We start from the raw sequence: 57,671 nt of genomic DNA, 5'->3' as shown, positions 1-57,671 counted from the left end.
GCGAGACGGCGATGCTGAACGCACGTGGAGCTTGGTCCAGCAGTTCTATGGCAATGCCTATGTGGAGCTCGCGGTGATCGCCATCCTGCTCATGTGTGTCTACGCGGTGCGCTCGAAGCCAGCGGGGCTTGCTGCTTCAAGCAACGCGGCGTCTTAAGCAGACTCGAATCGAGCAGCGCTGGCTATTGCAGCGCTTGCCTATCTTCGCGCTGTGCTTGCTCACGCGCCCGGCGTTCTACCGGGTGCAGGGCTCGCATGGCGCGCATTCTTTCTCGCGCCTTGGCGCTGTGGGGGCGCAGACGGGCATGCAGCGCCTCTGGGCTTGGGGGAAACAGCGTCCAACCAATGACCGGTACTTTGCTCAGCATCTGCATGGCGAATGCTCCGGCGATGGTTACCGGGATGCATAGCAGCACCCAGGTACTGGTATGGCCCATCAATTCGGGAACATCGAGGCCAATGCCTCCTTCGCGATAGCGGAAGCCGTAGCCGAAGATCACGGTAAGCGCGATGGGGTGGCTGATATAAATCACGAGGGTGTGTCGGCCGATGCGCTTGAGTGCTTCTCCAAGCACGGGAATCTTGGCTAGGAGCACCACGAAGATGATCCCGCCTGGAAGGTGCAGCAGCATGGCTACGGTATTCAGCACTTGGCGTATTTGAGGATCGGCAATCACCTCGTAGTTGTCCAGGATTTCCTTGGCAGCAACATAGCTCAGTAGCCCGGTGATCAGCGCCCAGGGTTTGAGTGCATCAAGAGCAAAGCGCTCAATGGCGGGTCTGCCGTAGGCACCGAGAAGGAAGCACGGCAGGTAGGTCGATACCTTGGCTACCAGGGGCGGGTATGGCAGCCAGGGGGCGCAGATTACCACCGCGACGAGGAATGCCCAGCGCGCCCAGGCAGGCAGCACTTTGCTGGCCCAGAGCACGAGGGTAAAAAGCACGAGTGAATGCAAGAACCAGTACATGTTGCTCGACTCAATGAGCGAATCGATGTAGTAGTCCTTCTCTGGCATGGGTTGGCCTAGAAATTCGTGCCACTCATAGTTTTTTAGCCACATCTCCACTGGAGCCCAGCACAGGTAGGGCACCGCGAGGAACCATAGCCGTTTGGTCCACAGTTGGATGAAGTTGAAGCGAAATACTTTGATGGAAAAGAAGCCGCTGACTAAGAAAAACAGTGGCATTCTCAAAGGAGCGATCAGCTCATTGACGTGGGCGCCGAATGTCTCTGAGCCGTCGGGAACGGCCAAGGTGATGTGTAGTAGCACCACTCCGAGGATGGAAAGCCCTTTGGCCACGTCTGGCCACGCCATGCGTTGTTGAGGCGCGACTGACACGAGGTTTCCTTCCGAGGGACATGCAAGGGACACGGTGCGATGTTTAGGGCAACATCGTCTTGTTGCTGTCAGTGCTGCGGGGTGCGGAAGTTGCTGCTGCTCCAACGTTGAGGTGTGTTGGTTGGCTTGGTCCGTAAAGGGGTGGGCGAGCACTTGCGCCGCAATGCTGACACACAAACAAATTTCCAGTGTAGCGCCGCTTTTCGGCGCTGCATAGTCACCTCACGCAATCAAAGCCACGAAACACCTTCGAGATGGGGCGAAATCAAGCCGCATCCAGGTGGTTTCGTGGCTCTTAAGCGCTAAGGAGGGGTTTAGATACCCTCGGGGTACCCCTTGCCTGCTTCCAGCGATGCTTTGACCTCAGAGGCATACATGTCTACGTATTCCACACCCACGAGATCGGCAAGCACATGCATGACGTGGTCGGTGAGGTAGCGCGCTGCTTCATAAGAATCGGGATCCAGGCCTGCTTCTTCCACGAAGGCACGAGGCGCAATCGGCTTACCAATTTTCATTCGCACCTTGGCGGGGCGGGGAATCCAGGAGCCGATTGGGTTTGCTTTGCGCGTATCGATCATGGCTACGGGGATCACGTCTACCCCTGAGAGCAGGGCGATGCGCGCCATTCCCGACTTGCCTTTGTACACGCGCCCATCGGGAGAACGTGTGCCTTCGGGGTAGATGCCAAAGAGATCGCCATTATCGAGCACCTTGGTGGCAGCCTCGAGGAGCTGGTCACCTGCTTCTGCAGATCCGCGCTCGATGGGCATCTGGCCTACAGAGGTAAAAAACCACTTCTGCAACTTCCCTACGAGCGAGGTGCCGGTGAAGTACTCGCTTTTTGCGGGGAAGGTGAGCTGGCGTTCGCACACCAGCGGGAAGTAGAAGGAATCCATCACGGCCTGGTGGTTGGAGGCCAAAATGGCAGGGCCTTCGTTGGGGATGCGCTCGATGTGTTCAACCTCGGGGCGGTTGAGTACTTTCAGCCAAGGCCCGATGAGCACATGCTTGAAAACCCAGTACCACTTGTTGGGGATGTTCGCACTTCCGAGGATTCGCATGCAATTGACAATATCGCAGTCCCTGAGATTTTTTCAAAGAAATTATCAAGGGATTTAGGTGCGATTATCTGTGATTACACAGGCTGCGTTTTGAGCTACTGCCCAGCTAAATCGGCCACACCGATCATGCCGGCATCTCCGCCAAGTTGCGCACATCGAACTTGCGGCAGTGGTCGGTGCCCCGCCCCCACGATGGATTGGGCAAGCACTTCTTGTGCTCGGTCCATGTAGAGATCACAGGCGCTGGCCACGCCGCCGCCAATGACGATCAAGCCTGGATCAAGCACATCGGCCACGATCGACAGTGCCCGACCCAGCCAGGTGGCAAAGTCTTCGAATACCTCAAGGGCCAGTGCATCGCCTTCGCGTGCTGCTTGCATCACTGCTTTGCCGCTGAAGTCGCCTTGATTACGCAGTACCGAGGGGCGTTCTGGCTGCGCTTCAAGCATCTCCTTCGCGGTTTGTACCAGCGCGGTGCCGGAGCAGTAGCGCTCAAGGCAGCCACGTTTCCCGCAAGGGCAAGGCCTTCCGTTTGGCACCACGCAAAGGTGCCCGAATTCCGGTGCTGTGCCGAAAGCGCCGCGATAGATCTCGCCTTGATCCATCAAGGTGGCACCGATGCCCGTTCCAACGGCAAACAGCACCCAATTGTCTACCCCTTGGGCGGCACCGAAGCGGTATTCGCCCCAGGCGGCGGAGTTGGCGTCGTGTTCCAGGCGTACTGGTAGGCCCAGGGCCTGGCTGAGTTCTTTGCGCACTTCGCGGTCGCGCCACGGCAGGTGCGGGGCAAAGCGCACCACTTCGCACGCTGGGTCTAAAAAGCCCGCGATGGCAAGTCCTACGCCGGTGACGTTGTAGTGTTCGCGGATTGCTTCGACTAATTCGACGATGCTTCGCTGGAGCTGTTCGGCATCTTTTGGTGTGTCCACGGATCGCTGCTCGATGATCGCACCCGATGCCACCACGGCCGCGCGAAGATTGGTGCCACCAATATCAAAACCGACGGTCACGGGTTGGTCGGGTTGGATAAGCGGCATGGTGAGGCCTTCTGCGTCCGGGGCAGGTCTTTGTACACCTGATGTCTAAGCAAAGCAGTATATCTGCCTGTGAAGCGCTTTAGCTAAACCCCACGATGGCGCGCAGGCGAGCACCCATAATTTCCCATGTCCAATGCTGTTCGATGTGGCGTCGAGAAGCTAAAGACATAGCTTTTCGACGTTCAGCGTTGCCCAAAAGCTGGTCGAGCGCATCAACGAGCTCAGCCACATTGCCACCTGGCACCACAATGGCCGTATCCAAAGTCACCGTTTCTGGCGCCCCACCGGAATCACCGGCGATCACCGGCAAACCTGCTGCTTGCGCCTCCAGGTAGACAATGCCCAGGCCTTCCACATCAAGGCCATAGCCGCGAGTGCGACAAGGCATGGCAAACACATCGGCCCCTTGCAGCATCTGCTCCATGGTCTGCTCTGACACACGGCCCGGCATCGAAACGCTACGGGCATCAGGGCCAAGCCCAGCGCGAAGCTTGCGCAGCTTTGACTCATAACTGCCCTGGCCCACGATAACCAGGCGCGCTTGAGGGTGCCTGCGCAACACCTCAGGCCAGGCCTGAAGCAGCGTATCTTGGCCCTTGCGAGCCACCAAGCGCGAAGTACACAGCACCACCAGATGGTCTTGCCAACCAAGTGCCTCGCGGATCTGGGCCACATTCTCAGGTGGACTAAAACGCTGCGGGCTCACGCCCGAGGGCAAATGCTCGAAGGCCGCATGGGTACCAAAGGCACCTTGGATACGCCGGAGGGTGTAATCCGAGATATAGGTGATGACATCGACGTTATTGCCAATCACGCGAAGAAGCTGCCGGGCAATGGGCGTCATGGCCCAGCCCACCTCATGGCCGTGGGTCGAGGCGATCACGCGGCGCGCACCAGCCTTGCGAGCCCTGGCAGCCATCAAGGCCAAAGGGGCGGCTGCGCCGAACCAGACCGTTTCAATGCCCTCTTTGGCAATGATCTCTTGCATACGGCGCGCAGTAGCCGGGGTGGGCAACATGACCTTATGCGGCCAGCGATATACCGGATACTCGAGGTGTTCGTCGTAGCGCTTTGCTGCGGCCTCGTCTTGAGTGGAGGCAAAGACCACCACATCTTCACTCGGCAGCGTGGCTAGAAAATCACGCAGGTATGACTGAATCCCTCCAAGGGTTGGAGGGAAGTCGTTGGTAACCAGGAGCAGCTTAGGCACGGTTAGTAGCGTCGTGCACCGTAGATGGGCATGGAATCTACGGCAACAACTTGAACCGGGATGCCGTAGTCGGAGGCATGCACTAATTTGCCATCGCCAATGTAGATGCCCACGTGGGTGGCACCTGGGTAGTAGCCCACCACATCGCCCGGCTGCAGGTTATTCACATCCACCGGGGTGCCACCTGCCATTTGTGCCTGGGAGGTACGCGGCACCTGCTTGCCTTGCTGAAGGAACGACCACACCACTAGACCTGAGCAGTCGAAGGAATCAGGGCCTGCGGCACCCCACTCATAGGGCGCACCCAATTTGCTCAATGCTGCCTGGACGGCGCCAGAGGCCGCTGCGGAAAGCGCTGCAGGGTCGATGGGCAGCGGACCATTCTTCAGCTCCCAGCGCGCCCGCTGATCCGGCGAAAGGGCGTTGACGCGATCAAGGATCTCATCCGTGCGTTGCTTCAGCTCTGACTGCTGGCGATCAAGCTCTTCTTCGCGCTTTTTCAGCGAGTTCTGCTCATAGGTTACGGCCGCAACGGAGCGGTCGGCCTCGCTGCGCTTCTTGGCGGCTTGCTGAGTAACCTCGCGCAGATCCTGCAGTGCCTCGTTGGCGTTGCGCGTAAGTGTGCTCATGTAGGAGGCGCGGTCGATGGCGTACTGGGGCGAATCTGCGCCCAGTGCGTTGCTGAGCGGATCAATGGTGGCACCGCGGTACTTCGAGCCTGCCAAGCGGTTGACCTCTTGGCGGTAGCTTTGCTCGCGGTCGCGGGCCTTATCGGCTTCTACTGCCGCTGCTGCAGCGCGCGCTTTGAGCTCTTCAAGCTTTTCGTCGCCTCGCTCCAGGTCGATCTGAAGCTGTTTTACTTCCTCATTTTTGGCACTGGCTTCATGGGAGATGTGGTCCATCTGTTGAATCAGCGCATCAACCTCGTCTGCCGACACACTTGGCGCCAGGCCAAGCAGCAGGAGGCTTGAGCTCACTGCAGCAATGAGCCTTTTGGAATAGGAGTTCACGTCACCGGATCCTTAAAACTACGGAAGAAATGCAAATCTTAGGCAACTATAACTGCATGCCGCCGATTATTCGTACACAAACCCCGAAATTGTGAAGCATGTGAATTAAGGGGAAGAACTGCAAAAGCCGCCACCTCAATTCAGGTGACGGCCAAGCTTAGGCGTTGCGCTTAGAAGCGAACAGCGCTGTGGTACGGCATGGAGTCCAGCGGAGACTCGGAAAGCGGGGTGCCTTCGTTCAGGGCGTGGATCACGGTGCCGTTGCCGGTGTAGATGCCCACGTGGGATGCACCGGAGTAGAAGGCGATGATGTCGCCGGGCTGAAGCTGATCGCGGGAAACCTTACGGCCGGCAGCGGCCTGGTCGTAGGAGGTGCGAGGGATGGACTTACCAACCTGGCTATAAGCCCAGGAGGTCAGGCCGGAGCAGTCGAAGGCGTTCGGGCCTGCAGCGCCCCACACGTAAGGGGAACCGATCTTGGTGCGAGCGGCGTCCACGATCTTCTGACCCTCGGAGGACAAGGGAGCGGAAACCGGTGCGGCGGCCAGGGAACCCAGGCCGAGGTCTACGCCCTGCTGAGCGAAGGGAGCCTCTACGAGGCCGGTGATGGTGTTGGCATTGAGTGCGTCAACGCCAGGAACCTGAACCGACTGGCCGGTGAAGGGCTCGGTGATTTCGAATGCCTGCGCGGCGGGGGCCAGGGCTGCTGCAGCACCCACCACTGCTGCCGATGCTACGGCTGCGTTGCGGGCGTTCTGCTTGTTGCGACGGTGCTTAGCCACGATTGATTCTCCAAATCATTTCTTGTCCAACGGGAAACCCGTTACGGCTTCAATTTCTCTTTAACTCATCTGAGACTTCGAAGACGTTCTAGTTCTTCGTTGTCCGTTCCACGCTTCAATTGAAGCCCTTCACGAAATGTCTCGATTAGGTTACGAAATTGCAACAAACATTGTCTACTCGAAACGCCGTAATCGTTTTGTTATCAACCCGTGACCTTTTCAGGATCGCCTCGATAGCACCCCACCCGATGTACGTATCGGCGATTTTAGCAGCACAATAATGCAAAGTTTTCACACCTCTGAACTGGCCTTTTATTCGAACGCTAAAGTGCTACTTTAAGCATTCTTCACCTTTAGGAAGAGTTTCAATAACGCCGTCTAATTGATAAATGTGTGGTTCCTCACATTGGTTTGATATAGGGCAATATGGGAGGAATTTGAAGGGATTCGGCAGCCACAAAGTGCCCGGAATACAGAGCGCACTGCTGCCACTTCCCTACCCTTTTAAGGCCTATTTGAGCCTATTAAGCCTTGCTGGGGGCTCTTCAACAGCCCACAGCAGCGCTGTACCGTCATGTTTGGGATCTACTCCTTATATATAAGGAACAAAAAAGAGGCCGGCTATTGCCGGCCTCTTTTTAAGGAAGAGACTTTCCGTATTCGATTCAGCGGTGACTAGCGCTCTTGTTCCTCATCGCGAGCACGGTTGGCGCGCTGGAGGTTCTCGTACATCTCCACCTCTTCGTGGTGGTTGGCTTCCTCGATGCGGGCTGCCTTCTCGCGGATATCTGCAGGATCCGGGGAGAAGAAGCTGCCGCGACCGGGGTGGCCTGCGAAGCCGAGCTGGTTCATCTGCTTCGGAACGGCTGCACCTTGGTACTCCAGCGGGATGGCGTGGCCGTGTTCGTCGACCTGGCCAAGCGGCTGGTGCACCTCGATGAAGGCGCCATTCGGCATCATCTTGATGGTGCCGGTCTCGATGCCGTGCTCGAGCACCTCGCGGTCGGAACGCTGCAGACCAATGCAGATGCGGTAGGTGATGAAGTAAGCCAGCGGCGGCAGGATGATCAAGCCGATGCGGCCAACCCAGGTCATGGCGTTGAGCGAGATGTCGAAGTGGTAGGCGAAGAGGTCGTTACCACCGGAGAGGGTGAGCAGGAAGTAGAACACGATGCCCATAACACCCAGGGAGGTACGAACCGGAACGTCGCGAGGACGCTGCAGCAAGTTGTGGTGTGCATCGTCGCCGGTGATCTTCTTCTCGATGAAGGGGTAGGTCACCAGCAGGATGACGAGCACGAGACACAGCATGGCTACCCAGAAGGCACCAGGGATGGTGTAACGGCCGATGTAGAGCTCCCAAGCGGGCATGACACGGGCTGCACCGTCAGTCCACAGCATGTAGATGTCGGGCTGCGAGCCTGCAGATACCTGCGAGGGGTTGTAGGGGCCGAGGTTCCAGATGGCGTTGATGGAGGTAAGGCCAGCCATCAGTGCCAGGACACCTGCGGTGAGCAGACCGAAGGCAGCAGCCTTCAGGCCGAACAGCGGCAGGATGCGCACGCCAACAACGTTGTTCTCGGTGCGGCCAGCGCCCGGGAACTGGGTGTGCTTCTGGTACCAAACCAGTGCCAGGTGAGCTGCGATCAGGCCAAGGATGATGCCTGGGATCAACAGCACGTGGGCGATGTAGAAGCGGTCCAGCATCAAGTCAGAGGGGAAATCGCCACCGAAGATCAGCCAGTGCAGCCAGGTGCCGATGATCGGCATACCAACGATGATGGCGGACATAATGCGCAGACCAACACCGGAGAGCAGGTCATCAGGCAGGGAGTAACCCATGAAGCCTTCAACCATGCCCAGCAGCAGCAGGACAACGCCGATGATCCAGTTTGCTTCACGCGGGCGACGGAATGCGCCGGTGAAGAAGATGCGCAACATGTGCACGGTCATTGCGACCATGAACATCAGGGCTGCCCAGTGGTGCATCTGGCGAATGAACAGACCGCCACGAACCTCGAAGGAGATATTCAGTGCGGTTTCGTATGCACGGGACATCTCCACGCCGTTGAGCGGGAGGTAATCGCCGTCGTAGATGACCTTGGTAATCGAAGGATCGAAGAACAGGGTCAGGTACACACCGGTGAGCAGCAGGATGATGAAGCTGTACAGCGCGATCTCACCCAGCATGAACGACCAGTGGGTCGGGAATACTTTGTTGATTTGACGGCGGATACCGGCGGAAGCCGTGTATCGCGAGTCAATGTTGTTGCCGATTTCGGCTAGTTTGTTGCTCATGACTGACGCTCCCAGAATGCCGGGCCAACAGGCTCAATGAAGTTGCCTGCGGCGACGAGGTAACCCTCTTCGTCAACGGTGATCGGTAGCTGAGGCAGAGCACGGGCAGCGGGGCCGAAGACCGGCTTACCGTAGTGCAAAGCGTCGAACTGCGACTGGTGGCACGGACACAGGATGCGGTTGGTTTGCGCCTCATACAAAGAGGTGGGGCAACCGATGTGCGTGCAGATCTTCGAGTAGGCGTAGTAATCGCCGTAGTGGAAGTCTTCTTGGTTCTGGCGCTCAACAACCTTCAGCGCATCTTCGGAGCGCAGGCGAATCAGCATCACAGGGTTACGAGGACCGTGGATGGAGTGCATCTGCTCTTCGAAGACATTGGCCTTGGCGTCGTACTGGTCGCCATCGTTAACCAGGTCTGCAGGCAAGGGGTACACAGTCTCCATTGCGCCAGCAGCGAGGTCTTCGGGGCGGATACGAACCAGGCGGGTAACACCCTGAGTGGTGTAGTGATCGCCGATGGAGCTTTCGTGCTTCTCGGCAACAACACCGGTGTCGCGACCCAGGTAAAGCTTCACGCCTTCATTGTGAAGGGTCCAACCGGAGGTCCAGAGGGTGCCGTCGCCTTGGATGCCCAGCGGGCCTTTCTTCCAAGGGTTCTTCACCATGCCACCGAGCGGTGCAATCACCACGAGGCCGGCGAGCAGGCCGCCCACGCCAAGCATGGACTTGATTACCTTGCGGCGACCAAGGGTGGAGGTCTGCCAGGAATCGTTCAGCAGGGCAACGATGGTACGGCGGTCAACTTCATCGGAAGGACCGTCGTGACGACGCTGTACGGCGATCTCCTCGGGGATGATCTTCTTGACGTACAGGGTGGCGCCGATGCCCAGGCCGAGGATGGCCAGACCGGCGGTAATGCCAAGCAGCGGGGTGTAGAAGGTGTAAAGCCACAGGCCTTCTTCGCCCAGAGCCTTGTACTCCCAAGGCCAGAACAGGTACACACCCAGGAAGGCGATGGCGGCGACGATGCCGATGCCAAGCCAGATGCCTACGGTGCGAGAGGCGCGCTTATCAGCCGGATCGTTGTCGATCGGGAAGCGCTCTTTGCGGTACGCAACGGTCACGCCGTCAAGCTCAGTGCCCAGACGAGCGAGCTCATCGTTGCTCATACCGTTGAGTTCTTTTTCGGTGTAGTTCTTCTCGTTATTGCTCATGAGCGCGATCCAATCCACAATGCGGCGGCCACGAGGACCACGATTCCGACGAGCCACATCATCATGCCCTCAGTCACAGGACCAAGACCACCGAGGCTCCAACCACCGGGGCTGGGGGTTTCCTTGGAGGACTTAATAAAGGCGATGATGTCCTTCTTCTCGTCAGCAGTGAGCTGGCGGTCGGAGAACTTCGGCATGTTTTCAGGGCCGGTGAGCATTGCCTGGTAGATCTCCTGCTCATTCGCAGGGTCCAGCACAGGAGCGTACTTACCGGAGGACAGCGCGCCACCACGACCGGTGAAGTTGTGGCAGGAAGCGCAGTTGAGGCGGAACAGATCGGAGCCGCGAGCGACATCGGCCGGATCGATCTTGCCGTCGTAGTTCTTACCGCGGAGCGATTCCATAGCAATGGAACCATCCTGGTTGTAGACGATGCCTGGGCCGCCACCGTTAGCGTCTACGTATGCAGCCAGAGCAAGAATCTGGGCTTCGGTGTAGCGCGCGGGTTTACGGGGCACCTGTGCCTCGTTGCGGGTCATCGGCATACGGCCGGAGTGAACCTGGAAGTACACTGCGCCGGCGCCGGTGCCGATGAGTGAAGGACCGCGGTCTTTCACACCCTGCAGGTTGGCACCGTGACAGGTGATGCAGGCGGTGTCGTAAATGGTCTTGCCCTCTTCGATGAGCGCTTGCTCATCTTTTTGGGCCGTAGCAACTTGGGCGTCCGGGGTTGCGGCGTTCACCAGCAGTCCGGCACCGGTAAGGCCAACCGAAAGTGCGAATGCTCCGGCAAGCGTACGGCGAAGCTTGCGGCGCGTCTTCACCTTCTTTGCCTTCGTTGCCGAGACAGTCTGCTCGACTGCCTCGTGATTGGTGGGATTGGTATCCATCATTTCCCTTTGTGTCTCGAATACGGAAAGTGAGGGGGCGGTTAGCGTCGAAACGCTGAAAACAAACCGCTTCCTACTGGATGAAGTAGATCGTGATGAACAGGCCGATCCAGACAACGTCCACGAAGTGCCAGTAGTACGAAGTCACCATGGCGGCGGTTGCCTGAGCCGGGGTGAACTTTGCCTTGCTGATACGCAGCATCACCACGACGAAAGCCAGCACACCCGCGAGCACGTGAGCCGCGTGGAAGCCGGTGGTGATGAAGAACGTAGAGCCGTAGACGCTGCTGGGGATGGTCATGCCGTGCTCTACCAAGTGGTAGTACTCGTATGCCTGGCCAACCAGGAAGATCGAGCCCAGCAGGATGGTGATCGCAAACCACTTGCGAAGACCGAAGACGTCGCCACGCTCAGCAGCAAACACGCCGAACTGCGCCGTGAAGGACGAAGAAATCAGCACGATGGTGATTGCCAGTGCGTAGGGGACGTTGAGGTGTTCCGCTCCCTCCTTCCAAGATCCATTGCCGATGCCGTTTGCGCGCGAGGTGAAGTACATCGCGAACAGGCCGGCGAAGAACATCAATTCCTGAGACAGGAACACAATCGTGCCGACACTGACCATGTTGGGTCGGTTCAGTGCCGCAACACGTTGTGGTGCTGCCATACCTTTGTTTCCAATTGCGCTCGTCACGTGTTCTAGTATGGCGGTTTCCGCCGGGTGAGTCACGTTTTTGCCCCCGCCCGTTTTCGCTTTTCGGGCACTGTATTTAACACCCCCACACCCCTTGTTGCGGCGGAAAAAAATTTTTCGAAGCCGTGGAACTTTTTGCCCTAGCTAAACGACGCACAGTTTTCGCAGGTCATTTAACGCTTCTTTGAAAAGCGAAATCCAGCTTCCCAAAAGACTGCTCTCAGTCGCATCTCAGGGATCACAGTTTCTTTTGATACAAGCCCTTTTAGCGTGAGAGTTAATTCACAATCGTGGAGGCCGAAGATACCGGCACCACCAACTTTTGTATGCCCCTCCCCCACCGCTGCGCGCTGCAAGATTTTAACGCCCACATACCCCTTATTACGTGCGTTTTATTTTAGGCTTCCTGCAAAAACACCAACGCCCCGAACACTACCCCCGCCTTTAGGGGCGAGGAGTGTCGGGGCGTTTGCAGACGCGAGAAGGAACTAGTGCTTTTCCTTCGGAAGGCCGTACTGAAGGTTCAGCATGGTGGTGGTGAAGATCAGGCACACAGCGCCCAATGCGATCAACCAGTAGTGCATGTAGATGATGCCGAAGCCAAGCAGTGCGATGGAACCGCTCATAGCCAGAGGCCAGATGGAGCCGGGGCTGAAGAAGCCCAGGGTGCCGGCGCCGTCGGAGACCTCAGCCTCTTCCCAGTCTTCCGGGAGCACGTCGATGCGCTTTTCGGTGAAGTGGAGGTAACCGCCGAGCATCAGGGAAAGAGCGGAAGCCAGGAACAGGGATACGCCGCCTGCCCACTCATAGCCCTTGATATTGCCGGAGTCGGATACGTGGATGGTTGCGAACACGTAGATAACAGAGACGATGAACATGAATACGGTGATCCCGTACATGATCTTGGAGCTAGCCTTCATTGTTCAGTCCTCTCGTTCTAGCGTGGCGCCGCGTTGGGGTCTTGGGCGTTGTCACCATCAACGGTGGCACGATCCGGATTGAATGGTGCGGTGCTGGTGGCGTAAGGAGCCTCACCAATGGAAGCCAACGCATCGGAGTTCTCAGCCTCGGGGTTGTCGATGCGGTACTGCAGGTACTGCTTGAACTTCTCCGGGGACACAACGCGGATCTCGAAGTTCATCATGGCGTGGTAGGTGCCGCACATTTCAGCACAGCGACCAACGAAGGCGCCTTCTTCTTCGATCTTTTCAATCTGGAAGCGACGTTCCTGCTTGTTCTGCTCGGGGTGGTTGTACACGTCGCGCTTGAACAGGAACTCGGGTACCCAGAATGCGTGGGAAACGTCGTCCGATGCCAAGGAGAACTCGATGGCGGTATCGGAAGGCAGAACCAACACAGGAACCACGTTGGTGGTACCGATGGTTTCGATCTTGTCAAAGTTCAGGTAGGACTTATCGCCGATGGAACGACCATTGATCGGGTTGGGGTGCTTCACGCCTGCGCCCTCATCGTCGAACTTGGTCTCTTCAGCCTGCTGCTGACGAACCTCGTCGACGCCGTTGTAGTCGTTGCCGTCCTGAGTGAGTTCACCGGCAACTTCGCGGTAGCCGAACTTCCAGTTCCACTGGTAGCCGGTTACGTCCACCTTCACCTTTGGATCCTTATCCAAAGCGGTGACCTTGTCCTGGGTCTGGACGGTGAAGAAGAACAGCACCATCACGATGACGATTGGGACAATGGTGAGCACGAGCTCAAGCGGGATGTTGTACTGAGTCTGGCGTGGGAATTCATCCTTGCCGGCCTTCTTGGCGCGCTTAGCGCTCCAAGCGAACATGCCGTAGATGAACAGGCCCCACATGATGAAGCCGATGGTCCAGGCTGCAACCCATACCCAAACCCAGAAGTTATACATTGCGGTTGCTTCCGGCGTAATACCTTCCGGCCAGCCGAATGCGAGCGCCTTGCCGAGCACGCCGCCCGGAGCCTCCACGTCGCATCCCGCAAGGGCGAAGCCACCGATGCCAAGGACACCGGCTAGCAGTGCCTTACGGCCAAAGCCACGCTGCTGCTGTTGTTTCACGCGCGTCTGCCTTCCTATTGCACTAGTTCTTCGAATGAAAACCGGCCGATACCCTGGGAATTTACTGAGTTTGTATCTCAGCTCACCCGCTCAGGACATGCCGCTGGCTTTTCCATTCACGTCTATTAACGCAGGATAGCGCATTTACCGGCGGATTTTGAACGCTACTCACAGCCACCTTGCAGCGGTTTCAGGCATTTGCCAGCTTGCTTAACATGGCTCAACGCAGCGTAAACGGCATGAATGGCATTTCACGGGCTTGCTGGCCGATCACCTCAGCCCCGCTCGTGTAGCCCATATCACAAGCGTGAACCGCCATATCAACCTTATGGATACCCCACTATTCCTACCGACTAACGCACCATGAATTGGCACTGCCTGTGCCCCCGGATCTTCGGATCAAAGAAAAGCTCGAACCTTGCTGCGATACAGCGTTTTTGGCGCCAAGAGAGTAGATTGGTGCTTCTGATATGTCGAGCTTTATTCCGTTATCGCGGGCTCAAGCAGCAAAGCAATCAAACGATAAGGAAGGGAGACTCGCCTCGGTATGTGCGGGCTTCTAGGAATGGTCACTAGCCACGACAACGCTGAAGCGTTCGTGGACTCTATTAATAAGGCATTGCCCTGTATGCGGCATCGCGGCCCCGACGAGGCCGGCGCCTGGCACGACGAGACCACGGTGTTCGGTTTTAACCGCCTCTCGATTATCGATCTCGAGCACTCTCACCAGCCACTGCGCTGGGGGCCAGAGGGGCAACCGCACCGTTATGCCATGACCTTTAACGGCGAGATCTACAACTACCTGGAGCTTCGCGAGCAGCTCCAGGAAGCCGGATACTCCTTCTATACGGAAGGCGATGGCGAACCGATCATCGTTGGATTCCACCACTGGGGTAAAGACGTGGTGCGCCACCTGCGCGGCATGTTCGGCATTGCCATCTGGGACACCTATGAGCGCAAGCTTTTCCTCGCACGCGATCAGTTCGGCATTAAGCCGCTCTACTACGCCACCACCGAAGAAGGCACCGTCTTCGCCTCGGAAAAGAAGTGCATCTTGGAGATGGCGGAGGATATTGGTCTCGGCCTGGAACTTGACCGCCGTGCCATCGAGCACTACGTGGATCTGCAATATGTGCCAGAACCAGAAAGCCTGCACAAAGAAATCCGCCGCATTGAATCTGGCTGCACCGCCTTCGTCTCCCCCGGTGGCGAAGTAAAGCAGGAACGATACTTCCGGCCACAGTTCCCGGCACAGCCAGTACCTAAAGGGGCCGAGCAAGATCTCTTTGACCGCATTGCCAAGGCGTTAGAGGATAGCGTCGAAAAGCACATGCGTGCCGATGTGACCGTGGGCTCTTTCCTTTCCGGCGGCATTGACTCCACCGCCATTGCCACGCTGGCTAAGCGCCACAACCCCAATCTGCTGACCTTCACCACCGGTTTTGAGCGCGAGGGCTATTCAGAGGTTGATGTTGCGGCGGAATCCGCTGCTGCGATCGGCGCAGAGCACATCGTGAAAATCGTCAGCCCCGAGGAATACGCCGACGCTATTCCGAAGATCATGTGGTACCTCGACGATCCGGTGGCCGACCCTTCGTTGGTGCCCCTGTACTTCGTTGCCCAAGAAGCACGCAAGCACGTCAAAGTGGTGCTCTCCGGCGAGGGCGCCGATGAGCTTTTCGGTGGCTACACCATTTATAAGGAGCCACTCTCGCTTGCCCCATTTGAAAAGATCCCGGCCCCACTGCGCCGCAACCTTGGCAAGCTTTCCAAGATGCTTCCCGAAGGTGTGAAGGGCAAATCGCTGCTCGACCGCGGCTCGATGACGATGGAGGAGCGTTACTACGGTAACGCGCGCTCCTTTAACTTCGAGCAGATGCAACGCGTGATCCCCTGGGCGAAGCGCGAATGGGATCACCGCGAAGTAACCGCGCCGATCTACGCAGAATCACGGCACATGGATCCCGTTGCCCGTATGCAGCACCTCGATCTGTTTACCTGGATGCGTGGCGATATTTTGGTCAAGGCCGACAAGATCAATATGGCTCACTCGCTTGAGCTGCGCGTTCCCTTCCTGGATAAGGAAGTCTTCCGCGTTGCCGAGACCATCCCCTATGACCTCAAGATCTCCCACGGCACCACCAAGTACGCGCTGCGTAAGGCCATGGAGCAGATCGTGCCCGAGCATGTCCTACACCGCAAGAAGCTGGGCTTCCCCGTGCCGATGCGCAACTGGCTTGCCGGCGATGAGCTATTCGGCTGGGCTCAAGACCAGATCAATGCATCTCAAACCGAAGAGATCTTTGATAAACAAGCCGTGCTGGCCATGCTCAATGAGCACCGCGATGGCCACAGCGATCACTCGCGCCGCCTTTGGACGGTGCTGGCCTTTATGGTCTGGCACGGCATCTTTGTGGAACACCGCATCGATCCGGGTATCGAAGACCGCGACTACCCCGTCTACCTCTAAACACCCATGCAGGGGCTCAAACCTGCTGCATAAAGGATAGAAAAACACCCGCTGCCCTTGAAAAGGCAGCGGGTGTTTTGTTGTTTTTAGCCCGAGCGAAGCTCCAGCAAGCCGGGCCCGCAGCATGGGTCCAGCAGCGCCGGCCAGACCCGCATGAGTCGAGCCAGCCGGGCCAGTGTTTTAGTTGAAGGAGTCGCCGCAAGCGCAGGAGCTGCCTGCGTTGGGGTTGTCTATGGTAAAGCCCTGAGATTCGATGGTGTCGGCAAAGTCGATCTTTGCGCCGGTGAGATAAGGAACAGACATCTTATCCACCACCAGGCGCACGCCGCCCACTACGTCTTCTTTATCGCCATCGAGTGCGCGGTCGTCGAAGTAAAGCTGGTAGCGCAGGCCAGCGCAACCACCTGGCTGCACGGCGATGCGCAGGGAGAGGTCATCGCGACCTTCTTGGTCTAGCAGTGCCTTTGCCTTGGCGGCAGCGGCTTCGGTGAGAATGACGCCGGTATTGGTGTTGGCGGTGGTCATCAGTGCTCGTTCTCCTCGATGTTTTTAAGAAATTTCTTCTCGCCGCATTGTCACGCTCATACTTTAGAACGAGTTGCGGTAGCGGTTGTAGCCTACGCTACATCTGCGAATAGGCGCTAGGGCAGGCTGCAAGCCCAGCCGATGTTCCAGCTCGATGCCCGGGTGATCGGAAGGCTTCTGAGTAGTGCTAAGCAAGCTCAGGATCGACCCAGCGATCGGGCATATTCGCCAAAACGCAGCGTGAGGGTGTAGTACCCATTGCGTATAACCGGCATGAGTGCGGTGCTATTCCCGAAATGCTTTCTTGTGCTTGTACCCTAGTGAGCGTGAATCAATCGCAGGATAATACTGAGCATCTTCCCAAGGGCTATACCCCAAAGAAGGGTCGTCCGACCCCGAAGCGCAAGGAGGCCGAGCAGCATACTGGTGGCTTTGAGGCTCGTTTCGCCCCTCAGCAATCGTGGAGTGAGTCGCGCAAGGAGCGCAAGGCGCTAAAGGCCTCTATGTCTTCCGAGGAGTGGAAGGAATATAAGGCAAAGCAAAAAGAGCAGCGCAAGCAGCGCCAGCGTGAGGCGCAGGCCGGCATGGATCGTGGCGAGGAGCAGTATTTGCTCGATCGCGACCGCGGCCCCGAGAAGCGTTTCTTGCGTGATTTTGTAGATTCGAGGCGCTATGCCAGCAACTTTGTTATGCCTGTAGCGTTGCTGCTGCTGGTGGTGTTGTTTGTAGGCCAGTGGGCTCCTACCTTTGCCAGCATCGCCTCGATGGCGGCGATGTTGATGATGTTGGCGTTTTTGGTTGAAGGCATTGTGCTCGGCCGCTCTGCGTCGAAGGCCACTCGCGAGAAGTTCCCGGATACCAACCTGCGTGGTTCCTCGATGGGCTTTTATGCTTATTCCCGCGCTACGCAGCCTCGTCGTTGGCGCACGCCGAAGCCTCGCGTAGAGCTTGGCCAGAAGGTGGTTTAGCCAGGTGCGCACGTTGGTCCTTGGCGGTGCCCGTTCCGGGAAGTCCGGCGTTGCTGAGTCCTTAGTGGGCGATGGCAATTGCGTCTATGTGGCCACTGCCAGGCCTTTTGGCGATTCTTTCGATGCCGATTTCCGGGCTCGCATAGCCCGCCACGTTGCGCGCCGGCCTAGCCATTGGCGCACCGAGGATCAACGAGACTTGTGCCAATGTCTGCTCCAACAACGCCAGGGCACTTTGCTTGTCGACGACCTCGCGACCTGGTTGAGTGCCCGTATTGATGCAGCCGATGGCTGGGATGATCCCCGCGCGCTGTTAGAAGGCCTAGAGCAAGAATTAATCCAGGCGCTTGAAGCTGCCACTGCCGATGTGATTATCGTGAGCGCGGAAGTGGGCATGAGCATCGTGCCTGAGCACCCCTCGGCGCGTGCTTTTCGCGATTGTTTAGGCACCTTAAATCAGGCGGTTGCCGAGGTATGTGAGGAAGTTCTGCTTGTGGTGGCCGGCCAAAGGCTAAAGTTGAAGTCTGCATAACAAACCTCGCAGATGCTCCACGCGTCTTGTCAGGATCAACGCGCCTAATACTGAGGACTTTTAGCCGAGATGCAACCTTCAGACTTTTTCCCAAAAATCCAAGAGCCAAGCGCCGAGCACGAGCGTGCGGCACGTGAGTTCCAGTTGGAGCTGACAAAACCCACTGGATCTCTTGCTCGATTAGAAGATCTTGGCGTGTGGCTTTCTGCGTGCCAAGGCCAGGTGCCTCCGGCAAAGATCCAGCGCCCCCGCCTCGTGGTGTTTGCTGGCGATCATGGCATTGCCACCAAGAATGTCTCCCCCTACCCCATCGAAGTCTCCATTCAGATGGCTGAAAATATCCGCCGCGGCGGCGCTGGGGTCAATGTGATTGCCAATCAATCCGGCACGGGTGTGCGCGTGGCCGATATTTCTTTGAACCACGATGTGTTTGGTGATGAGCGCGTATCAAAGTCCTGCGGTTCGATTGATCGCGAAGATGCGATGAGCGAAGAGGAGCTTGTTCGCGCGATAGAGATTGGCAAGCGCATCGCCGATGAGGAAGTTGATGCCGGTGCTGATCTGCTCATGGCTGGTGACCTCGGCATTGGCAACACCACTCCTTCTGCGGTGATCATTGGTTTGCTTACCCGCCAGGAACCTGTGGTGGTCACAGGCCGCGGTTCGGGGGTTGATGATGAAGGCTGGATGCGCAAAGTAGCAGCCGTGCGCGATGCGATGTTCCGTGCCCGGACCTTCCGCCATGCGCCCTTGGATTTGGCCCGCAGCGTCACGTCTCCTGAGCTTGTGGCCATGGCTGCATTTCTAGCGCAGGCTGCAGTAAGGCGGACCCCTGTGTTGCTCGATGGCGTGGTGGTTACTGCAGCGGCGTTGCTTGCAGAGCAATTTGCTCCCGGCGCGCGCCGTTGGTGGCAAGCAGGGCACCAATCGGCTGAGCCTGCTCATAGCTTCGCGCTGAATTATCTAGGCCTTGAGCCTTTTGTACGCCTTGGTTTGCGCCTGGGCGAAGGCTCAGGGGCCGCGGCGGCCGTGCCATTTGTGCACATGGCCACTGCGATCATGAACGATATGGCGACCTTTGAGTCGGCTCAGGTGTCTGGGCGTGATGCGGTTCCACCGGAACGCAGCATCTAAGCCGATGTCCGACAAAGTCGATTTTGTTGAAGGTGCTCATGGCCCTGCCATCCTCGAAGGGCCGCTGACAGCACTGAGCTGGCTCACCATCTTGCCAATTCGTGGTGCGACTGCCTTTGATCGCATCACGGGTGCTCGGGTGATTAGCTCGGTTCCTGTGGTGGGCATGGTCTATGGCGTGCTCGCAGCACTCGTGGCCTGGTTGGGTATCGCCTTGGGTGCTTCCCCCTTACTTATTGGGGTGTTAGCCGTCACGGCGATGGAATTATTTGGCCGTTTTATGCATTTAGATGGCCTTGGCGACGTCGCCGATGCGCTGGGCAGCTACGGCTCCCCTGCCAAAGCGCGTGAGGTTCTTGCCGATCCTCACATTGGCCTTATCGGCGCAGCCTCGGGCTTATTGTCGTTGCTGGCTCAGGTCGCTGCCATTGGCAGCATCGCCACCTTGGCTCCTGATCACCTGCCTGTAGCGTTGCTCGCCATCGCAGCAGGGCCTGCCATTGGGCGCCTTGGGGTGTTGTTTGTGTGCCACCAAAGCCGCGCGCCGATGAAGCCCACGGGCTTTGCCGCGCAAATGATTGGCACGATCCCCACCTCGCGCATCGTCGTGTGGATCGCAAGCTACGCCGTGGTCTTGCTCATTGCGCTGCCATTTGCCCCCGGTATTGCTCTTGCTTGCTGGATTGCTTTGGCCTGTACTTGCATCAGCGCTTGGTTGTTCAGCAGGCACTGCGATCGACGCTTCGAAGGCCTCAATGGTGATTGCTGTGGTTTCGTTATCCACCTGTGCACCACCATCGCGCTCGTGGTGCTTGCTTTAAGCCTCTAAGACAATAGTCAATGCCCGGCACCAAAAGAGGTGCCGGGCATTGTGCACTCAACCTAGACCAGGGTGTGCATCCAGTGATGCGTATCTTCGACGCTGCCGCGTTGGATTCCAGTAAGCGCCTCACGTAGCTGCATGGTGATCGTGCCGGCGTTGCCGTGTGCCACCTCGAACTCGCCTGCTGCGGATTTCACAAAACCAACTGGGGTCACCACCGCAGCGGTGCCGCAGGCGAAGGCCTCGCTCATCTCGCCGCTTTCTGCGGTTTCACGCCACTGATCGGTGGAAACGAGGCGCTCCTCGGTGGTGTAGCCAAGGTCGCGGGCTACCTGCAAGAGGGAGTCGCGGGTAACACCTGGCAGCAGCGAACCGGAGAGTTTCGGGGTAACAACATGGGCGTTCTCGCCTTCGCCGAAGACGAAGAAAAGGTTCATGCCACCCATTTCTTCGATGTATTTGTGCTCGATGGCATCAAGCCATACCACCTGGTCGCAGCCCTTTTCTGCGGCCTGGGCTTGGGCTGCCAGGGAGGCTGCGTAGTTGCCGGCAAATTTCGCTGCACCGGTGCCGCCTGGGCATGCGCGGGTGTAGTCCTCGGAAAGCCACACTGATACGGGCTTAATGCCGCCCGAGAAGTATGCGCCCGCGGGTGAGGCAATCACTGCATAGGTGTAGGTGGCAGAGGGGTGCACACCAAGGGTGGTTTCGGTGGCGATCATAAAGGGGCGCAGGTAGAGGGCTTCTTCTCCGCCGGCTTTGGGCACCCACTGCTGGTCAATTTCCACCAGTTGGCGCAGCGACTCGATAAAGAGGTCCTCGGGCAATTCGGGCATTGCCATGCGCTCGGCGGAGCGTTGCATGCGGCGTGCGTTCATCTCGGGCCGGAAGGTTTTGATGTGCCCATCTTCGTGGCGATACGCCTTGATGCCTTCGAAGATGGCTTGGCCGTAGTGCAGCACGGAGCTGGCGGGATCTATCTTGAATGCTTCATAGGGGCGCACTTGGGCGTTGTGCCAGCCTTCTTGTGCATTCCAGTCGATGGTGACCATGTGGTCGGTGAAGTAGTTGCCAAATCCCGGTGCTTCGAGGATTTCTGCGAGGCGCTCCGGGGAGGTGGGGTTTTCAGTTCTATGAATGCTAAATGAAAGATCGCTCATAGTATTTCAACCTACACCGCCACAAGAATCGCGGCGGTTGATTAGGCTCTGTTGGGTGTGCTGCAACCACCCCTTGCGGCCACCACGTGACGTCGACAAGCAAAGGTGCATTTTCTTGACTATTTCCACCAACCTCCCAGCCACCGGTAGCCGAAGCAATGCTGAGCTGCTTTCTTCTTTGCCTCAGGGCAGCAACGCCATTGTGGTTCCACTGTTTTCGGCGGAAGATTCCATCGAACTTGCAGTATCGGAGCTTTTCGACGCCCCAACGTCGCGCAGTTTGCTGGCCACCTTCGAGGCTCTGGGTGCCAAGGGCAGCGAGGGTGAATTGCTTCGCGTGCCCGCACCCGAAAACGTCGACGCTGATTTCTTACTCGGCGTTGGTTTAGGTGAGGCCGAAGAACTCAGCGATGAGTCCCTGCGTCGTGCATGCGGTGCTGCTGCTCGTTCGCTTGCTGGGGTTCGTCACGCTGTGGTGACCCTCGGTGCCTTCGGTATGCAGGCTGCCGTTGAGGGTTTCTTGCTCGGCGCGTATCACTTCACTGGCGTTCGCTCCAAGGAATCCGGCAAGGCCCCGGTGGAGCTGTTGAGCTTCCTTGGCGATGAAGACGATCAAGCAGTATTCGATCAGGCAGTAATCACCGCCGAATCTGTGATGCTTGCGCGCGACTTGGTGAACACGCCTTCCTCCGCGCTCTACCCCGAAACCTATGCCGATGAGCTCGTCTCCTACGCCGAGGCCTTCGACCTTGAGGTAGAGGTATTGGATTTTGAGCAGCTCAAAGCAGAAGGATTCGGCGGCATCGTGGCCGTCGGCGGTGGATCTGCACGCAAGCCTCGCCTGGTTCGTCTGCGTTGGTCGCCCGAAAACCCCAAGCACCGTGTCGCACTGGTGGGCAAGGGCATCACCTTCGATACCGGCGGAATTTCCATCAAGCCGGGCGCCAATATGGACGACATGATCTCCGATATGGGCGGCTCCGCGGCCGTGGTGGGCACCATCATTGCTGCTGCTCGCCTGGGTATCGACATTGAGGTCACCGCCACCATTCCTCTGGCAGAAAATATGCCTGGCGGCTCGGCGTATCGTCCAGGCGATGTCATCCGCCACTACGGTGGCTTAACCTCTGAGATTCTCAACACCGACGCCGAAGGCCGGTTGGTGCTTGCCGATGCCATCGCACGCGCCTGCGAAGACGAGCCCGAATACCTCATGGAGGTGGCAACGCTCACCGGCGCGCAGCTTGTGGCTCTAGGCGATCGCACAGCCGGCGTGATGGGTTCTGATGGATTCTGCGACTTCATGGCCGATACCGGCAAAAACGTCGGCGAACAGGCCTGGGCTATGCCCATGCCAGAAGAACTCGGCGAGGCCATCAAATCCCCAGTGGCTGATCTGCAAAACATCTCCCGCGACCGCAAGGGCGGCATGATGGTGGCCGCTTGGTACTTGAGCCACTTTGTGAGTGAAGACGTGCAATGGGTGCACTTCGATATCGCAGGCCCTGGCTACTCCAGCAGCGCCCACGGCTACACCCCCAAGCGTGGTACCGGCGTTCCCGTGCGCACCTTTATCGCAGCCCTTCAGACGCTGGCGAATTCCCACAAGGATTAGGCGCTGGTGGCGTTATTGCCGGCATTGTTCCTGGCAGGCAGCAGACAATGATGCCGGCGACGCCAAAGCGTGAGCTTCAACCGTGGTGACGGCTCACGCGCGCCTTGGCCAAGGTCACATTCATGGCCAAAACACGGTACTGTCTGAAGGTATATACGTTCATTTTTGCAAACTTTCGAGGAGTCTAAACACATGGCGCACTCCGTAGAGATGCCTGAGCTTGGCGAATCCGTCACTGAAGGCACCATCACCCAGTGGCTGAAGTCCGTCGGCGACACCGTCGAGGTAGACGAGCCTTTACTTGAGGTATCCACCGACAAAGTCGATACCGAGGTTCCCTCCCCCGTAGCCGGCACCATCTTAGAAATCCGCGCCGAAGAAGACGACACGGTCGATGTCGGCGACGTGATCGCCGTGATCGGTGATGCCGATGAAGCTTCCGAGGATAACGAGTCCAAGGACGAGGACGCTCAAGACAGCAAGGCTGAAGAGCCTGCTGAGGATCAGGCTGAAGAAAAAGAAGAAGCAAAGCCTGCAGCGAAGTCCTCTGGCAAGGGCACCGATGTGGCTATGCCTGAGCTTGGCGAGTCCGTCACCGAGGGCACCATCACCCAGTGGCTGAAGTCCGTTGGCGACACCGTCGAGGTAGACGAGCCGCTGCTTGAGGTATCCACCGACAAGGTTGATACCGAGGTTCCTTCCCCCGTGGCCGGCACCATCTTGGAGATCCTGGCCGAAGAAGACGACACCGTGGATGTGGGCGAGGTTATCGTTCGCATCGGTGACGCCGATGCAGCAGGCTCTGATGACTCCGATGACTCGGATGACGTTGCCGAAGAAGACCGCGATGTTCCTTCCGAAGAGGCTATTCAAGAAGCCGAGAACAAGGAAGACAACGACACGGTGGAAGAAGCAGAGTCTTCCAACTCCTCTGCCTCCAGCGACGAGGCCAGCGGTGAAGCCACCGATGTGGTCATGCCTGAGCTTGGCGAGTCCGTCACCGAGGGCACCATCACCCAGTGGCTGAAGTCTGTTGGCGACACCGTCGAGGTAGACGAGGCACTGCTTGAGGTATCCACCGACAAGGTCGATACCGAGGTTCCCTCCCCCGTGGCAGGCACCATCTTGGAGATCCTCGCCGAGGAAGACGAGACGGTAGACGTGGGCGACGTGATCGTGCGCGTTGGCGATCCAAGCGCAGCCAAGTCCGAGGAAAAGAGCGAAAAGCAGCAGGATTCCAAGGACGAAGAAAAGGCTGAAGAGCCCAAGCAAGAGCCCAAGAAGGAAGAAGCAAAGCCTGAAAAGAAGGCTGAGGAGCCCAAGAAGGAAGCTCCGAAGTCTGAAGAAAAGGCCGAGGATTCCAAGAAGGAAAGCGCTACTTCCGGCAAGGTTCCTTATGTAACCCCGCTGGTACGCAAGCTGGCTGAAAAGCACGGCGTGGATCTCAACTCCGTTGAGGGCACCGGCATCGGTGGCCGCATCCGCAAGCAGGACGTGCTGGCTGCTGCTGAAGGCTCCAAGCCAGAGCAGCAAGAGTCTGCTGCCCAGACCCAGGAAGCACCGAAGGGCGAGCGCGCTAACTGGTCTACCAAGTCGGTTGATCCCGCCAAGGCCGAGCTGATTGGTACCACGCAGAAGGTCTCGCGTATCCGTGAGATCACCGCCAAGAAGATGGTGGAAGCGCTGCAGATTTCCGCTCAGCTCACCCACCTGCAGGAAGTCGACGTGACCAAGGTGGCCGAGCTGCGCAAGACCGCAAAGCCTGCCTTCAAGGAAAAGTACGGCGTCAACCTCACCTACCTGCCCTTCTTTGTCAAGGCAACGGTTGAGGCTTTGGTCAGCCACCCCAACGTGAATGCTTCCTACGATGCTGAGTCGAAGGAAATGACCTACCACGCTGATGTGAACGTGGCCATCGCCGTAGACACCCCTCGTGGTTTGCTTACCCCGGTGATTCACAAGGCACAGGAAAAGACTCTGCCCGAATTGGCCCAGGCCATTGTTGAGCTCGCCGATAAGGCCCGCAACAACAAGCTCAAGCCACAGGATCTCTCCGGTGCTACCTTCACCATCACCAACATTGGCTCTGAGGGCGCATTGTCTGATACCCCGATCCTGGTGCCGCCACAGGCCGGCATCCTGGGTACCGCCGCTATTCAGAAGCGCCCCGTGGTTGTGACCGAGCACGGCGTGGACGCTATTGCTATTCGCCAGATGTGCTACCTGCCCTTCTCCTACGATCACCAGATCGTTGATGGTGCAGACGCTGGTCGCTTTACCGCCACCATTAAGGATCGTTTGGAAACCGGCGACTTCGAAGCCGATCTGGATCTCTAAGCGCTTCATCACTACACCCCACCACCCCCGCTCCAAGCGGGCAGGTCGTGGGGTGTTTGTGTTTTATTCAGCCTCAGCGGGCCTGAACTGGTGAACCAATACACCCGAACTCCCCTATAATGACGGGGGTCACTACATATCGTGGAGTGAGAAGAAGGTAGGTTCATGGGTTCACCCGCACACTATTCCCCCTACGTAGCCCGGCACATCGGCCCCACTGCCGATGAACGCAGCGAACTGCTGCAGCGCCTGGGCTTCGATTCTTTTGAGGCCCTGATCGAGGCGGCTGTGCCAAAAGACATCCACAGCCAAGCACTCGAATTGCCGGAGCCTTTAAGCGAGGACGAAGCACTGGCTAAGTTGCGCAGCTATGCCGATCAAAACGTTGCGCTCAAGCCCTTCTATGGCCAGGGCTTCTACGAAACTTCCACTCCCCCGGTGATTCGCCGCAACGTGCTCGAGTCACCGGCCTGGTACACCGCCTATACCCCGTACCAGCCTGAAATCTCCCAGGGCCGCCTTGAGGCTTTGCTGCACTTCCAAAATATGGTCAGCGAGCTGACCTGCCTTCCTGTTGCCGGCGCCTCGCTGCTGGATGAGGCCTCCGCGGCAGCAGAAGCCGTGGCATTGATGGCGCGCGTGAGCCGAAAGGGCAGGCGCATCATCTTCGACCAACGCCTGCACCCGCAGGTGTTGGCCGTTGCCACCGAACGCGCACGCACCCTGGCCTTGGAAGTGGAGATCAGCGACATCACTCACGGCCTGGTTGGTGAAGATCTGGTGGGTGTAATCCTCGCCTATCCGGGTACTGAGGGCGATCTCAGCGATATTCGTCGCGCGATTGAAGATATCCACTCCCGTGGCGCACTGGCGGCAGTAGATTGCGATCTTTTGGCACTGCAACTGCTTGAAGCACCAGGCACCCTGGGTGCCGATATCGCCTTTGGTACCTCCCAACGATTTGGTGTGCCACTGTTTTTTGGCGGCCCGCATGCAGCCTTTATGGCAGTTACCTCCAAACTCACCCGCCAGCTTCCCGGGCGTGTAGTGGGTATTGCTCGCGATGCCGATGGCAACCCTGCCTTACGTCTTGCGCTGCAAACCCGTGAGCAGCATATCCGCCGCGAAAAAGCCACGAGCAATATCTGCACCGCGCAGGCACTGCTGGCTGTTACTGCCACCATGTATGCCATTTGGCATGGTGCTGATGGTTTGCGCCAGATTGCACAGCGCGTGCATGCTCGTGCCTGCGATTTTGCCGCGAGCGTACAAGGCGACTTTGAGCTTGCCCATGAGCACTTCTTTGACACGGTGACGGTGCTTACCCCCGGCAAGGCGGAAGCGATTGTCCAAAGCGCTGAGGAACGCGGCTATCTGCTGCGCGCTATTGGCGCCGATAAGGTAAGCGTGAGCTTCGGTGAATCTGCAAGCCCAGCCGATGTGGAGGCATTGGCAGAAGTCTTCGGCGTGCAGGCCAAAAAGGCTGAAGGCCAGGCTATTCCTCAAAGCCTTTTGCGCAGCAACCCCACCTTGAAGCACCCGGTGTTTTCCTCGATCCACTCCGAAACCCAAATGCTTCGGTATTTGCGCAAGCTCTCTGATCGCGACTTAGCGCTTGATCGCAGCATGATCCCCTTGGGTTCATGCACCATGAAGCTCAACCCCACCGCGGGTTTGGAGCCGATTTCTTGGCCCAATTTTGCCAATATCCACCCCTATGCGCCTGATCGTCACACTGCCGGTTGGCGCGCGTTGATTGAAGAGCTCCAAGGCTGGCTGGAACGCATTACCGGCTACGCCAAGGTATCGGTGCAGCCGAATGCTGGCTCCCAGGGTGAGCTGGCAGGGCTGTTGGCCATTCGCCGCTATCATGTGGCCCGCGGTGAGGCACAACGCGACGTGGTGCTGATTCCGCGCTCGGCGCACGGCACCAACGCGGCCTCGGCCAAGCTTGCCAATCTCGACGTGGTTGTGGTGGATAACGATGGCCGCGAAGGCTCAATCGATATGGCTGACCTTGAGGCCAAGATTGACAAGGTTGGTGATCGCCTAGCAGGCATCATGATCACGTATCCCTCCACCCACGGTGTGTTCGAGGCGAGCGTGCGCGAGGTGTGCTCGAAGATCCACGAACACGGCGGGCAGGTCTATATCGATGGCGCCAACATGAATGCACTCACCGGCATTGCCCAGCCGGGTGAGTTCGGTGGCGATGTTTCGCACCTGAACCTGCACAAGACCTTCACCATTCCTCATGGTGGCGGCGGACCAGGTGTTGGCCCGGTTTGTGTGGCTGAGCACTTAGCCCCGTATCTGCCCAGTGATCCTTTGGGCACCGACCCCGCCCAACCTGCACCTGGTGATGCTGGCGTACCGATTGCCTCGGCTCGCTATGGTTCTGCCGGTGTGCTGCCGATTTCTTGGGCATATATCGCGATGATGGGCGCCAAGGGCTTGAGGCAGGCGACTGCCACGGCCATTTTGAATGCCAATTACATTGCCGCTGAGCTCAAAGATGCCTTCCCGGTGCTTTATACAGGCCCTGGTGGTTTGGTGGCCCATGAGTGCATCCTCGATCTGCGTCCGCTCAGCGATGCCACTGGTGTGAGTGCCGCTGACGTGGCCAAGCGCTTGATCGACTTCGGCTTCCACGCCCCTACGCTTTCTTTCCCGGTGGCTGGCACCTTGATGGTTGAGCCCACGGAATCTGAAGACGTAGCCGAGCTGGATCGCTTTATTCAAGCGATGCGAGCTATTCGCGCCGAGATCGCCGAGATCGAAAACGGCACCACCGCCTACGAGGAATCCATGTTGCATCACGCGCCCTTTAATGCGCAGGTGGCCTGCGCTGATCAGTGGCCGTATGCCTTTGGGCGTGAAGAGGCTGTGTACCCAGTTGAGTCTTTGCGCGAAGCCAAGTATTTCCCGCCCGTTCGCCGCCTCGACGAGGCCTATGGCGATCGCAATTTCTGCTGCACCGGTTAGGAGCATGAATCTATGAGCAAATTGTTGCACTCTCCCCTGCACGCTGTGCACGAGGCATTAGGCGCAAGCTTTACCCCTTTTGGCGCCTGGAACATGCCGCTGAAATACGGCTCTGAGCTTGGCGAACACCGCGCGGTACGCAACACCTGCGGCATGTTCGACCTCTCCCACATGGGCGAAGTCAAAGTAACTGGGCCTGATGCTGCGGCGTTTTTGGACTATGCCCTGGTATCCAAGCTCTCGGCCATCGCCGTGGGCAAGGCCAAGTACTCCATGATGGTCAATGAGCAAGGTGGTGTGATCGACGATTTGATTACCTACCGCCTGGGCGAGCAGGAATTCCTCGTGGTGCCCAACGCCGGCAATACCGAGGCCGTTGTTGCCGCGTTGCAGGAACGCGCCGAGGGCTTTGAGGTAGAGCTTGTCGACGAATCGCGCGACACCGCTTTGATTGCTGTGCAAGGCCCGAAGGCTGAGGCAGTGATTGAGGCCTTGGTTGATCCCGAGGATGCAGCCACCGTGCAGGAATTGAAATACTATGCCGCTACTTGGCTGGTGGTAGCCGGACACCGCGTGCTGCTAGCCCGTACCGGCTATACCGGCGAGGATGGCTTCGAGCTGTATATCCCCTGTGCCGAAGCAGAGGATTTGTGGAAGGCCATCTCCGAGATTGGCCAGGAATTCGAGCTCGTACCTTGCGGGCTTGCCGCGCGTGATTCTTTAAGGCTTGAGGCAGGCATGCCCTTATACGGCAATGAGCTCAATGAGGATCTCACCCCTGCAGATGCTGGCCTTGGAGTCTTGGTAGCCAAGAACAAAGATGGCGATTTCGTGGGCAAACAAGCTCTGCTTGGTGCCGAGGAACCGAAGCGCCAGCTTGTGGGTTTGTCTTCCTCCCAGCGCCGCGCAGCGCGCCAGGGCGCACAGCTCTATGCAGGCGAGCAGCTTGTTGGTGAGGTCACCTCCGGCCAACCTTCACCCACCTTGGGCCATCCCATTGCACTGGCCTACGTGGATCGTGACTACACCGCCGAAGGCACCGAGCTCGAAGCCGATGTCCGCGGCAAAAGGTTGCCATTTGTTGTGCAAACGCTGCCTTTTTATCGCAGAGAACAATAAGCTTGCTTGCAACGTCGAAAAGCTAAACCTGTAGGAAAGGAAAACCCCATGTCGAACTTGCCTGAAGATTTCTCTTACTCAGAAGACCACGAGTGGATCAACGCCACCGCCGACGAAGCCGTTGGCGCCACCGTGCGCGTTGGCATCACCTCCGTTGCCGCTGATCGCCTAGGCGAAGTGGTGTTTGCGGAGCTTCCAGAGGTAGACGACCAGGTCGAGGCAGGAGAAACCTGCGGTGAAGTGGAATCCACCAAATCGGTATCCGATCTCTACTCCCCTGTCACCGGCACCGTCACCGCCGTCAACGACGCAGTCCACAATGATTATGCGGTAGTCAATAACGATCCCTTTGGCGAAGGCTGGCTCTTCGAAGTCGAGGTCGAATCAACCGGCGAGCTCATGGACGCTCAAGCCTATGCCGAGGCCAATGGCGTGAACTAGAAACCGCGCCCCTGCACCGCACCTTCAAGTTTTTTCTTAGGTGCGGTGTTTTGTTTTAGCTGCCCCTCGGTGCCTGTGGGCAAAAGGAGTACCCTAGATGCCCATGAGCGCACCTCGGGATCCCTTCTTTCCAGCCCACCAGTCCATTCGTGCCTCCAGCGAGCCTATCGACGTGCGCATGCTCGGCACCGTCGATTATCAGCAGGCATGGGACTTACAAACAGAGCTTGCCGCCAAAAGGGCTCAAGACAGCATCGGCGATACGCTCTTGGTGCTCGAACACCCCAATGTCTACACCGCTGGGAAGAGAACACAGCCGGAGGATCGCCCCCGCAATGGGCTGCCGGTGATCGACGTCAATCGTGGCGGCCGAATCACCTGGCATGGCCAAGGCCAATTGGTGATGTATCCAATCATTCGCCTGGCCGAACCGGTTGATGTGGTGGATTATGTGCGACGCCTTGAAGAGGCACTGATTCAAAGCGTGCGCCAGGCAGGCATCACTACTGCCGGGCGCATCGACGGCCGCTCAGGTGTGTGGGTACCCGGCAGCAATGGGCAACAGCACCGCAAGGTCGCAGCACTTGGCATCAGAATCACCCGCGGAGTAACCATGCATGGGCTGGCCTTGAACTGCAATAACACCCTGGAGTACTACGAGCACATCGTTCCCTGCGGCATTGATGATGCAGGGGTGACCACCATGAGCGCCGAGCTTGATCGTGATATCACCACCGAAGCGATGACGGAACCGCTGATTCGAGAAATCACCCGTGCGCTCGCCGGTGAATTGCAGGTGGCTGATCATAGTTTTGATCAAGCACCTGATCCCACCAAGGGCATAAAGCGCAGGTAGTAGGGCTGTGGGCACGTTTTGCTCACAACGAGTAGGGTACGTGGGGTGACTACAGCACCTGAAGGACGCAGACTGTTAAGAGTTGAGGCTCGCAACTCGCAGACCCCAATTGAGAGCAAGCCTCGCTGGATTCGCACTGCCGTGAAAACGGGCCCTGAATATCAGGACATGAAAAAGAAGGTGTCGGGCGCAAGCCTGCACACCGTGTGCCAGGAGGCTGGCTGCCCGAATATCCACGAATGTTGGGAATCACGCGAAGCCACCTTCTTAATTGGCGGTGCAAATTGTTCGCGTCGTTGCGACTTCTGCCAGATCAACTCGGCAAAACCTGAACCACTCGACCGTGACGAGCCCCGAAGAGTAGCGGAGTCTGTGCGCGAAATGCAGCTCAACTACTCCACCATCACCGGTGTGACACGCGACGACCTCGAAGATGAAGGCGCATGGCTCTATGCCGAGGTGGTGCGCCAAATTCACCAACTCAACCCCCACACCGGTGTTGAGAACCTGGTGCCGGATTTTTCTGGCAAGCCCGATCTGCTGCAGGAAGTATTTGAGGCGCGCCCCGAGGTGTTCGCCCACAACCTAGAAACGGTGCCGCGCATTTTTAAGCGGATCCGCCCGGCGTTTCGATACGAGCGCTCGCTCGACGTGATCCGCCAGGCACGAGATTTTGGCCTTGTAACCAAGTCCAACCTGATCCTCGGCATGGGCGAAACCCAAGATGAGATCCGCGAGGCACTCGATGATCTCCACGATGCAGGCTGCGACATCATTACCATCACGCAGTACCTTCGCCCAGGCCCGCTCTACCACCCGATTGATCGCTGGGTAAAGCCCGAGGAATTCATCGAGCACGCCGATTATGCCCGCGAGATCGGCTTCGGCGCAGTGATGTCTGGGCCTTTGGTTCGATCCTCCTATCGTGCCGGCAAGCTGTATGCCGAAGCACTGGAATCCCGTGGGGAGCAATTGCCAAGCCACCTCAGCCACTTGGCGGAAACAGCACACGGCACCACCGCCCAGGAGGCATCGACGCTGCTGCAGAAGTACGGTAAATCTGAAGACACACCAGTGGTGTCTTCACGCACCAATTCCTAAGCATCCAAGGTGAGCTTGTAAGGTTATTCAACATGGCAGACCCGAATAAACAGGACATCAAGGCCGCAAAGAAGGCTCAGAAGCGCGCTAAGCGTGAGCAGCGCAAGAATACGCGTAAGCAGATCTGGCAGGCATTCCAGATGCAGCGCAAGCAAGATAAGGCGCTGGTGCCGATCATGCTCGCCGCATTCTTGGGCATGGGCTTAGTCTTTTTCCTGCTCGGCTCCCTCTGGGGTGGCCAGTGGTTCATGTTGATCGTAGGCCTCGCCTTCGGTGCAGCACTGGCCATGTGGCTGTTTAGCCGTCGCCTGCAAAATAGCGTCTATGACCGCGCCGATGGCCAAGCCGGTGCCGCTGGCTGGGCGCTGGAGAACCTTCGCTCCGGCATGGGCATTGCTTGGCGCACCAAGACCGGTGTTGCCATGACCCGCCAAATGGATGTGCTGCACCGCGTGGTGGGCGTATCTGGTGTGGTGCTGGTGGGCGAAGGCAACCGCAGCCACCTGAATAACCTCATTGCGCAGCAGAAGCGTCGCATTGAAAAGCTCGTCCCCGGCGTGCCCGTCGAGGTGGTCATGGTGGGCAATGAAGGCGATGCCGTGCCGCTGAAGAACTTGCAGCGCCACCTGATGAAGATGCCCAAGCGCTACAAGAAGAATGAGGTCTACCAGATCGCAGGTCGTCTTGAGGCCATGGATGCAGTCAATTCCGGCCAGGCACTGCCCAAAGGCCCCATCCCCGGCGGCGGCAAGATGTCAGGCATGAATCGTGCCGCTCGACGCGCCGCTGAGCGCAATAAGCGCGGCTAACACAGCGCATAAGAAAAACTCCCGCCTCGGATCGAGGCGGGAGTTTTTTTGCCTTTTATCCAGGCCATCTGAAAGGAGTGAGCGTTAGCCCATCACCACGGATGTACCGGTTGCTCGGTCGTGGATGCCGCGGCCGTCGGCGTCGACAAGCACTGCGGGGAAGATAAAGAGGGTGAAAAAGGTGCGAGCGAATGCGCGGAGGAAATTCACTCGGGCTTCGGCGTCAATCCTTGCAACACCCATGCCGAGGATGGCTTGGCCGGGGGTTCGTGCGAATAGCCAGACGGAGATCACACCGAGCAGGAGGTAGATCATGGGGGTAACGGTGGCGACACCCCCGAGGGAGCTGGTGAGGGCTACAACGCCATTGGCGATGGCAAGGCAGATGAACCAGTCGATAAACACCCCACCGGTTCGCCGCATCACAGAAGCCAGGGAGCCCGGGCCTTTTGCAGGTAAACCGAGGTGCTCACCAGGCCAGCGAGCGGTGTTGTCGGCATCAAATTGTGAGGGGATCTGTGGGCCGTCGAGCCAGCTTCTTCTGGGCTGTCGCGGCGTGTGATCCGATTCGTCTTTGGGGGTGTTTCGACGGCTATTCATAGAGTTTCACCTTAGCTTCTTGGCAGAATTTCGGGGGTGAGGCACTCGGAATAAGCGAATTTTAGTCAGTCGATAGAAAATTGAGTTAGACTCTTTCCTGAACCCCATTTGGGGCAAGCACAACGCAACCTACCCCGGCACAAGCCCGCGGCTTTTAGGAGACATCGTGGCATTTCAATCCGCTGACGACGTACTGAAGTTCATCAAGGACGAAGAAGTCGAGTTCATCGACATCCGTTTCACCGACGTTCCCGGCATCGAGCAGCACTTCTCGATCCCCGCGAACATCCTCGACGAAGACGCAATCGAAGAAGGCCTCGCATTCGACGGCTCCTCTGTTCGCGGCTTTACCACCATTGACGAGTCCGACATGAACCTCCTGCCGGACCTCGCCACCGCGAAGATCGACCCCTTCCGGAAATCTAAGACGTTGAACATGAAGTTCTTCGTCCACGATCCTTTCACCCGCGAGCCATTCTCCCGCGACCCGCGCAACGTGGCACGCAAGGCAGAGGAATATCTTGCGTCCACCGGCATCGCCGACACCTGCTTCTTTGGCGCTGAGGCGGAGTTCTACCTCTTTGACAAGGTTCGTTACGCCACTGACGCCCACACCGGCTTCTACGAAGTAGATTCCGAAGAAGGCTGGTGGAACCGCGGCAAGGACACCCAGCTCGACGGCACGCCCAACCTGGGCTACAAGACCCGCCTCAAGGGCGGCTACTTCCCCGTGCCCCCATACGATCAGACCCTTGAGCTTCGCGACGAAATGACGAAGAACCTCATGCAGTGTGGTTACGAGATCGAGCGTTTCCACCACGAGGTAGGCACCGGCGGCCAGCAGGAAATCAACTACAAGTTCAATACGCTGCTGCATGCTGCCGACGATCTGCAGTCTTTCAAGTACATCATCAAAAACACCGCGGCACAGCACGGCAAGACCGTCACCTTCATGCCCAAGCCACTGGCAGGCGATAACGGCTCCGGCATGCACGCCCACCAGTCGCTGTGGAAGGACGGCAAGCCGCTGTTCCACGACGAGTCCGGCTACGCAGGCCTTTCCGATATCGCCCGCTACTACATCGGCGGTATCCTCCACCACGCAGGCGCGGTGTTGGCATTTACCAACCCGACCCTGAACTCCTACCACCGCCTGGTGCCCGGCTTCGAGGCTCCCATCAACCTGGTGTACTCGCAGCGCAACCGTTCGGCTGCCGTGCGCATCCCGATCACCGGCTCCAACCCCAAGGCAAAGCGCATCGAGTTCCGCGCACCGGACCCATCGGGCAACCCCTACTTCGGTTTCGCTGCCATGATGCTGGCAGGTCTCGACGGCATCAAGAACCGCATCGAGCCGCACGCTCCGGTGGATAAGGACCTCTACGAGCTTCCTCCGGAGGAGGCAGCTTCCATCCCGCAGGCACCGACCTCACTTGAGGCATCGCTGAAGGCTCTGGAAGAAGACCACGAGTTCCTCACCGACAACGACGTCTTCACCGAGGATCTCATCGATACCTACGTCAAGCTGAAGTACGACAACGAGATCACCCCCGTGCGCCTGCGCCCCACCCCGCAGGAGTTCGAGCTGTACTACGACTGCTAAAAAGCAGCAACACAAAGGCGGCAAGCATCTGCTTGCCGCCTTTTCATATTTGCCCCATGTGGCCTACAGTGCCGAGGCCTTAAGCATTTGCCGCGTCGGCAAAATCGCCCATCTTCATCAGCTTGTATTCCTTGACCAGACGGATGCAGGGGCGGATGCCGAATAGTACTGAACCGATAACAAACAGCCAGGTGCCTGCAACCATGGTGCGGTCGCTAAAAAAGAGGAACGATCCGATTAAGAAGGTTGCCGCTGCGACAACATCGACGATGGTGTAGGCCAACTCATAGATCGCAGCAACTTCCATGTGTTGCTTGGATTTGAGGGCATTGCGAGGATCAAAGAATTTTGGCATAGGCAACAGCATAGACGCCGTGAGCAAGGACACCACATCGACCTTTGCAAAGAAAATGCGCCCAAACACACCCAACGATTGAGGCCACCTACACCACTTGCGCCCCATTTTTCACAGGCTTGAGAACCGCGCTGTACCTGCGCAAGTGTTGTGGCACCCTGTGGATTTTGCAGCCAAAAATTTCCGCGGATTTCTTAGGTAACACTATCTCTGAGGTGGGCAAAGAGGAAGTGCACAGACAGGGGATACGGTTAGGTTTTAGCAAAATAAGCCGGTACATTTTTGCACCGTACTGGTAATGGAATGGAAATTTCTTCACCCCTTTACCTCAAGGCAACGAAGCATCGCTGTCTTGTCCCACACCCCTGCCTTCAAGGATGAAAGATGACGCAATTATGACCTCTGCAGCGACGAATGCGGCCAAGGAGCCCCAACAACCAGTAGCGAATCCAGACGCCACCACCACTCCCCCGGAAAGAGAAACCGTGGGCAGCTTCATTATGAAGGTGCTCAACGGCATCTCCATTGCAGTGGTGGTAGCCCTTGTCCCCCAAGCCCTGCTTGGTGAGCTACTCAAGGCACTCGTTCCGCACTTCCCGTCGCTGCAGACGTTCCTAAGCCTCATCGCACTGTCTGCCACCATGCTGCCGGCCATCATCGGCTTCTTGGTGGGCATGCAATTCAAGCTCAACCCAATCCAAAACGCCACCGTTGCTGTGGCATCCGTCCTCGGCTCTGGCGTAGCCCAGGTAGACCCCAATGGAGGCTTCCACCTCCAAGGCACAGGGCTCGTGATCAATGCAGGACTTACCGCCGGCATTGGCGTGCTCATTGCTAAATACATCGGCCCCAAACTAGGCCAGTACATGGTGCTGTTTTTGCCCATGATCGTCGTGGTGGTTGCCGGTGGCATCGGCTGGATCATCACCTACCCGGCCGTGAAGGTCTTCAGCGTTTGGCTCGGTGAAGTGATCGTGGGGGCTACCAACCTTCAACCCATCTTGATGGGCATGATCATGGCCGTCGTCTTCGCATTCTTGATTCTAAGCCCCATTTCTACCGTGGGTATTGCCACCGCCATCTTCCTCTCCGGCATTGCCTCCGGTACCGCGAACCTCGGTTGCGTTTGCGCCGCCTTTGGCGTGTGCGTTGCCGGTTGGCGAGCAAACCCCGTGGCAGCTTCCCTATTGCCCGTGATCGGCTCACCCAAGGTACACATGGCCAATATCATGGGCCGCCCCTTGAACTTCCTGCCTATCCTGTGCAGCTCGGCCATCGTGGGCGCTATCGGTGGCTGGCTCGGCATTGCCGGCACTCCGATTTCCGCGGGCTTCGGCATCTCCGGTTTGGTAGGCCCGGTTACCGCCTTGAATGCTGAAGGCTGGGGCTGGAGCTTTGGCAATATCTTGATCATCATCGGCATCTTCGTTGTACTGCCACTGCTGTGCTCGATTGTGTTTGTTCGCATCTTCCAGCGCGCAGGCCTAATCCGCCCTGATCACTACCGCCTGAGCTTCATCTAACAGCCTTCAAGCGCTGCGGCCCCGCAACCGATGTTGCGGGGCTTTTTTGGCGTTGCACGACCCTCCCTCACCACGATGCGGGGGCTCGAGTGCTCGGGAGTGGCACAAAAACAACCCCCGCCTTCGCGGTTGCGAAGCGGGGGTTGGAGCTGAAGGTTTTAGCTCTGATAATGGCTTACTTGTCGTCGCCCTTGAAAGCGCCGATTACCTTGTCGGCAGCTTCCTTAACCTTCTCGCCGACATTGTCAGCAGCTTCCTTCACGTCGGACTTAACCTGGTCGGCCTTGCCCTCGTTCTTGATGTCTTCGTTGCCGGTAGCCTCGCCGAAGCCTTCCTTGACCTTGCCGCCGAGATCCTCAGCCTTGTTTTCGAAATCGCCCATGAGATCCTCCTAATTTTTATACTGAAATTCTGTATGTGCGAAACGCCCGGCTGCTCAGAAGCTCTCGCCTCTAAAGCAGTGAGTGTGCCCTAGGGCACCGTGTTCCGCTGCCACACAACTATAGCGCAAGGCGCATGGTTTCAGCCTCGTTCAAAGGAAGTTCCAAGGCAACCGTTACTATTTTGCAATACGGCTAAATCTGTTTACAGCACCATGGCAGCGATCCAACCAGAGGCCAGCAAAGGCAGGTTGAAGTGCAAGAACGTGGGGATCACGGTATCGCGAATGTGGTCATGCTGGCCGTCGGCATCCAAACCAGCCGTGGGGCCGAGTGTGGAGTCTGATGCGGGCGAGCCTGCGTCGCCAAGCGCACCTGCGGCGCCAACGATGGCAACCGTAGCCGCTGGAGAAAAGCCAAGCGTTGCACACAACGGCACATAGATCGTGGCGATGATGGGCAAGGTGGAAAAGGAAGATCCGATACCCATGGTGACCACCAAGCCGACCAGGAGCATGGCAAAGGCAGCGAGCCCCTTAGAGTCGCCAACGAGGTTGGCAGAAGCGGTGACCAAAGATTCAACCTCGCCGGTTGCCTTCATCACCGAGGCAAAGCCCTGGGCGGTGATCATGATAAAGCCGATCAGCGCCATCATGCGCATACCTTGGCTAAACACATCATCGGCGGCCTTCCAGTGCACAGCGCCTGTGCCCATAAAGATGGCAAGGCCAACCAAGGCACCAATCAACAGCGAATCAGCCTCGGTGCCAATCGCCTGCATCCACACCTGCACACCAAAGGTGGCGATGATCGCGATGATGGAAACGATCACCTTATAGCGAGACACCGATTGGGTTTCCACACCAGCGGCAATGTCGATGGTCTGGTAATCCCTTGGTTTGCGGTAGCTGACAAACACAGCGATGAGCAGACCTGCCACCATGCCCAGCGCTGGGATGGCCATGACGTGCAGCACGTTAATGCCCTCGGTATCCATGCCGGCTTGTTGGATATTGCCAAGCAGGATGTCGTTGAGGAAGATCGAACCGAAGCCCAAGGGGATCCACATATAGGTGGTGACTAGGCCGAAGGTGATCACGCAGGCAACGAGGCGACGATCGATGCGTAGCTTATTCATCACGGCCAAAAGCGGCGGGATGATCAGCGGGATGAACGCGATGTGCACCGGGATGAGGTTTTGGCTCATCACGCTCATAGCCAAGATGCCGGCAAGCATGAGCCATTTTGCTAGCGAGGCTGCCCGCGACCTGGTTTCTTCGGAGGTCACCCCGACCTTATCCATGATCCAATCCGCCAGAAGCTGCGGTAAACCAGAAGAGGATACCGCCATGGCAAAAGCGCCGAGCAGTGCATAACTCAAGGCAATTTTTGCACCACCGGCTAGGCCATCTTCAAAAGCAATCATGGTTTGGTCAATGCCCAAACCAGAGAGCAGGCCACCGACGAGCGCGCCGAGGAACAGGGAAATTACAACGTGGACGCGCAGCAGGGCCAGCACGAGCATGACCACCACTGCGATCAGGACAGCATTCATGCTTTATAAATTTAATCCACTAAGGCGCATATTCCAGATTCTTACCCCTCGTGGGGTTAGCAGGCGCGAGCGCTACGCCGGATCAGGCTTAGCCACGTGGCAACAGCGCATCAAGCACCACCGTGGGAACAAGCACGCTATCGGCGAGCCCCGAAAGCACCGAGGCGTCCACTACCCCGCTTAACTGATCACGCACGGACCACAGGGGCACCGCTGACACGGTAGAAGATCCCTGGCCTAGAAGCGCCTGAGCGCTTAAAGCCTGCTGGACGTCTTGAGTAAGTTGCGGTGCCGGGCCAAAAGTATTCGCGGCCACCACGAAGCCTGGGCCAAAGCTGGCCGTGGCGTGCACACTTTGACAATCATCGGACCAACCGAACTTCGTAGCCCAAATGCCAGGGAGGGTGGCTGTTCCATAATCTTGGCGGTACCCATCAGCCGCCACAGGAGCAGCCGTGCGCATGCCATTGATCAAAGGCCAAGCAACCGGATCCAAGGCGATGGCCTGCAAAAAGCGCGCCATATCGTTGGTCGAGGTGGTGGTATTGCCCCAGAAGCCGTTGTAATGGGTTTGCCCAAGGCCAAATTGGGCGATCACTTCAGGGATTGCTTGGGGGTAGGTTGCGTCTAATTCGCTTGCGATGCGGTCATCAGAAAAACGAATCATCGGCTCCACCTTGGCCTTATCCTCTGGAGCACCGTGGTGGAGTACCCAGTAGCCCAAGTAGAGCTTGGAAAGCGATAGCGCAGGGCGCGACTCATCCGCATTCGGGGTGGATGCATGAATTCCCACGGGGGTCTGCACCGTGATCTGGGTGCGATCAGGCACGCCATTGATTGGCACTTCTACCGCTTGAGCCATGGGCGCTGCAGCAAAAGGAAGCGCTACTGCAAGCACCACGCTCGCTACGCGCGTTGAGCGATAAGCACCGAGCGTTTGAATGGAAGGAATCATCACAGCCTCTTTTGCTTTCTGGAGTATTTGCTACCTGGATCATTGGGGATCGCGTCGCAGATGCGCTCGCCACCACGTGCACCGCTGAGCCTTCGGGCGGTGCCGAGCCTTGTGGTCACCGCTGAGCCATGTGGTCACCACCGAGCCTTCGGCCGGTGCCGGGCTACAACACATTGCAGCCTACTCCTGGGCGTTTGGATCCAATAATGCTTTTCCGCGCCCCACACACCAACCGGATTGCCCTTTGCGCACATCTGGAAGCTTTGCACACGTCTGAAAGCTAGAAGCGTTGTCCTCTTCCCCGCTTGCTTCAAAACTGTTCATTGGCTCCAAAACCTTGGCTTGCAGTGAGAAAAAATGGCCAAATCCTCTGCGCTACACCCCCGTGTCACCTCGCGCATGCAGGCGATTTGTGCGAAGCTATCATTTACCTGTTGAGTAACAGATAAATATCCGCACCAGTAGCAGAGGTTTCCATGCGCACTATCGGCTTGTACAACCCAGAACACGAAAAAGATGCCTGCGGTGTGGCCTTCGTGGCGAATATGCACGGCGAGGCATCACGAACGCTTGTCGATCACGCCATTCAGGCGCTGGTCAACCTCGACCACCGTGGCGCTGCTGGAGCAGAGAAAAACACAGGTGACGGCGCTGGCATCTTGATCCAGATCCCAGATGCTTTCTATCGCGAGGTCTGCGAATTCGATTTGCCGGCACCTGGCAGCTATGCCACTGGCATCGCCTTTTTACCCAGGGCTCGCATGGCCATGTTGGACGCCAAGCGCGAAATTGAGGCCATCGCCAAGGAAGAAGGCGCCCGCGTAATCGGCTGGCGCGATATGCCCACCAACCCTGAAGGGTTGGGCAAGATGGCACTTGATGCCATGCCGAGCTTCGCCCAGGTGTTTATCGAGGTTGCTCAACCCTCTGATGCAGAGTCCGACTCCGAGCTTTTAAGCGGCATCGAACTCGACCGCGTGATGTTTTTTATTCGCAAGCGCTGCGAGCGTGAGCTTGGCACCAAAAATGGTGAGGAAACGGTCTACTTCCCCTCGCTCAGCGCCCGCACCATCGTGTACAAGGGCATGCTCACCACCCCGCAGTTGGCAAAGTTCTATCCCGATCTGCGCGATCCTCGCCTCAGCAGTGCCATTGCCCTGGTGCACTCGCGCTTTTCCACCAACACCTTCCCGGCTTGGCCTTTGGCTCACCCTTATCGCCTGGTGGCCCACAACGGTGAGATCAATACCGTGCGCGGTAATGAGAACTGGATGCGTGCGCGCGAATCTCTGATCCGCTCGGAGCAGCTTGGTTCCTTGGATCGCGTGCTGCCGATTTGTACTCCCACCGGCTCAGATACCGCTCGCTTTGATGAGGCACTCGAGCTGTTGCACCTCGGTGGCCGCAGCCTGCCGCACGCGGTGATGATGACCATCCCCCAGGCGTGGGAACATGCAGAGATCGCACCTGAGCTGCGCGATTTCTATGAGTACCACTCCTGCCTGATGGAGCCTTGGGATGGCCCGGCCGCCGTTGCCTTTACCGATGGCACCCTCGTTGGCGCCACCCTAGACCGCAATGGTCTGCGCCCCGGCCGCATTTGGATCACCGACGATGGCCTGGTGGTCATGGCCTCGGAGGCCGGCGTGCTTGATATCGCCCCCGAAAAGATTGTCAAGCGCACCCGCGTGCAGCCTGGCAGGATGTTCTTGGTTGATACTGCCCAGGGCCGCGTGATTGAAGATGAAGAAATCAAACGCGAACTGGCCACGGCTGAGCCTTATGGCGAGTGGATCGAGCAGAACTTCGTCCACCTCAAGGATCTACCCCAGACCCGCTATGAGTACATGCCCCACAATCGTGCAGTATTGCGCCAGCGCGTGTTCGGCATTACTGAAGAAGACGTCGATCTGATCATCCGCCCCATGGCGCTCGAGGCTTCTGAGGCCATTGGTTCCATGGGCTCTGATACCCCGATCGCAGCGCTTTCTGCTCGCCCACGCATGCTGTTCGATTTCTTTGCACAGCGCTTTGCGCAGGTGACCAACCCTCCGCTTGACTCGATACGAGAAAAGCCTGTCACCAGCATGTTCACCCTGCTGGGAGCACAATCCGATGTGCTTAACCCCGATGCTGAGGCAGCGCGGCGCATCCACATGGATCGCCCCATCATTGATAACCACGAGCTGGCTACCTTGATCCACGCCAATGATGATGGCGATTGGCCTACCTTCGGCGCTGCCGTGATCTCTGGTTTGTACCCGGTGGCCCATCACGGTGCTGGGTTGCGTGAAGCGATTGCGCGCGTGCGTCGAGAAGTTTCTGAGGCCATTGCCCAAGGCAAGTCGATCATTGTGCTTTCAGACCGCGAATCCGATGAGCGCTTCGCCCCGATCCCCTCCTTGCTGCTTACTTCGGCAGTGCACCAGCACCTCGTGGCCGAGCGCACCCGCACCCGCGCATCGCTGGTGATCGAGTCCGGCGATGCCCGCGAGGTGCACCACCTGGCAATGCTGATCAGCTTCGGTGCCGATGCCATCAACCCCTATATGGCCTTTGAAACCATCGATGAGCTGCGCATGAAAGGCCAGTTGGGTGAGCTGAGCTTGGATGAGGCCTGCCGCAACTACATTCAGGCCGCTACCTCTGGTGTGTTGAAGGTGATGTCCAAGATGGGTATTGCCACGGTGGCTTCCTATCGTGGTGCTCAGCTTGCCGACGTCACCGGTTTGCATCAAGAGTTGCTGGATGAATACTTCGGCGGGGTACATTCGCCCATTTCGGGCGCAGACCTTGAAGATATTGCCGATGATGTTCGTGCGCGCCACCGTGGTGCCTTCCTGCCGCGCCCTGAGGAGCATGCACACCGTGAATTGGACTTAGGTGGTGAGTACAAGTGGCGTCGAGAAGGCGAATACCACCTGTTTAACCCCGAAACCATTTTTAAGTTGCAGCACGCCACCAAGACTGGCCAGTACAACATTTTCAAGGAATACACCCGCAAGGTGGATGATCAATCCAAGCGCCTTGCCACCATCCGCGGCCTGTTCGAGTTTGCCTCTGATCGCGAGCCGATCTCGGTGGATGAGGTGGAGCCGGTGGCAGATATCGTGAAACGCTTCTCCACGGGTGCCATGAGCTATGGCTCGATCTCGGCTGAGGCTCACGAGGTGCTGGCTATTGCCATGAACCGCTTAGGTGGCATGTCTAACTCCGGTGAGGGTGGCGAAGATCCAGCCCGTTTCGATGTAGCCCCCAACGGCGATTGGAAGCGCTCTGCCATCAAGCAGGTGGCCTCGGGTCGTTTCGGTGTTACCAGCCACTACCTGAGTAACTGCACCGATATTCAGATCAAGATGGCGCAGGGTGCAAAACCTGGCGAGGGCGGCCAACTGCCTCCGCACAAGGTCTACCCCTGGGTGGCAGAGGTTCGCATCACCACCCCTGGTGTTGGTTTGATCTCTCCGCCTCCGCACCACGATATCTACTCCATCGAGGATCTAGCGCAGCTTATCCACGACCTGAAAAACGCTAACCCTGATGCGCGCATCCACGTCAAGCTCGTCGCCGAGCAAGGCATTGGTGCCGTGGCGGCAGGTGTGTCGAAGGCTCACGCCGATGTGGTGTTGGTGTCTGGCCACGATGGTGGCACTGGTGCATCTCCGCTGACCTCGCTAAAGCACGCAGGTGGTCCCTGGGAGCTGGGTTTGGCAGAAACGCAACAAACCTTGCTGCTCAATGGCCTGCGCGATCGTATTCGCGTCCAATGCGATGGTCAGCTTAAGACTGGCCGCGACGTGGTCATCGCAGCACTGCTTGGTGCAGAGGAGTTCGGTTTTGCCACCGCCCCCTTGGTGGTTGAAGGCTGCATCATGATGCGCGTGTGCCACCTGGATACCTGCCCGGTGGGCATTGCCACGCAGAACCCGGAGCTGCGTAAGAAGTTCACCGGCCGCGCCGAGCATGTGGTGAATTTCTTTACCTTCATTGCCGAAGAGGTTCGCGAGTACCTAGCCCAGCTTGGCTTCCGCTCGATTGACGAGGCCGTAGGCCAAGCACAGGTGCTGCGCATGACTGAGGAAGCTGCCACCGAGCGCGCTGGCAAGCTGGATCTTTCGCCGATTTTCCAGCGCGTTGAATCCCAGCACTTCCGCAACCAGAATCTGCGTTGCACGAAGTCGCAGGAACACTCCTTGGAGCAGGCACTGGATAACCAGATCATTGCCGATACGCAGCTGACGATCGACGCTGCTGCAGCAAAGAGCTCTGCTAGTGCACCGGCATGGATGGCTGCTGGAGAAAATCCCCACATCGAGCTGCACTACCCCATTGCCAATGTGCACCGCTCGGTGGGCACGATGACGGGTTCGCGCATTACCCGCGCCGCCGGTGCCGCCGGGTTGCCGGATCACACCTTGCAACTTAACTTCACCGGTTCTGCTGGCAATAGCTTCGGCGCGTTTATTCCGAAGGGCATGACGCTAAAGCTCACCGGCGATGCCAATGACTTTGTGGGCAAGGGCCTTTCCGGCGGCCAGATCGTGGTTCGCCCGCACCCAGATGCACCGCAGCAATTGGAAAATAACCCAGACATTATTGCCGGCAACGTGGTGGGTTATGGCGCAACCAGTGGTGTGCTGTTGATTGGTGGTTCTGTGGGCGAGCGCTTCTGTGTTCGTAACTCCGGTGCCACTGCAGTAGTTGAAGGCATTGGTAACCACGGTTGTGAGTACATGACCGGCGGCATGGTGTTAATTACAGGCGAGGTGGGCGATAACTTCGGCGCTGGCATGTCCGGCGGCATCGCTTACTTACGCAAACAAGAGCACCTGGAATCCAAGCTGAACCCGGATGTTGCCAATGGCATCGAGGAGCTTCTCAGCGAAGACCGCGAGACCATCAGCGAGCTGCTCACCGCGCACGCTGAGGCCACTGGTAGGCAGCTTGATCTGAAGCCGGATGACTTTATCAAGATTGTGCCCGCACCGTATCGCAAGGTGTTGGACGTGATCGAAACGGCCACTGCCGAGGGCAGGGACGTCAACGTAGCGATTATGGAGGCAGTGAAATAATGGCTGATCCACAAGGATTTCTGAAGTTCGACCGCGAAGAGCCAGCGCACCGTCCTGTGCCGCTGCGCTTGATGGATTACTCCGAGGTGTACGAGGCTGCACCCGAAGGCCAGATCGAGCGTCAAGCAACCCGCTGCATGGATTGCGGCGTGCCGTTTTGCCACGAAGGCTGCCCTTTGGGCAACATCATCCCTGAGTGGAATGACCTGGTGCGCCAAGATCGCTGGCGCGAAGCCTTCGATCGCCTCCATGCCACCAATAACTTCCCGGAATTTACTGGCAGGCTGTGCCCAGCACCTTGCGAGGGTGCCTGTGTGCTTGGCATCAATGATGATCCGGTGACCATCAAGAACGTGGAGCTGGCTATTGCAGAGCGCGGCTTTGAAGAAGGCTGGGTGCAGCCCATTACTCCCACCCTTGATACCGGTATGCGCGTGGCGGTCGTAGGTTCTGGCCCTGCCGGTCTGGCGGCAGCCCAGCAGCTTACTCGCGCAGGCCACACGGTAACGGTGTACGAGCGCGATGATCGCCTCGGCGGGCTTATGCGTTATGGCGTGCCGGAGTACAAGATGGAAAACCGCTGGATTGATCGTCGCCTGGAGCAGATGCGCGCCGAGGGCACCGAATTCCGCACTGGCGTGTCCCCCACCGCCGCCGATCTGAACGCCTACGACGCCGTGGTGCTCGCCACCGGCACACCAATCCCGCGCGAACTTCCCGTTGTAGGGCGCGAGCTCGAAGGTATTTACCCGGCGATGGAGTATCTCAACCTCCAAAACCGCGTGTGCGAAGGCGATACGGATACCCCGGCGATTAGTGCCAAGGGCAAGAAGGTTGTGATTATCGGCGGCGGCGATACTGGTACAGACTGCTTTGGTACCGCCTTGCGCCAGGGCGCTGCCAGCGTGACGCAGTTTGATATTCGCCCGCGGGCGCCGAAGCACCGCGCAGCTTCTACCCCGTGGCCGATGTATCCGCTGGTGTATCGCACCGCCACCGCGCACGAGGAGGGTGAGTATGTGATCAGCGGCGATGAGTCCGCCGCCGAGATTGAAGCACTTGGTCTGGCTACCCGTCAGCTCGGTACGCCCCTGGGTAATCGCGTGTACAACGTCAATACCGTGAGCTTCCACGGCGACGACGGCCGCGTGCAGCAGTTGCGCGCCAATGAGGTGCAGGTGGTAAACGGCCGGCGCGAGGCCATCGAGGACACAGACTTTGAAATGGACGCCGACCTGGTGCTGTTGGCCCTGGGCTTTAGCGGCGCGGAGCGTGGCGGAGTGACCCACGAGCTGGGCGTGGCTTTTGATGAGCGCGGCCGCATGGTGCGCGATTTCGAGTACCGCGCGCAGATCAAGCCGCTATTCCCGGGTTTCAAGCCGCCGGTGTATGTGGCGGGCGATAATGGGCGCGGGCAGTCGTTGATCGTTTGGGCGATCGCCGAGGGCCGTGCCTGCGCCGCCGCGGTGGATGCCGACCTCATGGGCGAAACGGCGTTGCCTGTGGCGGTGACCCCGCAGAAGCAGCCTTTGAGCGTTCGCGCCTAGCAGCGTCGCTTAGCTTTTCGACGCCCCAGCGCTACCCACGCGATGGCGCATCCCCTGGGCGCCAACGGCGTTGAGGTCGGGCAGGTCATCTAGGGTGCTGCCGTCGCCCAACTGGTCAAAGGTGACGGTGGAGATGGTGCCGTCCGTTTCCAGGATCATCGCAGCGATGTTCTCGAAGCTGCCCAGCCCCGCTTGGCGGGCGGCTTGACGCACGTCGGCCTGCCCGAGCCTGGCGGCTTTGAGACCTTCCGGGAGTAGCTGACCGGCGCGCACCAGCACCACGGGCGAGGCCGTGACTAGCTTGCGCAGCCCAAGGCGATCGCGGATCACGCGGGCGACGAGGAACTGCAAGCCGAGCATGAGCGCGATGGCAGCTGCGCCCGAGGTGAAGGCGAGATCCTTGGAGGTGACCGCAGTGGCGAGCATGGAGCCCACGGCCACGGTGACGGCGAAATCGAAGGCGTTGAACTTAGCCAGTGAGCGGGCACCGGCGATGCGCAGCATCACCAGCAGCGCTAGGTAGGAACTGCTGCCTACCAGCAGGATTCGGATGATCGGGTCAAAGCCTGAAAACCACATGTCCCTTAGTATGCCCTACTGATATGCGATGCGCTGCATACCTGAGATACGTTCACGTCCCAGGCCTCTGTTGAGTAACCGGGGACGTGAACAGGTTCGGTGTTCAAGCCGGATGGGGTTTTATCCGCGACGACGACGCATCAAGAACACGCCACCGCCAACGAGAGCCGCACCGAGAACAATGATGCCCAGCACGGAGGCGCCGGTGTTCGCCAGGGAACGCTTATTGTTGTGCGCTTGAGCGGCTTCGGACTTCTTGGCTTCTTCGGCCTTCTTCGCTGCCTCTGACTTTGCAGCCTCGGAGGACTTTGCTGCCTGGGAGGACTTTGCTGCCTCGGACTTCTCTTCCGAGTCCTTGTCCTTCTTATCGCCGTCCTTGCTGTCCTCGTCCTTCTTGTCTGGATCCTTCGGATCAACTGGCTTCGACGCATCCGGGTCCACGACGGTGACCTCGACGATCTTCTTGGCCTGGAATCCCCAGCTATCGTAGGCGGCCAGCGTGACGTAGTAGGTGCCCGGCTTGGAGGTGTCTACGTTGTTTTCCAGCACCTCGATGGAATCGGTAACGTTACCGTCCTCAGCATCAGTAGCACTCGGGTTGATCAGGGCAATCTCGAATTTCTCACCCACATTCAAGGTGACGTCCTTGGCGGTAATCACAGGCACGGTGTTCTTTGGAGCAGGCTCGCTGGCCCCCAACACCGTGACGGTGACCGTCTTGGAGGTCTTCAGGCCGTTTGCGTCTGAGGCAGTAATGGTGACGGGATACTCGCCGGGCTGACTGGTATCAACGCTGCCGGAGGTAGTCACCGAGGTGATGACGTTGCCGTCCTCAGGATCCTGCGCATCGATGTTCAACAGAGAAATGCCATAGTCACCGTTCAGGGGCACGGTCGCATCGTTCGCGGTGATCACCGGTGGCTGGTTTTCCTGCGCCACAGCGCTGGGGCTTGCCACCATGGCGCCGGCGATAGCGATGGAGCTGCCGAGGGTGACAGCAAGGGCCTTCTTAGAACGTGGAGTCATATCCTTTAACCTTTTCTTCGAGGGGTCTGGGAACCACTGTAGCGAGCAAAAGTACTTTTGTCAGGCAAATCGTTGTTGCTGCACCCGATCGCACGGCTCACTGACCACACAATCGCCCTAAGTACCCCCATCGTTAGCTACGCCAAGCTTTTCGACGCCCCCGCCCCCCCCCTTAAAGGATGTCAAATGCGAGGTATGGTTTCCCACCTTCCGCGATGCAGATTCTCGGCTTGCGACCGAGTTCCTCACCGCAATGGAATACGTCCACCCCGCCATCGGTTGCACCGGGCATGCGAATTGATATTTGGACCGATGTGGTGTGCCCCTTCTGCTTCATTGGCAAGGAACACTTGAACCAAGCGCTCGAAACCTTTGAGCACGCAGATGACGTTGAAGTGCACTGGCGTGCGTTTGAGTTAGACCCAAGCCTTCCTGCGCAGCCGGACAGCACCTTGGCGGAGGCAATCGCCAAGAAGTACGGCGCGAGCATGGAAGAGTCGGCTGCTCGTCAGCGTCAGATGGCGCAGCTTTTACAGACCTATGGCGTGGAGTTCAATTGGGAGGACGCAAAGTTCGGCAACACCTTGGATGCGCATCGCCTAATACAATTCGCCCAAACTAAGGGCAAAGGCGCGGAGCTGCAGGACGCTCTCATGCGCGCGTATTTGGAAAACTCCCAGAACATCGCAGAACACCCCACGCTGCTGGCGGCAGCCAAGAAGGTAGGCCTGGACGCTTCCGAGGTGCAGGCAGTCCTGGATAGCGATGATTTCCGCGAGGCCGTCCACCAGGATGAGGCCCAGGGCGCCCAGATTGGTATTCGGGGTGTGCCTTTCTTCGTCTTCGACGGCAAATTCGCCGTCTCCGGCGCGCAGCCCAAGGAGGTGTTCGATCAAGCTTTGGATCAGGCGTGGGCTGATTCGAAAAATCTCCTTAACAATCCCGAACAGGGCTCAAGCTGCTGCGGTGGCGGCGGCTGCTGCAGCTAAGGAGTCAGTGTGAGCAAGCATTTTGACGTCGCCGTGATCGGCTTCGGTAAAGCCGGTAAGACCATTGCGATGAAGCGTGCCAAAGCAGGTGATTCTGTGGTGCTCTTTGAACAATCTGCAGCCATGTACGGTGGCACCTGCATCAATATCGGCTGCGTGCCCACCAAGAAACTGCTCTTTGAGGCGCACCGCACCTCCGGCGAAACACCCGCACAGCGTTGGGAGAACATCAAGCAAGCTCGCCATGAGCTTGTGCGCAAGATGAATGGTGCCAACCTCACCATGGCGCAGGATGCTGGTGTGGAAGTGGTCACCGCCCGCGCGCAATTTGTGGGCGAGCGCGAGATCGAGGCGAACGGCGAGCGTTTCACCGCCGACACCGTGATTATCAATACCGGTGCTACTGCACGCACCTTGGATGTACCGGGTGCGGAAGATCCCCGGGTGGTGGATTCCACCGGCATCCAATTCCTTGACGCGTTGCCGGAAGATTTGGTGATCGTGGGCGGCGGCCCAATCGCCATGGAGTTTGCCTCGCTCTTCCTCACCCTCGGTGTGAAGGTGCACATGCTCGATCACGGCCCGGAGTTTGGCCGCGCCTTCGATCGCGACGTCGCCTCGGCCGTGCTTGAGCACCTGGAAGCTCAAGGTCTGCACTTTGTGCCCAACGCCGATGTTGAGCGCATCGACTGCGGCGAGCGCCTCAGGGTGCATGCCAACGTCTGCGGGGAGTCGAGAGACTTTCCTGCCGACGCCGTGCTGGTGGCAATCGGCCGTGCGCCGAATACTCAGGATATGGGGCTCGAGAACGCCGGTGTGGACACTGATGAAAAGGCGGCGGTGGTCGTCGACAAGCAACTGCGAAGCAGCGCCGAAGGCGTATATGCGGTGGGTGACGTCAATGGTGGGCCTCAGTTCACCTATATTTCCTACGACGATCACCGCGTGGTGCTCAGCGCACGCTGGGGCGATGGCGAGCGAACCACGGAGCATCGAGTGATTCCTACCGCCACTTTTATCGACCCACCGCTGGCAACCGTTGGCAAGAGCCAGGCGCAACTTGAACGCGAAGGCGTGCGCTTTGAAGTGAAGCAGGCCAAAATTGCCGATATCGCCGTGATGCCGCGACCGAAAATTCTGGGACAAACAACCGGCGTGGCGAAGTTCCTGATCAGCGAGGACGATCAGATTCTGGGAGCCACGCTGTGGTGCGTCGATGCTCAGGAGATCATCAATACCGTTGCGCTTGCCATGCGGGTAGGGATGACTGCGAGTGAGCTCGGCGGGCAGATCGTCACACACCCCGCCAATACCGAGGTGCTGAACGGGGTATTGGGGTAGCCACACTGCCGGCGCGCTAGCATCGTTGGGTCGAATCTGCCCCACCCTGCGCCACGGAAGGACACCCCACATGCCACAGACGCTGTCCCGGCGAGCCATTACCGTATGGTTGGCGGCCGTCGCCGTGTACGTGCTGGCCATTGCAGGGCGCACTTCCTTTGGGGTTTCAGGGGTTGCAGCCATTGAGCGCTTCCAAGTGGATGCCTCAAGGCTCGCCGTTTTCACCGCCGTCCAAGTGGGCGTGTACGCCATCGCCCAGATTCCCACCGGCGTACTGGTGGATAAACTCGGGCCGCGCTCCATGTTGCTCTACGGGGCGATTCTCATGGGCCTCGGGCAGATCATCCTCGGTTTCGCTCCAGCTTATTGGGTTGCGATTCTGGCGCGAGTCCTCATTGGTGCAGGTGACGCCACAGCGTTCTTATCGGTGATGCGCCTAATTCCCGCGTGGTTCCCGGCGCGCAAAGCTCCCCTGTTTTCCCAACTCACCGGGGCGCTGGGTCAATCGGGGCAATTCATCTCCGCTGTGCCGTTCCTCCACCTCCTCGGCGTGGCCGGGTGGAGCGTGGCGTTCGTGAGTTTGGGGGCGGTAGGCATTCTCATCGCCGGCGCCGCGTGGTACTTCATTGCCGATTCACCGGAACAGCACGGCAGGAAGGCCACCTCGAAGTCATGCGGGCCGCAGCTTTCGCTCGGCGCACGTTTGCGCACGGTGCTACGCAGCCCCACCGCCTGGCAGGGCGTATTTATCCACTGGAGCAACCTCTCCCCCATCAACATCTTTCTGCTGCTGTGGGGTGTGCCGATGATGAAGCTTGGCATGGGGCTTGATGCCGGGCAGATTGCAACGGTACTAAGCACCGCCACTATCGGATCTGTGTGCGCAGGGCCTTTGCACGGCATGATCTCCGCGCGAGCGGGCAACAATCGCGACCTCGCGGCGCTGGCGACTTCGACAATCAATGTTGGGCTATTTGCTTGGTTTTTCGCCTCGGGGCAGCCACGCAATCAGATCTGGCTCATGGTGCTCATTTTTGTGGTGGCGCTGCTAGCCCCCGCGGCGAACTACGGTTTCGATTCGGTGCGAGAACACCTCAAATATTCAGTGCTCGCCACCGGCACTGGTCTGGCCAACATGGGCGGATTCGTGGCCACCATGATCGGCGCCCAATTGATTGGTGCGCTGCTGGATTGGCACGCGCAGGTCGCAACGTTTCAGTGGGCAGACTTCCGGGTGGCTTGGCTCGGGATCATCTTCGTGTGGGCTGTTGGCGCTGCAGGCATTGTGTACTGCGGCTTAAGGCTACGCCGAATCTGTGACAACGCATCTGTTCGCTGAGACGACGTTGCAAGAGGGGGCTGGGAGCGTCGAAAAGCAAGCAAACACCGGGTTAGCATGGTGCGAACGCCACTCCACAACGTGGCGCAACTTCCACCACACCCCACGAACATGAAAGTTTGCACCATGAGCCGACGACTCACCCTAGGGCCTCTCCCCAAACACTTGCGCCAAAACTTATTGCGACTGTGCGCCAACACCGCCATTGCAGATCACCAGGAACAAGAGGAATATCCGGTGCACTCAGCATTCAGTGGCGAGGTCATCGGGCATGCGCTTGCAGGTGATGAGCAGGTCGTGGAAGCAGCTTTCTTCAAAGCGCGCGAGGCGCAACGCCTGTGGGCGCACACCCCGGTGAAACAGCGAGCAAAGATCTTCAAGGATTTCCACGATCGCGTACTGCGTGAGCGCGAATTCCTCATGGACATCGTGCAGCTCGAAACCGGCAAGAACCGACTATCCGCCCTCGACGAAGTGCTCGATGTCGCAGGCAACGCACGTTATTACGCCAACAAGGCACCCCGCCTGCTGGCGGAAAACGCGAACCCTGGTGCGCTGCCTCTGCTGACAAAGAACCGAGTGCAGCATGCTCCCAAGGGTGTGGTGGGCCAAATCAGCCCGTGGAATTACCCGCTCGCCTTAGGCATTTCCGATGCCATCCCCGCGCTCCTCGCAGGCAATGCGGTGGTGGCCAAACCAGATTGGAACACTCCTTTTACGCTGCTAGCCGTGGTTGATCTGCTCTACCAGGCCGGCCTGCCGCGCGAACTTTTCCAGGTGGTTACTGGGGCTGGCAAAACCGTCGGCTCCGCCATCGCTCAGCGCAGCGATTACTTAATGTTCACCGGTTCCACCGCCACCGGACGAATCTTAGGAAAGACCGCTGGCGAACGCCTCATCGGTTATTCTGCTGAACTCGGCGGTAAGAACCCCATGATCATCGCCGCCGACGCCGATCTAGACAAAGCCGTGCGCGAGGTGCCAAACGCCTGTTTTTCTAACTCTGGCCAACTGTGCGTCTCCATCGAGCGGATTTACGTCGAGGCGCCGGTGTACGAGGACTTTCTGAGCCGCTTCACCAAGGCCGTGCAGCAGATGCGCCTTGGTGCAGGATTCGACTGGAATGTAGACATGGGCTCGCTCATCAACCAACAGCAACTCGACAGCGTCCAAAGCTTCGTTGACGACGCCGTAGCCAAGGGGGCCACCGTGCTCGCTGGCGGCCGTGCTCGCCCGGACCTCGGCCCCTTCTTCTTTGAGCCGACTGTGCTTATCGACGTCCCCCGCGACGCCAAACTTCGCACCGAAGAAGTCTTCGGCCCTGTGGTGTACGTGGAAAAAGTGGAGACTCTTCAAGAGGCGATCGCGCTTGCCAACGACACCGAATACGGCCTCAACGCATCTATTTTCGCAGCCCCCGAGACGGGCTGGCAGATTGCCGGGCAAATCAACGCCGGCGGGGTTGGGATCAACGACGGTTACGCCGCGACGTGGGCCTCAATCGCTTCACCCCTAGGTGGCATGAAGCAATCGGGAATGAGCCGACGCCACGGCGAGGAAGGCCTGCTGAAATACACCGAGGCACGCAACGTCGCCGAACAGCGCGGGCTATCCATCCGAGGCCCTAAAGGCATGCCACCAAAGCTCTATGGCCAAGTGATGTCCTATGCCCTGCTGCTAGGTAAGAAACTGCGGTTCTTGCCCTAACGCTGGCGATCGCGCTTTTGAAAACCCATGCGAGGCTTGAAGCCCTCGGGGCGGCGAAGCTGCGCCACCGCATCACCGATGACTAGACGGAAGCGTGGACTCATTGGCGGCATCTGCATGATGGAGAACCAGCCCACTTCAAGATTTTCATCATCCGCCACGCGCGGGGTATCATCGCCCGCCAGCGAGCAGCGCATGGCGGTGTCCATGTAGCGGGCTTGGTCACCGTTGGGGTAAGTGACTGGACCGGCGGCACCGACGCCCAACAAGGCTTCCACCTGGACGTCGAGGCCGGTTTCTTCCTTCACCTCACGCACCGCAGCAAGATGAGGTTCTTCACCGGGATCGACGATGCCGGTGATCGGGGTCCACTGCTCGTTATCGGCCCGCTTCACCAACAGCACCTCAGGCACCGCAGTGATCGGTGCCCCTTCAGGAACATCACGGATCACCACGGCGGTGACGCCGGGCATAAACAGCTCGTCGTTGCCGATCTTCTCGCGCAGTTTCAATACATAGTCCGGGGTCGCCACTAGTCCTCCACCTGCTCCTGGGCCTCTTCGGAACTAAATGGATCGTCCTTCAACGCGCCCTTTTTGATCTGCTCAACCAGGGCAGCCGGGTCAAACTCGTTGTGGTATTCCGCCGGGGCGGTTCGCTCTTGCGCCATGTGCTTAAACCTCCGATGCTTGAATGGAATCCAAAATGTACTGCTTCACGGCCTCCGGATCGTTGGGCAGATCCGCAACGTGGCGGGGCGCCTCCATAATCCCGGCGAAGCGCTCTGGGATCTCCGGTTCTTCACCGATGGCCTCGCGGATCGTATCGGCGAACTTCACCGGCAGCGCTGTTTCCAGCACCACGATTGGGGTGGACACCTGATCCTTCCAGTCCCGGGCAGCCTTCACACCATCGGCGGTGTGCGGATCAATCAGAGTGTCAAGGCGCTCGTTGCAATCGCGGATCGTCGCCACGCGGTCGGCGTGAGTGGAGGTAGCAGATGCGAATCCGTATTCGTGGGCGGCTTTGGGGAACGCGGGATCGTCGACAAGCGAAAAACCACCCTGTGCAACTTTGGTGCCAAACAGTTCTGCGGTGCGCTCGGGATCGCGGCCGAGGAGATCGAAGATGAAGCGCTCGAAGTTAGAGGCTCGCGAAATATCCATCGAAGGCGAAGAGGTTTCAAAAGTGTCGGAGGAGCTGCGGACTCGATAATTGCCGGTGCGGAAGAACTCGTCCAAGACGTCATTCTCGTTGGTAGCGACGATCAGGCGATCAATGGGCAGCCCCATCTGGCGAGCGATGTGACCAGCGCAGATGTCGCCGAAATTGCCGGTGGGCACCGCGAAGCTGACCTTTTGCTCGTTGTTGTCTGTCATGCGCAGATACGTAGAGATGTAGTAGACAACCTGCGCCATGAGACGTGCCCAGTTGATGGAATTCACGGCACCGATGCGCTGAACGCGTTTGAAATCGGCGTCGGCGGACACCGCCTTGACGGCATCCTGGCAATCGTCAAATACGCCATCGAGGGCGATGTTGAAGATGTTGGGGTCATCCAGGCCGAACATCTGCGCCTGCTGGAAGGGGGTCATGCGGCCCTTCGGCGTCAGCATGAACACACGGATGCCCTTGCGCCCGCGCATCGCGTACTCGGCAGAAGAACCAGTATCACCCGAGGTAGCGCCCAAAATGTTCAGGGTCTCACCGCGACGGGCCAGCTCGTATTCAAAGAGCTCGCCGAGCATCTGCATGGCCATATCCTTGAAGGCGGCCGTTGGGCCTTCGGAAAGGTGGCCCAGGTAAATGTTGTCCTCCAAGTGCGTAACCGGCACGATGTCCTCGTGCGCGAACTTCTCGGTGGTGTACGCGCGCTTGGCTATGCCCTCAAGATCCTCCGCCGGGATGTCGTCGACAAAGAGCTTGAGCACCTCAGCAGCTAAAGCCGCATACCCCTGCTGCGCTAAAAGGCTGCGCCACTGATCTAGTTGGGCACCATCGATCTGCGGATAGTGCTCAGGCAAGTACAGCCCACCATCGGGGCTTAGACCTGCAATCAGAATGTCGCTAAAACTCGCTGGGGTCTGGGATGCATCACGCGTAGAAATATATTTCACGGCTACTACCCTAGCGGGCATCATGCTCAAGCAACGAGCACCAGCCCGATAGAAGCGCTTAAGCATGAAAAGCTTCAGGTCAATGGGGTGATGCTTTAGGCGCCTGTGGCCCTATTGACCAGGGCATCGATGATGGATTTCAGTGCTTGATCTCCAAGAGGTTTATCAGCATCGACTTTTGGTAATCCGCTGGTGGCACTGCCGCCTTGAGCGGCATCGGCACGCACGCTTAATACCGTTCCCTCCAATTGCAAGGGGGTGCGGCTTTTTGCCCCGGTGGATTCAACTGCGCGCAAAAAAGTTTGCAGCTCGCCAATCGTGGCGCCTTCAAGATCCAAGCTTAAGTTGATCATATTTGCTTCAACGCACAAGCTTGGCAGATCGTTCCCCAAAACGCAGACTTTTAGGCCGGGTGATACACCAGCGGGCGTGCCCGCAAAGGACTGCGAAACTTCGCGGTGAATCACCAGATAACGTGCGGTGCTTATCGAGCTTGCATCTGGTGTGGTGGAACCTTTTCGCAGCTCCACAGCTAGGATCAGCCAGGCCATTTGCGTGTTTAAGCCACGCAGTTCTAGATTGTTGTTGATTCATCACATACATGCAGCCATCAGAAGGGAAACACCATGCACACTGTGGAAGAAGCCATCCGTAGCCGCCGCGCCACGAGAGCCTATAGCGAACAACCCATTACTGATGAGGTGCTCGATAAGGTTGTAGCGCTGACTCTGGAAGCCCCATCGGCATTTAACGCTCAGCGAGCAGACCTGGTGGTTGTGCGCGACCAAGACGTCAAAGACGCCATCTTTGAGGCATCCGGCCAGGCACAATTGCGCGATGCCCCAGTCGTGCTGATCACGGTTGCCCGCGCGGATATTCCTGAAGATTTAGAGGAGATCCTCGGGCAAAAGCGCGCAGACTTCGTCCGCGGCTACCTAGGCAAGCTCGACCAGGCAGCCCTGCGCGAAACTGCGATGAAAGATGCCATGCTGCTGGCAGGCTTTGCGCTGATTGCAGCCCAAGGCGAAGGCCTTGCCACCTCTCCTACCACCGGCTGGAACGAGGCGAAGGTCTTAGAGGCCATTGGCCTTGGCGGCCGCGAAGACCGCGGCGTCGGCTTGGTTATCGGCATGGGCTATCCCGCCGAATCGCCTGCCCACCCCGGGCGCGCTGCGAGCCGCCGCGTGGAAAACCGCTACTAACGCTCGTCCTCGGTGGGCATGGCCTCACCCCAGAACACCTCATCGACTACCTGGCGTGCACGTCGGGTAAGCCTCAAGTAGTGCTCCAGGAACTCCTGATAATCCTCGGGGTTCCAGCCAGCAGCGCCTGCCACAGCGGCAAGCTGTGGCCCAGGCTGCGGCAATTGATCCACACGCTTGCCTCGCACTAATACGATCGCATTGCGTGCTTCAGTAGCTGCAAGCCAGGCCTCTTTGAGCGTTTCTACTTTCTCTTTTTCCAGCAATTGCTGCTGCGCAATCACATCGAGCGATGCCAAGGTTGAGGTGTTGCGCAGTGCTGGCACGGTGTGTGCGTGCATCAGGGTAAGCAACTGCACTGTCCACTCAATATCGGTAAGCGCACCGCGGCCGAGCTTGGTGTGCGTCTTGGGATCTGCGCCTCGTGGCAGGCGCTCATTATCTACCCTCGCCTTCATGCGGCGCACCTCGCGAATGACCTTCTGAGTGACTCCCGCATCGGGATAGCGGAAGCGATCAATCATGTGCAAGAAACGCTCGGCAAGGTCCATATCACCGGCGATGCCAGTGGCGCGAAGCAGCGCTTGGATCTCCCAGACTTCCCCCCAGCGTTCGTAGTATCGCTCATAGGATTCTAGGGTTCGCACCACGGCACCCGATCGCCCCTCCGGGCGAAGGCCAAGATCAACTTCGAGTGGTGGATCGCCGCTCGGTTTTGCCAAACGCTGGCGCATGCGGTCGCACACCGAAATAGCCCACTTCACCGCCTGGTTTTCTTCTACGCCTTCCACCGGCTCGCAAACAAACATCACGTCGGCATCAGAGCCATAGCCAAGCTCTGCTCCACCTAGGCGCCCCATGCCAATCACAGCAATGCGAGCCGGTGGGCTATCGAGTTCTTCCTCGGCTACCGATGCTCTGATCTCTGCACCTAAAGCAGCCTCAAGCACCGCATCCCACACAAAGGATAAGGCGCGGCAGACTTCCTCGACCTCCATCATGTTCAACAGATCCGCGCTGGCAATGCGCGCAAGTTCCTTGCGCCTTAAAGAGCGCGCAACGGCAATGGCCTTCTTTGGGTTATCGTGACGCCCCGCAGCAGCCACCAGCGACTTGGAAACTGTGCCGATTTTTGTATCGAGCAATTTCGGCCCACTTGCGCCATCGCCAAATTGTTTAATCACATTGGGCGTAGAAAGGATCAGATCTGAGGCATAGGGGGAATTGCCCAAGATACGCATTAAGCGTTGGCCGACGATGCCTTCGTCGCGAAGCATCCTCAAAAACCAAGTCTGATCGTTCAGTGTTTCCGATAGCTTGCGGTAGTTG

The 57,671-nt window shown here is 58.3% G+C and carries 49 protein-coding genes (2 of these 49 running past the window's edge); 23 read left to right on the top strand and 26 right to left on the bottom strand.

Annotated features, from left to right (window positions below; all coding sequences use genetic code 11):
* Window positions 1-157: the 3' portion of a glycosyltransferase 87 family protein gene (locus CPPEL_RS03815; RefSeq protein ID WP_123959894.1), read on the top strand. Its footprint begins 1,133 nt before the window's first position; only the last 157 of its 1,290 coding nucleotides appear in the window; its start codon lies off the left edge, out of view; the stop codon is at window positions 155-157.
* 25 nt (window positions 158-182) lie between these two features.
* Here the strand turns inward: CPPEL_RS03815 and CPPEL_RS03810 are convergent, their stop codons facing one another.
* The 12 genes from CPPEL_RS03810 to ctaC all read right to left on the bottom strand — a co-directional run bounded on the left by CPPEL_RS03810 (window position 183) and on the right by ctaC (window position 13,577).
* Entirely contained in the window at window positions 183-1,340 is a 1,158-nt protein-coding gene (locus CPPEL_RS03810) for an acyltransferase family protein (RefSeq protein ID WP_123959893.1), read from the bottom strand.
* A gap of 314 nt (window positions 1,341-1,654) precedes the next feature.
* Window positions 1,655-2,380 carry a lysophospholipid acyltransferase family protein gene (locus CPPEL_RS03805; RefSeq protein ID WP_123961210.1) on the bottom strand — a complete coding sequence of 242 codons (726 nt, stop codon included), beginning with the start codon at window positions 2,378-2,380 and terminating at the stop codon, window positions 1,655-1,657.
* A gap of 119 nt (window positions 2,381-2,499) precedes the next feature.
* Window positions 2,500-3,441 carry an ROK family protein gene (locus CPPEL_RS03800; protein WP_123959892.1) on the bottom strand — a complete coding sequence of 314 codons (942 nt, stop codon included), beginning with the start codon at window positions 3,439-3,441 and terminating at the stop codon, window positions 2,500-2,502.
* A 79-nt stretch (window positions 3,442-3,520) separates the two neighbouring features.
* A complete protein-coding gene (locus CPPEL_RS03795; RefSeq protein WP_123959891.1) occupies window positions 3,521-4,651 on the bottom strand; it encodes a glycosyltransferase family 4 protein in 1,131 nt (376 codons plus the stop codon).
* 2 nt (window positions 4,652-4,653) lie between these two features.
* Window positions 4,654-5,661 carry a C40 family peptidase gene (locus tag CPPEL_RS03790; RefSeq protein WP_245990500.1) on the bottom strand — a complete coding sequence of 336 codons (1,008 nt, stop codon included), beginning with the start codon at window positions 5,659-5,661 and terminating at the stop codon, window positions 4,654-4,656.
* 170 nt (window positions 5,662-5,831) lie between these two features.
* The gene (locus CPPEL_RS03785; protein ID WP_123959890.1) at window positions 5,832-6,443 is read right to left on the bottom strand and encodes a C40 family peptidase; all 612 of its coding nucleotides are present in this window, start codon (window positions 6,441-6,443) and stop codon (window positions 5,832-5,834) included.
* Between the two features lie 675 nt (window positions 6,444-7,118).
* Window positions 7,119-8,741, bottom strand: a complete 1,623-nt coding sequence (qcrB, locus tag CPPEL_RS03780) for a cytochrome bc1 complex cytochrome b subunit (protein WP_123959889.1) — start codon at window positions 8,739-8,741, stop codon at window positions 7,119-7,121.
* On the bottom strand, window positions 8,738-9,955 hold the full coding sequence (qcrA, locus tag CPPEL_RS03775) for a cytochrome bc1 complex Rieske iron-sulfur subunit (protein ID WP_123961208.1): 1,218 nt from the start codon (window positions 9,953-9,955) through the stop codon (window positions 8,738-8,740). The genes qcrB and qcrA overlap by 4 nt, the downstream gene beginning before the upstream one ends.
* Complete coding sequence (gene qcrC, locus CPPEL_RS03770; RefSeq protein ID WP_206608940.1) at window positions 9,952-10,848, bottom strand: cytochrome bc1 complex diheme cytochrome c subunit; 897 nt, start codon at window positions 10,846-10,848, stop codon at window positions 9,952-9,954. The genes qcrA and qcrC overlap by 4 nt, the downstream gene beginning before the upstream one ends.
* Before the next feature lie 70 nt (window positions 10,849-10,918).
* The gene (gene ctaE, locus CPPEL_RS03765) at window positions 10,919-11,536 is read right to left on the bottom strand and encodes an aa3-type cytochrome oxidase subunit III (RefSeq protein WP_123959888.1); all 618 of its coding nucleotides are present in this window, start codon (window positions 11,534-11,536) and stop codon (window positions 10,919-10,921) included.
* A gap of 488 nt (window positions 11,537-12,024) precedes the next feature.
* Window positions 12,025-12,456, bottom strand: a complete 432-nt coding sequence (ctaF, locus tag CPPEL_RS03760) for an aa3-type cytochrome oxidase subunit IV (RefSeq protein WP_123959887.1) — start codon at window positions 12,454-12,456, stop codon at window positions 12,025-12,027.
* A gap of 17 nt (window positions 12,457-12,473) precedes the next feature.
* Window positions 12,474-13,577: an aa3-type cytochrome oxidase subunit II gene (ctaC, locus tag CPPEL_RS03755; protein ID WP_123959886.1), complete on the bottom strand. Its 1,104-nt coding sequence runs from the start codon at window positions 13,575-13,577 to the stop codon at window positions 12,474-12,476.
* Between the two features lie 547 nt (window positions 13,578-14,124).
* Here ctaC and asnB point away from each other — a divergent pair.
* Window positions 14,125-16,047, top strand: a complete 1,923-nt coding sequence (gene asnB, locus CPPEL_RS03750) for an asparagine synthase (glutamine-hydrolyzing) (protein WP_123959885.1) — start codon at window positions 14,125-14,127, stop codon at window positions 16,045-16,047.
* A gap of 180 nt (window positions 16,048-16,227) precedes the next feature.
* Here asnB and CPPEL_RS03745 read toward each other — a convergent pair whose 3' ends face one another.
* Window positions 16,228-16,572: a HesB/IscA family protein gene (locus CPPEL_RS03745; RefSeq protein WP_123959884.1), complete on the bottom strand. Its 345-nt coding sequence runs from the start codon at window positions 16,570-16,572 to the stop codon at window positions 16,228-16,230.
* A 326-nt stretch (window positions 16,573-16,898) separates the two neighbouring features.
* On the opposite strand from CPPEL_RS03745, the gene CPPEL_RS03740 reads away from it, so the two are divergent.
* The 4 genes from CPPEL_RS03740 (at window position 16,899) to CPPEL_RS03725 (ending at window position 20,035) form a co-directional block, all read left to right on the top strand.
* Window positions 16,899-17,540, top strand: coding sequence for a DUF3043 domain-containing protein (locus tag CPPEL_RS03740; RefSeq protein WP_245990499.1), 642 nt, complete (start codon window positions 16,899-16,901; stop codon window positions 17,538-17,540).
* 4 nt (window positions 17,541-17,544) lie between these two features.
* Window positions 17,545-18,072, top strand: coding sequence for a bifunctional adenosylcobinamide kinase/adenosylcobinamide-phosphate guanylyltransferase (locus tag CPPEL_RS03735; protein ID WP_123959882.1), 528 nt, complete (start codon window positions 17,545-17,547; stop codon window positions 18,070-18,072).
* Window positions 18,073-18,141: 69 nt separating this feature from the next.
* Window positions 18,142-19,206, top strand: a complete 1,065-nt coding sequence (gene cobT, locus CPPEL_RS03730) for a nicotinate-nucleotide--dimethylbenzimidazole phosphoribosyltransferase (protein WP_123959881.1) — start codon at window positions 18,142-18,144, stop codon at window positions 19,204-19,206.
* A gap of 4 nt (window positions 19,207-19,210) precedes the next feature.
* Entirely contained in the window at window positions 19,211-20,035 is an 825-nt protein-coding gene (locus tag CPPEL_RS03725) for an adenosylcobinamide-GDP ribazoletransferase (RefSeq protein ID WP_123959880.1), read from the top strand.
* A gap of 53 nt (window positions 20,036-20,088) precedes the next feature.
* Here the strand turns inward: CPPEL_RS03725 and CPPEL_RS03720 are convergent, their stop codons facing one another.
* On the bottom strand, window positions 20,089-21,189 hold the full coding sequence (locus tag CPPEL_RS03720) for a branched-chain amino acid aminotransferase (protein WP_123959879.1): 1,101 nt from the start codon (window positions 21,187-21,189) through the stop codon (window positions 20,089-20,091).
* A gap of 115 nt (window positions 21,190-21,304) precedes the next feature.
* Between CPPEL_RS03720 and CPPEL_RS03715 the strand changes: the two genes are divergently transcribed.
* From CPPEL_RS03715 to CPPEL_RS03680, 8 genes are all read left to right on the top strand, one after another.
* Window positions 21,305-22,804 carry a leucyl aminopeptidase gene (locus CPPEL_RS03715; RefSeq protein WP_425453812.1) on the top strand — a complete coding sequence of 500 codons (1,500 nt, stop codon included), beginning with the start codon at window positions 21,305-21,307 and terminating at the stop codon, window positions 22,802-22,804.
* 192 nt (window positions 22,805-22,996) lie between these two features.
* Window positions 22,997-25,141: a 2-oxoglutarate dehydrogenase, E2 component, dihydrolipoamide succinyltransferase gene (gene sucB, locus CPPEL_RS03710; RefSeq protein WP_123959877.1), complete on the top strand. Its 2,145-nt coding sequence runs from the start codon at window positions 22,997-22,999 to the stop codon at window positions 25,139-25,141.
* A gap of 165 nt (window positions 25,142-25,306) precedes the next feature.
* On the top strand, window positions 25,307-28,126 hold the full coding sequence (gene gcvP / locus CPPEL_RS03705; protein WP_123959876.1) for an aminomethyl-transferring glycine dehydrogenase: 2,820 nt from the start codon (window positions 25,307-25,309) through the stop codon (window positions 28,124-28,126).
* Between the two features lie 12 nt (window positions 28,127-28,138).
* Window positions 28,139-29,245 (top strand): glycine cleavage system aminomethyltransferase GcvT, encoded by a 1,107-nt coding sequence (gcvT, locus tag CPPEL_RS03700; RefSeq protein ID WP_123959875.1) that lies wholly within the window; start codon window positions 28,139-28,141, stop codon window positions 29,243-29,245.
* A gap of 48 nt (window positions 29,246-29,293) precedes the next feature.
* Window positions 29,294-29,686, top strand: coding sequence for a glycine cleavage system protein GcvH (gcvH, locus tag CPPEL_RS03695; protein WP_123959874.1), 393 nt, complete (start codon window positions 29,294-29,296; stop codon window positions 29,684-29,686).
* Window positions 29,687-29,789: 103 nt separating this feature from the next.
* Entirely contained in the window at window positions 29,790-30,542 is a 753-nt protein-coding gene (gene lipB, locus CPPEL_RS03690) for a lipoyl(octanoyl) transferase LipB (protein ID WP_123959873.1), read from the top strand.
* A 45-nt stretch (window positions 30,543-30,587) separates the two neighbouring features.
* On the top strand, window positions 30,588-31,643 hold the full coding sequence (gene lipA, locus CPPEL_RS03685; RefSeq protein ID WP_123959872.1) for a lipoyl synthase: 1,056 nt from the start codon (window positions 30,588-30,590) through the stop codon (window positions 31,641-31,643).
* A gap of 32 nt (window positions 31,644-31,675) precedes the next feature.
* Window positions 31,676-32,452 (top strand): DUF4191 domain-containing protein, encoded by a 777-nt coding sequence (locus CPPEL_RS03680; RefSeq protein WP_123959871.1) that lies wholly within the window; start codon window positions 31,676-31,678, stop codon window positions 32,450-32,452.
* Between the two features lie 84 nt (window positions 32,453-32,536).
* Here the strand turns inward: CPPEL_RS03680 and CPPEL_RS03675 are convergent, their stop codons facing one another.
* A complete protein-coding gene (locus CPPEL_RS03675; RefSeq protein WP_123959870.1) occupies window positions 32,537-33,052 on the bottom strand; it encodes an RDD family protein in 516 nt (171 codons plus the stop codon).
* A 166-nt stretch (window positions 33,053-33,218) separates the two neighbouring features.
* Between CPPEL_RS03675 and glnA the strand changes: the two genes are divergently transcribed.
* Window positions 33,219-34,655, top strand: a complete 1,437-nt coding sequence (gene glnA / locus CPPEL_RS03670) for a type I glutamate--ammonia ligase (protein ID WP_123959869.1) — start codon at window positions 33,219-33,221, stop codon at window positions 34,653-34,655.
* 79 nt (window positions 34,656-34,734) lie between these two features.
* On the opposite strand, the gene CPPEL_RS03665 is transcribed toward glnA, so the two are convergent.
* A complete protein-coding gene (locus CPPEL_RS03665) occupies window positions 34,735-35,010 on the bottom strand; it encodes a YrhK family protein (RefSeq protein ID WP_123959868.1) in 276 nt (91 codons plus the stop codon).
* A gap of 500 nt (window positions 35,011-35,510) precedes the next feature.
* Between CPPEL_RS03665 and CPPEL_RS03660 the strand changes: the two genes are divergently transcribed.
* Window positions 35,511-36,533 (top strand): PTS sugar transporter subunit IIC, encoded by a 1,023-nt coding sequence (locus tag CPPEL_RS03660; protein ID WP_123961206.1) that lies wholly within the window; start codon window positions 35,511-35,513, stop codon window positions 36,531-36,533.
* Between the two features lie 175 nt (window positions 36,534-36,708).
* Here CPPEL_RS03660 and CPPEL_RS03655 read toward each other — a convergent pair whose 3' ends face one another.
* The 3 genes from CPPEL_RS03655 to CPPEL_RS03645 form a co-directional block, all read right to left on the bottom strand.
* Complete coding sequence (locus tag CPPEL_RS03655; RefSeq protein WP_123959867.1) at window positions 36,709-36,915, bottom strand: CsbD family protein; 207 nt, start codon at window positions 36,913-36,915, stop codon at window positions 36,709-36,711.
* 203 nt (window positions 36,916-37,118) lie between these two features.
* The gene (locus CPPEL_RS03650; RefSeq protein WP_123959866.1) at window positions 37,119-38,468 is read right to left on the bottom strand and encodes a Na+/H+ antiporter family protein; all 1,350 of its coding nucleotides are present in this window, start codon (window positions 38,466-38,468) and stop codon (window positions 37,119-37,121) included.
* An 88-nt stretch (window positions 38,469-38,556) separates the two neighbouring features.
* Window positions 38,557-39,423, bottom strand: a complete 867-nt coding sequence (locus CPPEL_RS03645) for a hypothetical protein (protein ID WP_123959865.1) — start codon at window positions 39,421-39,423, stop codon at window positions 38,557-38,559.
* 476 nt (window positions 39,424-39,899) lie between these two features.
* Between CPPEL_RS03645 and gltB the strand changes: the two genes are divergently transcribed.
* Entirely contained in the window at window positions 39,900-44,495 is a 4,596-nt protein-coding gene (gltB, locus tag CPPEL_RS03640; RefSeq protein ID WP_123959864.1) for a glutamate synthase large subunit, read from the top strand.
* A complete protein-coding gene (locus tag CPPEL_RS03635; RefSeq protein ID WP_123959863.1) occupies window positions 44,495-46,042 on the top strand; it encodes a glutamate synthase subunit beta in 1,548 nt (515 codons plus the stop codon). The genes gltB and CPPEL_RS03635 overlap by 1 nt, the downstream gene beginning before the upstream one ends.
* A gap of 9 nt (window positions 46,043-46,051) precedes the next feature.
* On the opposite strand, the gene CPPEL_RS03630 is transcribed toward CPPEL_RS03635, so the two are convergent.
* Together CPPEL_RS03630 and CPPEL_RS03625 are read right to left on the bottom strand one after the other, a co-directional pair.
* Window positions 46,052-46,621, bottom strand: coding sequence for a DUF421 domain-containing protein (locus CPPEL_RS03630; RefSeq protein WP_123959862.1), 570 nt, complete (start codon window positions 46,619-46,621; stop codon window positions 46,052-46,054).
* 120 nt (window positions 46,622-46,741) lie between these two features.
* Window positions 46,742-47,647 (bottom strand): LPXTG cell wall anchor domain-containing protein, encoded by a 906-nt coding sequence (locus CPPEL_RS03625; RefSeq protein WP_123959861.1) that lies wholly within the window; start codon window positions 47,645-47,647, stop codon window positions 46,742-46,744.
* Between the two features lie 290 nt (window positions 47,648-47,937).
* Between CPPEL_RS03625 and CPPEL_RS03620 the strand changes: the two genes are divergently transcribed.
* The 4 genes from CPPEL_RS03620 to CPPEL_RS03605 all read left to right on the top strand — a co-directional run bounded on the left by CPPEL_RS03620 (window position 47,938) and on the right by CPPEL_RS03605 (window position 53,023).
* The gene (locus CPPEL_RS03620; protein WP_164470371.1) at window positions 47,938-48,636 is read left to right on the top strand and encodes a DsbA family oxidoreductase; all 699 of its coding nucleotides are present in this window, start codon (window positions 47,938-47,940) and stop codon (window positions 48,634-48,636) included.
* 9 nt (window positions 48,637-48,645) lie between these two features.
* The gene (locus CPPEL_RS03615) at window positions 48,646-49,977 is read left to right on the top strand and encodes a dihydrolipoyl dehydrogenase family protein (RefSeq protein ID WP_123959859.1); all 1,332 of its coding nucleotides are present in this window, start codon (window positions 48,646-48,648) and stop codon (window positions 49,975-49,977) included.
* A gap of 70 nt (window positions 49,978-50,047) precedes the next feature.
* Window positions 50,048-51,316, top strand: coding sequence for an MFS transporter (locus CPPEL_RS03610; protein ID WP_123959858.1), 1,269 nt, complete (start codon window positions 50,048-50,050; stop codon window positions 51,314-51,316).
* A gap of 126 nt (window positions 51,317-51,442) precedes the next feature.
* Window positions 51,443-53,023 (top strand): succinic semialdehyde dehydrogenase, encoded by a 1,581-nt coding sequence (locus tag CPPEL_RS03605; protein ID WP_123959857.1) that lies wholly within the window; start codon window positions 51,443-51,445, stop codon window positions 53,021-53,023.
* Here CPPEL_RS03605 and CPPEL_RS03600 read toward each other — a convergent pair.
* The 4 genes from CPPEL_RS03600 to CPPEL_RS03590 all read right to left on the bottom strand — a co-directional run bounded on the left by CPPEL_RS03600 (window position 53,020) and on the right by CPPEL_RS03590 (window position 55,493).
* Window positions 53,020-53,556, bottom strand: a complete 537-nt coding sequence (locus CPPEL_RS03600; protein ID WP_123934731.1) for an NUDIX hydrolase — start codon at window positions 53,554-53,556, stop codon at window positions 53,020-53,022. The genes CPPEL_RS03605 and CPPEL_RS03600 overlap by 4 nt on opposite strands.
* Window positions 53,556-53,693 (bottom strand): hypothetical protein, encoded by a 138-nt coding sequence (locus CPPEL_RS11135; protein ID WP_164470285.1) that lies wholly within the window; start codon window positions 53,691-53,693, stop codon window positions 53,556-53,558. The genes CPPEL_RS03600 and CPPEL_RS11135 overlap by 1 nt, the downstream gene beginning before the upstream one ends.
* A 4-nt stretch (window positions 53,694-53,697) precedes the next feature.
* Complete coding sequence (gene thrC, locus CPPEL_RS03595) at window positions 53,698-55,140, bottom strand: threonine synthase (RefSeq protein WP_123959856.1); 1,443 nt, start codon at window positions 55,138-55,140, stop codon at window positions 53,698-53,700.
* Between the two features lie 95 nt (window positions 55,141-55,235).
* Window positions 55,236-55,493: a hypothetical protein gene (locus CPPEL_RS03590; RefSeq protein WP_123959855.1), complete on the bottom strand. Its 258-nt coding sequence runs from the start codon at window positions 55,491-55,493 to the stop codon at window positions 55,236-55,238.
* A gap of 273 nt (window positions 55,494-55,766) precedes the next feature.
* On the opposite strand from CPPEL_RS03590, the gene CPPEL_RS03585 reads away from it, so the two are divergent.
* A complete protein-coding gene (locus CPPEL_RS03585; protein ID WP_123959854.1) occupies window positions 55,767-56,342 on the top strand; it encodes a nitroreductase family protein in 576 nt (191 codons plus the stop codon).
* Here CPPEL_RS03585 and CPPEL_RS03580 read toward each other — a convergent pair.
* A protein-coding gene (locus CPPEL_RS03580) for a bifunctional [glutamine synthetase] adenylyltransferase/[glutamine synthetase]-adenylyl-L-tyrosine phosphorylase (RefSeq protein WP_123959853.1) crosses the window boundary here: on the bottom strand, window positions 56,339-57,671 show its 3' end. It continues 1,814 nt past the right edge of the window; only the last 1,333 of its 3,147 coding nucleotides appear in the window; its start codon lies off the right edge, out of view; its stop codon occupies window positions 56,339-56,341. The genes CPPEL_RS03585 and CPPEL_RS03580 overlap by 4 nt on opposite strands.

The sequence above is a fragment of the Corynebacterium pseudopelargi genome (assembly GCF_003814005.1).
GTDB classification, from domain to species: Bacteria; Actinomycetota; Actinomycetes; order Mycobacteriales; family Mycobacteriaceae; genus Corynebacterium; species Corynebacterium pseudopelargi.
This window is presented reverse-complemented; position numbering and strand designations above follow the sequence as displayed.

Coding starts and splice junctions, on each gene's coding strand:
- CPPEL_RS03800 (WP_123959892.1), bottom strand. CDS start 3,441: ATGCCGCTTATCCAACCCGACCAACCCGTGACCGTCGGTTTTGATATT.
- qcrB (WP_123959889.1), bottom strand. CDS start 8,741: ATGAGCAACAAACTAGCCGAAATCGGCAACAACATTGACTCGCGATAC.
- qcrA (WP_123961208.1), bottom strand. CDS start 9,955: ATGAGCAATAACGAGAAGAACTACACCGAAAAAGAACTCAACGGTATG.
- qcrC (WP_206608940.1), bottom strand. CDS start 10,848: ATGATGGATACCAATCCCACCAATCACGAGGCAGTCGAGCAGACTGTC.
- ctaF (WP_123959887.1), bottom strand. CDS start 12,456: ATGAAGGCTAGCTCCAAGATCATGTACGGGATCACCGTATTCATGTTC.
- asnB (WP_123959885.1), top strand. CDS start 14,125: ATGTGCGGGCTTCTAGGAATGGTCACTAGCCACGACAACGCTGAAGCG.
- CPPEL_RS03745 (WP_123959884.1), bottom strand. CDS start 16,572: ATGACCACCGCCAACACCAATACCGGCGTCATTCTCACCGAAGCCGCT.
- cobT (WP_123959881.1), top strand. CDS start 18,142: ATGCAACCTTCAGACTTTTTCCCAAAAATCCAAGAGCCAAGCGCCGAG.
- CPPEL_RS03725 (WP_123959880.1), top strand. CDS start 19,211: ATGTCCGACAAAGTCGATTTTGTTGAAGGTGCTCATGGCCCTGCCATC.
- CPPEL_RS03720 (WP_123959879.1), bottom strand. CDS start 21,189: ATGAGCGATCTTTCATTTAGCATTCATAGAACTGAAAACCCCACCTCC.
- sucB (WP_123959877.1), top strand. CDS start 22,997: ATGGCGCACTCCGTAGAGATGCCTGAGCTTGGCGAATCCGTCACTGAA.
- gcvP (WP_123959876.1), top strand. CDS start 25,307: ATGGGTTCACCCGCACACTATTCCCCCTACGTAGCCCGGCACATCGGC.
- gcvT (WP_123959875.1), top strand. CDS start 28,139: ATGAGCAAATTGTTGCACTCTCCCCTGCACGCTGTGCACGAGGCATTA.
- gcvH (WP_123959874.1), top strand. CDS start 29,294: ATGTCGAACTTGCCTGAAGATTTCTCTTACTCAGAAGACCACGAGTGG.
- lipB (WP_123959873.1), top strand. CDS start 29,790: ATGAGCGCACCTCGGGATCCCTTCTTTCCAGCCCACCAGTCCATTCGT.
- CPPEL_RS03680 (WP_123959871.1), top strand. CDS start 31,676: ATGGCAGACCCGAATAAACAGGACATCAAGGCCGCAAAGAAGGCTCAG.
- CPPEL_RS03675 (WP_123959870.1), bottom strand. CDS start 33,052: ATGAATAGCCGTCGAAACACCCCCAAAGACGAATCGGATCACACGCCG.
- CPPEL_RS03665 (WP_123959868.1), bottom strand. CDS start 35,010: ATGCCAAAATTCTTTGATCCTCGCAATGCCCTCAAATCCAAGCAACAC.
- CPPEL_RS03660 (WP_123961206.1), top strand. CDS start 35,511: ATGAAGGTGCTCAACGGCATCTCCATTGCAGTGGTGGTAGCCCTTGTC.
- CPPEL_RS03655 (WP_123959867.1), bottom strand. CDS start 36,915: ATGGGCGATTTCGAAAACAAGGCTGAGGATCTCGGCGGCAAGGTCAAG.
- CPPEL_RS03650 (WP_123959866.1), bottom strand. CDS start 38,468: ATGAATGCTGTCCTGATCGCAGTGGTGGTCATGCTCGTGCTGGCCCTG.
- CPPEL_RS03645 (WP_123959865.1), bottom strand. CDS start 39,423: ATGATTCCTTCCATTCAAACGCTCGGTGCTTATCGCTCAACGCGCGTA.
- gltB (WP_123959864.1), top strand. CDS start 39,900: ATGCGCACTATCGGCTTGTACAACCCAGAACACGAAAAAGATGCCTGC.
- CPPEL_RS03635 (WP_123959863.1), top strand. CDS start 44,495: ATGGCTGATCCACAAGGATTTCTGAAGTTCGACCGCGAAGAGCCAGCG.
- CPPEL_RS03630 (WP_123959862.1), bottom strand. CDS start 46,621: ATGTGGTTTTCAGGCTTTGACCCGATCATCCGAATCCTGCTGGTAGGC.
- CPPEL_RS03625 (WP_123959861.1), bottom strand. CDS start 47,647: ATGACTCCACGTTCTAAGAAGGCCCTTGCTGTCACCCTCGGCAGCTCC.
- CPPEL_RS03620 (WP_164470371.1), top strand. CDS start 47,938: ATGCGAATTGATATTTGGACCGATGTGGTGTGCCCCTTCTGCTTCATT.
- CPPEL_RS03610 (WP_123959858.1), top strand. CDS start 50,048: ATGCCACAGACGCTGTCCCGGCGAGCCATTACCGTATGGTTGGCGGCC.
- CPPEL_RS03605 (WP_123959857.1), top strand. CDS start 51,443: ATGAGCCGACGACTCACCCTAGGGCCTCTCCCCAAACACTTGCGCCAA.
- CPPEL_RS11135 (WP_164470285.1), bottom strand. CDS start 53,693: ATGGCGCAAGAGCGAACCGCCCCGGCGGAATACCACAACGAGTTTGAC.
- CPPEL_RS03590 (WP_123959855.1), bottom strand. CDS start 55,493: ATGATCAACTTAAGCTTGGATCTTGAAGGCGCCACGATTGGCGAGCTG.
- CPPEL_RS03585 (WP_123959854.1), top strand. CDS start 55,767: ATGCACACTGTGGAAGAAGCCATCCGTAGCCGCCGCGCCACGAGAGCC.